A 56904-nucleotide genomic window follows, 5' to 3' on the forward strand; every position below is an offset into this window, starting at 1 on the left:
CCTCAAGGTTTCATTTATACAATCTTGTTACAAACGAGAGGAGTTAACCTATGAGTTACGTAATTGGCGTCGATCTTGGAACCAGCGCGGTCAAAACCGTGTTGGTCAATCGTGAAGGAAAAGTGGCATTTGAAGCATCCGAAGCATATCCGTTGTACCAGCCCAAGGCTGGATACAGTGAACAAAATCCCGAAGATTGGGTAGAGCAGACCATTGTTTCCTTGCACAAGTTGCTGGAAGTGTCTGGCGTGCAGCCTTCGGAAATCGAGGGATTGAGCTTCTCCGGTCAGATGCACGGACTGGTCTTGGTGGATGCAGAAGGTAAACCGCTGCGGAATGCAATCCTGTGGAACGATACACGCACAACGGCTCAGTGCCGCCGGATCGAAAAAGTGCTGGACAGCAAGCTGTTAAGTATTGCCCGGAACCGCGCACTGGAAGGCTTTACCTTGCCAAAAATTCTGTGGGTTCAGGAGAACGAGCCTGAATTGTTACAGCAAGCATCCTTGTTCCTGTTGCCAAAAGACTATGTGCGTTATCGCCTCACCGGGGATTACGCTATGGATTATTCTGATGCAGCGGGAACTTTGCTGCTGGACGTTGCAGGCAAGCAGTGGAGCAACGAGATTGCAGAAGCATTCGAGCTACCGATCTCCCTTTGTCCACGTCTTGTGGAATCGTTTGAGGAAGTGGGCACGTTGCTGCCTGAGATTGCGGATCAAACGGGTCTGGCGGCTGCGACGAAAGTATATGCAGGTGGTGCGGACAATGCATGCGGTGCGATTGGCGCAGGCATTCTGAGTGAAGGACAGACGATGTGCAGCATCGGCACATCCGGGGTTGTGCTTTCTTACGAAGAGCGTAAAGATCTCGACTTCGAAGGCAAAGTACACTTTTTCAATCACGGGGAGAAAGATGCCTTCTATATTATGGGTGTAACGCTTGCCGCAGGATATAGCCTGTCCTGGTTCAAGGATACGTTTGCAGCGGACAAATCATTTGATGTGCTCTTACAGGGCATTGATCAGGTTCCGGCGGGCAGCAATGGATTGTTGTTCACACCATATATCGTTGGGGAGCGTACACCTCATCCGGATGCGAATATCCGTGGCAGCTTCATCGGTATGGATGCAGGACACAAGCTGGAGCACTTTGGACGTGCGGTGATGGAGGGCATTACCTTCTCGCTGCGCGAGTCCATTGATATTCTGCGTGATGCAGGCAAAGCAGTCAATGAAGTCATCTCCATTGGTGGCGGTGCCAAGAACGAAGCTTGGTTGCAAATGCAGGCGGATGTCTTTAACGCCACGATTGTGAAGCTGGAGAGCGAACAGGGTCCTGCGATGGGTGCAGCAATGCTGGCTGCCTATGGCTGTGGCTGGTTCCCGTCACTGCAGGAATGTGCAACAGCGTTTATTCGTCCAGCGAAGTCTTATGAGCCGAACCCGGAAACGGTTGCCGTCTATGATGGACTGTTCGCACTGTACCAGGAAGTCTATGGACAGACTCGTAGTCTCAATGATCGTTTGGCGGAATACCGTTAATTCATTTATTTCACTCCATTAACCTTGTGATTACATTTAAAAGCATCCGCGAAGGCGGGTGCTTTTTTGTCGTTCATCAAGATTAACCCCATGAAAGGTTTCCTTGACCTGCATATCCGCATTCCGGCTCTGCATAGATTGGAAATAGAGGATTGTGATTCGTCCAGGCATCGTGTGTCCGACATTTTAATAGGTAGAAGCTTAAGCATGGGGGTGAAGCTTTGGATGGACATGAGGAACATGGAAGACCACATATTACCTTGTCGATGATCGTTCGTAATGAAGAGAATCGCTATCTCAGGCAGGCACTGGAGAGACATCGTCCCTGGATTGATCGCGCAGTAATCATTGATGACGGAAGCACGGATGGAACGGTCGCACTGTGCAGGGAACTTCTGGACGGTATTCCACTCGTATTAGTGGAGAACGCTGCTTCACGTTTTGCAGACGAGGTAAGCCTGAGAAAACAACAATGGGAAGAGACGGTGGCGACCAATCCGGAGTGGATTTTGAATCTGGATGCGGATGAGATTCTAACCCGTGACTTTGGGGTGGTACGGGATCTGCTGCTCAGTGGCAATGAAGATGCGATCTATTTCAGATTGTTTGATATGTGGAGTGAGACGCATTACCGGGAAGATGAGTTCTGGCAGGCGCATGCCTATTATCGGCCCTTTCTGATTCGTTATCACCCGGGGATGAGCTATGAATGGAAGGAGACACCCCAGCATTGTGGTCGTTTTCCGTTAACGATCCAGCATTGGTCCTATGGATGTCATGCTCCCCGGGTGAAGCACTATGGTTGGGCGCGGGAAGAAGACCGTATCCGCAAATATGAACGCTATCAAGCACTGGACCCTGAAGCAAGATACGGTTGGAAGGAACAGTACGAATCGATATTGGATCAAGAGCCACGACTGTTGGCATGGTTCGAATAAGGAGAGGGGGAGTGAGCACATTGAAGAAAGACCCTTTACGCAAATCGCAAGAAGAATCCCAACCTCAAATAGAGCCGATTTCCCAAGAAAAAGAGAATCAGAAAGAGAATCAAAAAGAGGAGCAACATGAGAGCCAGAAAGAGAGCCAGAGTAATCATCCACCGTCCAGAGGTTCTGCTAAATCGCAAGAAATTCGCCATTCGGAAAACCTTGAAGCGCTTGTGCAAGAAAGAATACTGATCGCCAGCCCGGTTCGCCAGACAACTCCGGTGCTCCGTGAATTTCTGGATTCTCTGCATGCACTGGAACGAACAACAGTGAAGACGGACTATCTGTTTGTAGACGATAACGTGGAAGAAGCCGCATCGAATATATTGCATGAATTTGTGCTTCAGCATGAAGGGACGGTTATTCAAGCAGATGAACATGGTAGCGGTAGTCCTGACAACAAAGGGGTGTACAGCAAGGATGAGGGAGGACACTATTGGCAGGATGAGCAGATTTGGCGTGTAGCCGGTTTGAAAAATCGCATATTGCAATATGCACGCGATAATCACTACGATGCGGTTTTCCTGATTGATTCTGACTTGGTGCTGCATCCGCGGACGCTGGAGCAACTTGTATCGAGTGGCAAAGACATTGTATCCAATATCTTTTGGACCCGCTGGCAGCCGGATGCCAGGGAAATGCCACAGGTATGGCTGCAAGATGAGTATGCTTTGTTTCGCCGCGGTGGCAAAACAGTAGACGGAACCGAGACGGAGGACGAGGGCACACAAACGACTGCTTTTCTAAATCAGCTACGGATCCCGGGTTGTTATGAAGTTGGAGGGCTAGGGGCGTGTACCCTTATTCGCAAAAATGTTCTGGCAGCTGGAGTTTCATATGACCAGATTTCCAATGTATCCTTCTGGGGCGAAGATCGTCATTTCTGCATCCGTGCTCAGGCACTGGGTTTTCGTTTGTTCGTTGATACTCATCTCCCCGCGTACCACATCTATCGATTGTCCGAACTGCCGGGGGTATCTGCCTTTAATCGCAGGGCGAGACGAGGTGAGGAGACGATCAGTATTACCTTGTGTATGATTGTGAAAAATGAAGAAGCTTCCCTCGCCAGATGTCTGGACTCGGTCAACGACATTGCCGATGAGATTGTAATCGTGGATACCGGTTCGACGGATCGTACCCGTCAGATCGCTTCCAGATATACGGATCGTATCGTTGATTTTGAATGGGTGGATGACTTTGCAGCAGCACGAAACTTTGCCTTCGATCAGGCGAAGAGTGAATATATTCTGTGGCTGGATGCCGACGATGTGTTCGAACCGGAAGATCGGGGGAAACTGATCGCCTTGAAACGTTCGCTGGATCCGGATGTCGATAGTGTCACGATGGATTACAATCTGTCATACACAGCAGATGGCAAGGTAGCCTACAGCCTGCGCCGGAATCGTCTGGTGCGTCGCGATCGGCAATTTCGCTGGATTGGCGCGGTGCATGAATATCTGGCTGTAGCGGGCAATCTGCTGCATAGTGATATAGCGGTTACCCACAAGAAAGATAAGGAGTATACCGATCGTAATCTGCGGATCTATCGCAAAAGGGAACAGGCCGGAGAGGAATTCGGGCCGCGTGACTTGTACTATTTCGGTAATGAACTGAAGGACCATGGACAGCATGAGGATGCGGTAAAGTACTATGAGAAGTTTCTGGATACCGGGCTGGGCTGGGTGGAAGATCAGATTGCCGCTTGCCAGAAAATTGCGGATTGTGAAGCTGCACTTGAACGTCCGGAGCAGGAAGTCACGGCGTTGTTCCGATCATTTGCCTATGATTTGCCACGAGCCGAGATTTGCTGTCGATTGGGTGGTTATTTTGCCGACCGTGAAGATTATCGCAAGGCCCTGTTCTGGTATGAACAGGCGACTCGTGCTGTACGTCCTGATGATCCTATGGTAGTGCTGAATGAAGCAGCCTGGACCTGGATGCCGCATCTGCAACTATGTGTGTGTTATGACCGGATGGGGAACCGTGCCAAGGCCCGAGAACATAATGATATCGCACTCGCCTATCATCCAACACATCCGAGCATGTTATATAACGATCGATACTTTAAAGATTTGGAGAAGGATAACGTATTGGAAAATGCCTAAAGCATGCATATAGATTGAAACTGTAGGTATAGATATTGCTGGAACAGTTGTTTGTGACAAGAGCCTCCTCTGATGAAGGAGTGGACGCAATGTGCCACTTTTATGAGAGGGGGTTATTGACGTAATTGCATTAAAGGGGTTATTGTAGATATATTAAGTCTTTTATTAGGGAGGATTGAGATGATGAAGTATTCCAAAGCTACCAATTACGCCCTGCACACAATGCTTTTTCTTGCGGCATCCAATTCAGATAAACCTGTGGGTGTGCAGCAACTTTCAAAGTGGCAGAATGTTTCACCCACATATCTGTCCAAAATTTTAACCAAATTGACGAAAGAGGGGATGATTCATTCTTCATCTGGTGCCCATGGCGGGTATACACTTCAGGAGAAGTGGGAGGATCTTACGTTTTTGGACATCATACAGGCCATTGAGGGTACAGCCTCTCTGTTTGATTGCTGTCACAATCATAAACAGGGATGCTTAATTCAAGAAACCATGATCACTGCCGAAGTACAGATGGAAGAAGTGCTTAAAAACCGAAAATTATCTTCGATTGCCAGTAAAATATCAATGATGCATTAAGTATTTTTTTGCATTAATGAAAGATATAATTTGTCTTTTATATCTATTATAATTTTCAACAAACGAATATATCCAAAAGATTTCACACACTATTCTTTTGAATAAAGGAGACTGAAATGAATTCATTTATTATCTATTTATTGGCTTTAGGAGCCTTTGTTGTGGGAACAGCCGAATTTGTCGTATCTGGTGTTTTAGATATCATTGCCCGCGATTTACAGGTTTCGATCTCATTAGCAGGACAATTGGTCACCGTATATGCACTATCTCATGCATTGGGAGCCTGGGCTCTGGTCATGCTGACTTCCAAGTTACAACGTAAAAAAGTACTTCTGTATTCCATGCTTATTTTTATCTTGGGAAATATCATTGCATTCTTCAGTTTGAACTTTGGCATGCTTATGTTCTCACGCATCGTATTGGCCATGAGTGGTGGTCTGTATTTTGTCCTAGCCACGAACTATGCTGCAAGACTAGCTCCTTCTGGCAAACAGGGTAGTGCCATTGCAACTGTCATCACAGGATTCACCGTTTCATTGGTATTAGGAGTGCCGATTGGTACCTTCATTGCTGCCTACATGGATTGGCACTATGTTTATATCATGATTGCAATTATCGCATTTATTAATTTCATGCTGTTGTACAGATTTATTCCTCGAATGGAGGGTAACCCGTCTCTCTCCCTGAAGCAACAATTGTTGATTATCAAAGATAAAAAGGTTATTACTGGATTATTAACGACTGTATTCTGGATTCTGGGGTACACCATGGTATTTGCTTATATCGCTCCACTTTTAAGTTCAGTAGCCGATTTTTCAATAGAAATGATTAGTACGGCGTTACTTGTATTGGGTGTATTTGCATTCATAGGTTCCCGTCTTGGTGGCTATGCGGTAGATCGATGGGGACCTGTTCGCACGATTCCAATCAGTTTGATTATTCATGCTGGTGCCCTCTTTATTTTGCCAATCACAGCAAGTTCCACAATAGGTATTCTTCTGACCATCATGATTTGGGGCACAGCTGCCTGGATAACAACGCCCGCGAATCAGTTCTATTTGATTACATTGAGACCACAGTCTTCTGAAACAGTCCTGAGTTACAATACGGCAGTAATGAACATAGGTATGACTTTCGGTGCCGGATTGGGAGGTGTAGTTGTGAAATACAATTCCGTTCAAAATTTGGGGTGGATTGGTGGTATGGTCCTGCTGTTGGCGTTGGCGATTGCCCTTGTTTCCTTCAGGTTGACTACAAAGCCAAGTTAAATCCAATGTCTTTTTAAAAGGAAGAAGTGAATATTGGATCAAATGATTTCATCCAGGAGAGGATATGCTTTACAATAATAGTAACGGAAAAGCGGTGAACATGATTGTCTGTCTTCGGCTGCCGATTTGATGAAGCAAGGGGAACTGGATATGAATCTCACGGAAGTATTATTGGAGTCAAGGCTGGTCGCGATTGTGCGTGGCATTAGCCGTGAAGCGGCGGTAACAGCCGGACAAGGTATGACAGATGGTGGAATCCGACTGATGGAAGTCACACTGAACACACCTGGAGCACATGATATTATTGCAGACTGGCGTGAGCGGCATGAAGGGAAGGCTTATGTTGGAGCGGGTACGGTACTGAATGTGCAAATGGCGAAGGAAGCGGTCGCTGCAGGAGCACAATTTCTGGTGTCTCCCAATGTCGATCTGTCTGTCATTGAATATGCTGTAGAACATGGTGTCGAGATCTGGCCTGGAGCCATGACACCCACGGAAATTGTCGCTGCCCATGAAGCGGGAGCACGAGTTGTGAAGTTGTTTCCGATGGCGAGTCTGGGCATACCGTATCTGAGGGAGATCAAAGCTCCACTGAATCATATTCCACTGCTGGCAACAGGTGGTGCCACACTGGAGAATATTGCTGATTATTACGCAGCAGGCGCTGCTGCAGTGGGTCTGGGAAGTGCACTTGTACCACGAGAAGCTCTTGTAGCAGGAGATCATGAGCAGATTGCAGCATGTGCACGGAGATTTGTGGAAGCAGCTGAAGCCTAGGATTCCAGCGTCAGATGAGGGATATGTATATTTGGGTATATATATGAAGGTGCCTTTAGATTAATTGTCGGATCAATCTTTATCATAAAAATCCATGTCGCTTAACGTGCCGTTCATTCTATTGTTTTATGATGGATGTATGCCAGAATTCGGAGAGGAGAGATGCCCTGTGAAAGCTAAAACAATGATAGGCGGCATGCTCGCCGTGGCCGCAGTAACGGCAGGTGGTTTATGGAAGGCAGCGGTAAAGAGCCAGACACCCAAGAAGATTCCAATCACACTGACACCCCCAATGCCATTTGAGGATGTGACCTTTGACAGTGGGGGAGGTCAGGTGCATGGCTGGTTCATCCCGGCCAGAGCCGACATTTCGAAACCATGGCCGCTCGTTATTATTGCACATGGCTGGGGCTCCAATCGCTCCCGTGTTCTTCGTTACGCACGTCCGATCTGGGAAGCGGGATATGCCTTATTTATGTATGATGTGCGTAGTCATGGGGCCAGTGATCAGGTACGTGCTGCATCTGCCTATTTGTTCCGGGATGATCTGCTCGCGGCGTTGCAATATACGACTGCACGACCAGAGATTGATGCGGATGCCATCGGAGTGCTTGGTCATTCTTTGGGGGGATTGGGTACGATTCTTGCAGTGACGGAGGGAATTCCTGTATCAGCAGTGATTACGGACTCGATGCCATCGCAATTTGAGGTAATCGTCAGTTCAGAGCTTAGACGCCGGCGTCTGCCCTTGTTTCCACTGGCCCAGTTAATTCCGAGAATCTGGTTCTGGCGACTGGGTGAATCTCTGAAATCTTATCGTCAGCGTGATCCGGTGATCATGCTGAATGAACGGCGCAGGGGGATGCAACTGCCGATGCTTATGGTGCACTCCAAGGGAGATAATTTCATTCCCCCGAGTGAGCTTGAATATTTTATGTCCAAAGCCGATCCGCCTGTTGAACATCTATGGGTCAACAGCGGAGGACACAGTTGTTCCGAGGAAGATCCCGCCTTCTGGGACACCGTTATTCCCTTTTTGAAAACTCATGTCCAAGGTCAGGAGAAGTCGAACGATTCGTCTAAAGCGAGTAGTTGACAAGGTAGAATCAGCCTACATAAGAGTGCAGGCTAACAGAGAAAACGCCAACGTGGTTGGCGTTTTTTTGCTGTTAATAGCAATATGCAGAAATTCACATTTGTAAAATTGCCCGGAAAACGACGATTAAAAAGGAAGCTTATGGTATCATAGAATAGACTGGCAATATTCATGCGAGGTTATTTGTTATGCTTCTTTGTATGAAATTGAAGGGAGAGGTCGAGATTTGAGTTTGAATTGGAAGTTTAATCTACGTTTGAAAATGTTCGCAACCAAAGCAACAACCGCAGCGATGGCAACACTGCTGCTTGCTTCGCAAACACCAGGTTTTGCAGGCAGTGCATCAGCCGCGCAAGCAGAGCAGTTGACCGAAGCGACAACGGGGGAAAATGAACAACTAGACGCAACGAGCAATGACGTGCCTGAGGGAGCGAAAATCTCATCCAGGCAAGCCAGTAAAAATATACTGAAATTATTTCCATTGTTAAAAAAAGCAACGATCTCATCTGCACGATTCGATTCACCTAATTCCTATCCACCGCCAGACTACAAGGCGTGGGAGATCGGGTTTCAGATTACACAAGGCAATCATACGTCGGGATTCAGTGGAACTGTACATGCAGGCACAGGGGAAGTGTTAAGTGTACATTTGCCGTCGGATATCCTGGATAAACATGTCTCGGAATCGGATGTGAAGTTAACCAAAGCTGAAGCTGAAGAAAAGGCCGAGGCATTGTTGTACCAAGCGATTCCAGGTCTTAAGGAAAGTGAATATGCTCCGCTTGGAGATCTGTATTCTTCCATTGAACAAGAGTCATTGTTTGGCAGAACAGAGTATCGATACGGGTACCAGTTAAAACATGATGGATTGTTATCTGATGCAGAGACAGTCTACATTAATGTGGATGAAAGTGGTTTGGTGACAGGTTACTCACGAGGTACTATCGAAGCCAAGTATCCCTCATCGAAACCGGCAGCTTCAGAAGAGAAGGCCAGACAGCAGTTTGAAGAACAGTTCGATGTGGAACTGGCTTATATCGCCAAAGATCGTCTATCTTCCAAACAGGGTCAGCAGTATTACCTTGCATATACACCAAAAAATATCAGTATCGTTCCGATTGAAGCCAATACGTTGGAGCGGATTAATACATTAACAGGTAAAGCTGTAGATAAAGATTCTTTGCAGCAGGATACGAAGTTAAAAGGTGATGTAACGCCTTTTGTCCCGGCCAATGGTACGAGGTTAAATGTTCAGCAGGCCGCCAATCGGGTCGCAACGAACTTTGATATTCCCAAAGGTTATAAGCTTGAACATAGCCAGCTGGGCAAGGGATATTACTCAAGTCCGAACAATCAGGTGTGGAGTCTGAGCTGGAGCGATCGAAGTGCCAATATGTCCTATATGTTCATGCGGGATATCTCAGCACAGGTAGATGCAGTAACCGGGCAGATCTACAGTTATACGATGATGCAACGAATCGGACCAGAGATGGAACAGGAGAAGCCGGCTGAGGAGAAGGCAGGCAAAATGGTAACCCGGAAGCAGGCTGAGAAACTGGCGATGGACACAGTGATTGCGCTAGTTCCAGATGCAACGGAGCAGTTCCGGCTGGCTAATGTGATTGAGGTGGACGATGCTCGCACATTTTTGTTCCAGCGCTATCTGAACGGAATTCCGGTTAAGGAAGATACGGCACAAGTACAGGTGTTGAACGACGGGACGATTAACGAGTTCTATACGCGTATTGTGGCAACGCCTGAACAACTGCCGGCAGATGTTAAGCCAGCCATCAGTTATGAAGAGGCCAAGGCACTCTATCTGGAGGAGTTCAAGCTGATCCTCGCATATTCCCGTTATGGCGGATATGGTACGAACGGTGGTCAAGTCATCCCAGCGGGGGTGAACCTTGCTTATATGCCTACACGTGATGAGAATTCGATCTATGGCAACTATGAAGCGCTGGATGCGAACACAGGAGAATGGAAGCTTTTATACGGGGACACAAGCTCCGCAACCAAGGCTGAACCTACGGATATCTTGGGTCATGTGGCCGAAGCAGCTCTACGCAATATGACACAGCATGGCGTATTGCTTGCTGATGAGCAGGGACGCGTATTCCCGGATCGTGTGATCACCCGAGGAGATTGGTTTAACTATCTGGCAAGAGCGATTAATCCAAATATGGATCTGTACTACAGTGGGGACGGAGATGACAAGTTATACGCTGATGTGACACCTGATAGTCCTTATTATAAGGCAGTTCGGGCATTAATCGATCAGCGCTGGCTTGCCGGAGCGGACCCTGAACAGAATTTGAATCCGCAAGAAGAGATGACACGTGAAGAATTGGCAGTGCTGCTTGTACGTATTTTACGCTATGAGAAGCTGGCCGGATTCTATACGTTGCCATCGGATCTTCCCAACATTGCGGATGCCAGTGCCATTACGAGTAAGGGAGCGGTTTCCCTGAGTCTGAAGCTGGGATTGCTTCCTTCGATTGAAGGACGATTCATGCCTGCACGCAAAGTGACGGTAGCTGAAGCGTCACAGGTATTGGAACGGCTTGCCAAGCTTCAAGGTAAGACAGATACGTTTATGAGTGGTAATCGCCTGTATTAGATGATGAACCACTCATATCGTGACCAAACGAATCATAGGATGAAGATAACGGGTAGTCGTGATTTATTGAACTGAAGATGAAAGGGACCTTCCATAGAAGGTCTCTTTTGATTTAATTTTTACAAAAATTATATAATTTCAACTAACATTTACACGATAACGGAGAGGTCAGAAATAACTTGAGGAAGCGAAGCGTGCGCCTTTATCACCGGATTTTTCCTTTTGAATAAAGGATCAAAAAAATCTGGGGATAACAGCGATCGGAAAGTTGTTCTGACATCGGAGTGTTCGTGTAAATATTCTTTAGTTGAAATGATATAGAAGAATGACGACAGAGCCTTTTGTGATACAATAGGGCGTGAGAACTTTGCAAAGAAGGGTGGGTTCCTTTCATGGGTAAGAACGGGAAACGAATTATCACCATACTGCTGGCAGGCTGTCTGATTGCTGTAGCGTTACCACGTACGGTTGATCTGGATCAACTGTATGCTGCATCAGGAACATCAGATATATCCACGGCAACAGATTTGCGCCAGACCTTGCTTACCGCAATGTCACAGCGAACGGAGGAACTTGTTTTTACATACAAAGGCAATGTGAAAGGCCTCAAAAAACAATTACAAACCTCCATTGATGAGGCAATGAAGAGTGACCCCTATATCCAATATACCGTTAAAAGTTATGCATTTAATTATAAAGGCTCCAATGTGTCGGCCGAGGTGCATGTGACTCTCTCCTATCGGGAGACCAAGGAGCAGACCGATTATGTGAATCGTAAAGTCACAAATGTGTTGAAAGAAATCATCAAACCAGGCATGACGGATCATGAGAAGGTCAAGGTCATTCATGATTGGATTGTGCTTAACCTTTCCTACGATACTTCGTTGAAGAAATATACGGCCTACGACGGGCTTGTTACAGGCAGTACCGTCTGTCAGGGGTATTCACTGCTGGCATATCGGATGCTGGAGCGAGTAGGTATCGATAACAGGATTGTGGAAGGTACAGCGGGCGGGCAGCTTCATGCCTGGAATATCGTGAACCTGGACGACAAGTGGTATCACATGGATACCACCTGGGATGATCCTACCCCTGACCGCAAAGGTAAGGTTAGCCACAGCTATTATTTGCTGAGCGATGATGAGATGGCACGTGACCATATCTGGACAGGCAAAAGCAAGTACCCCGCTGCGTCAGCCCCATATCGAGAAGCTTTATTAAAGCTGGTGAAGGCCGGAGATAGCAAAAAAGCCGCTTATCAGAAGCTGTACCATGCTCTGGACTATTCCCTGTATGATGAACAGGATGCTGTTAAAGGCCGTGCTGCGCTGAAGACCAAAGTTCAGAGTAAGCTGAAGGAAGGCGGAACCTCGCTGACATTCAGGTACAAGGGTACGGAGGCTGGACTGATTGAAGATTTGCAGGATTTGTACCAGCTTGGCATGAAATCGATATCTTATTATGTGTCCAAAATGGAAGGTACTGCGGATCTGCGCGTCAAAATTAACTGGACGTTATGATGAAAGAGAATGGACTGACGTTTATAAATAGACACACCTGTTGGTGATCAAGGACGCTCATTTGATGAGCGTTCTTTTTTATCTTTTTATGAATGCCCTTAGATATTCCGAAAAATAGGCTGTATATTTTTTGTATATGTTGCTTTGATATTGTTAATTTTGGTGTTTACCAATGAACAATGAGGAGGGCGTGTACAAAAATGAAGAAAAAAGTGAGCATCGTGGTCATTGCGCTGTTATTGATCACGCAAATGATGCAAGGCTGGTTATTTTCACCAAACATATATGCTGAGGATACAACAACAGAAACAGAGACAGTGGAGGCACTATCGGAAAACAATACAGTTGAAGCTGCGGGATTTGATCTTGACCAAGATGAGGCGGCGAATGTAATGACTATGGCTGCTGCCGATGCTTCTTCGCAAGAAATCACGGATAAATTGATTACGTCGGTTCAGATTTATAATCAAATACCGAAAGACGATGGAAACGGAACGGTTCAGCCTCAAGGGGATGAAATTGAGAACGTCAGACCAAGTATCAAGGATGAGGTAGCTGTCTTCTTCCAATGGGCATTACCCAACGATTCTCATACGTATGGAGCAGGTTCCACGTATACATTTGACCTACCCAACAAGTTCAAGATTGAGTCAACGTTAACAGGAACGCTGGACGGCGATGTAGGGGAGTATGTTGTTAATCCGGACGGTAAGGTCACGTTTACGTTTAACGATCAGATCGTTGGATCGAAATTGGAAGGTAACTTCTACGTGTGGATCAAGTTCGATGAGAGCAAGATGGACGGTGGCTTGAAGCAGCCGATCGAATTTGATTTCATACATGATGGTGCGGTTACGTTGAATGTACATTTTTCCAATACAGCCAAGGATGAACTTACGAAATCAGGACTTGCAAATAATAACAATTTCAACTCAGATGAAATTACATGGACGGTAGATTTTAACCAAGGGGAAAAGAAAATCAAAAATGCCGTTCTGAATGATACACTCCCGGCAGGTCTGGAGCTTAAAGGGAATATTGAGATTCGTGAATTGCAGGTTCAATTGAACGGAACTGTCAAAGAAGGAGCTATAGACCGAACAGCAACTCAGTTTCCAATTAGCCTTGGTGATATCGAGAAGGCTTACCGGGTGACGTATACAACGAGTATTAAAGCCCCGACGAGCGGAACTTTTACTAACGTTCCATATGAAAATAAGGTAGAGCTTACAGGGGATCAGATGGATATAGAAACAGGCATCGGTAGGGTTACGGTGAGTTTTAATGAGCCCTTGAACAAATCCGGGCAAGATAGTGCGTATGATCCGGTGACCCAGACGATCACATGGAAAGTGCAATACAATTACAATCAACAGTCAATTGCTCAGACGAATGCATGGATTGAAGACCGTTTTGATACGGCAAAACAGGAATTGGTTCCAGGTTCGTTAAAAGTAAATCAAGTGAATATTGATTCTAGCGGAAAGCCTGCGGGGACTACTCTGATAGCTCCAGAATATTATACACTGCAAGGAGTCGGTACGAGCTTCGATGAAGGATTAAGGCTACAATTTAAGAATAACATCAACGAGGCTTATGAGATTGAATATCAAACGAAGTCTATTGACCGTGTGTATGCAGACACTACCGTATCCAATACGGTGAAGATGTATGATGGGACTGAAAAAGAAGGCAAGAGAGATATTCAGGAAGTTATTTTTACAAAGAGTGTAAAAGACGAAAACTTCAGCACAAAAGAAATTGAATGGCAGATTGTGTTGAACCGTGATTTGAAGGAAATGACGGACATCGTCATTACGGACAATTACGAAGGAAGAAATATGAAACTGATTCCAGGCAGTCTGCAAATTACTGGGGATCAGCAGGATCAGTTTGAACTTGTGCCAGTTGCTGATCCAAATGATGTGAACTTTGAAAAAGGGTTTACGATTAAAATGAAGCCAAACGGTATGATCAATAAAGAGCATGTGATCACCTATACGACAAGCTTTGATCCAACAGCAGCTAACAAGCCCACCGACAATGAGTATCGGAATAACGCTACGCTGAATTGGAAAGAGGCGAATGTAGCGCAAGCTTCTATTACCAAATCGGCTGTGGTCCAACTGCAAAGTTATACGATTGAGAACGGTAATAAAAAAGGCGAATATAGCGCCAAAGACAAAATCATCACCTGGACGATTGATGTGAATTATAATTTATACGATATCCAGAATGCCATTCTCAAGGATGCGTATACAGGTAATCAATCTTTTGTAGACGGATCTTTGAAGGTGAATAAGCTCTTGTTGGAGGGAGAGAACAATGTCACCGCAATTGGTGATGAGGTTACACTTGCAGCAGGGCAATTCCAATTGAACGATGACGGTAAAGGCTTGGTTTTAGACCTCGGTAACATTGGAAAAGAAGCCTATCGTATTGTATATAAAACAAGTCTGGATGGGGAATTTGATGTTGAAGGCACATACTCCAATCATGCAACGCTGAACGATGGCAATGGTGGCCCATTGCGATTCGAAAAAACGGTGCAAGTGACACCCGCCCATGGTGGGGTATACGTACAGAAAACAGGACAGCAGATCGGTTCAACGGATAAAGCTTCGTGGACGGTAAATATCAACCCGAGCCAATCCTATATTGCAGCAGGGTCCATATTAACAGACACGTTATCGGAGAACCAAATTTTGCTTGCCGATACGTTGAAGTTATATGAAACGGATCTGCCTGCCGACAATTCAGGCAATGTATCGACCAAGGCAGGAATGGTTGATGACAATGAGTATGACCTGATCGTGGAGGGTAACAAATTTACCTTCACCTTTAAAAATGAAATAAAAACCGCTTATATTTTGGAATATCAATCCTTTATTAATGCCGATAGTGGGGACAAAATTGAAAATAAAGTTGAATTTGCAGGTCAATCGTCCTCGGTGAAGGATTCAGATCAGGAGAGTGGTATTCGTGTTTACATGGCGGGTGCTGGCGGTGGTGCATCTACGGGTGTAGGTACACTTACGATCCACAAAATCGATGATGCCAGTCTTCCACTAGAGGGAGCGGTATTCGCGATCTATAATGCTTCGGGAACAACGCTGCTGGAAACGTTGAAACCGACAGATGCGAAGGGTGAAACGACGACCTCTCGAAAATACAGATTACATGCAACCGATGGGGTAGCCTATAAGTTGAAGGAAGTTTCAGCACCAGCGGGATACTTGATTGATGCAGACTATGGTGCTGCTACAGGGAAAACGATTCAGTTTAAAGATGCTGACGCATCATTTGAAGTGGTTAACCAGAAAATCCGTCAAGGTTTCCAGTTAACCAAGGTGGATGCTGCTGACAGCACGAAAACGCTAAAAGGTGCAACATTCGAACTGTATCTGAAAAATGGTCAAACCAGACAGTTGATTGATACGATAACTTCGGGTGAGGATGGAAAGATCGGAGCAACAGATCTGGAGCCAGGGGAGTATGAATTGATCGAGGTCGAGGCACCTGAATTCTATCAGTTGGATTCAACGCCGATACCTCTTACCATTGTAGCCAATCAAACCCAGATTGTTACGCTCACACATACCAATACGCAGGGCACAGATGCCAAGCTGGTGGTGACCAAAGTGAACGCCAAGGATCAATCCGTGTTAGCTGGAATCGAATTCGAACTGCGTGATAGTACAAATGCAGTGGTTGACACACAGGTTACGAATATCAATGGGGTCATTGAATTTGATAACTTGCCGTATGGCCCATATACATTGGTAGAGACCAAGGCAGAAGGCTTTGTTATTGAACAGCCGGAGACGCTTGTATCTATTACCAAACCGGAAACTCAATTAACCATTGAAAATAAAAAAAATGATCGTTCCGTGAAATTGATTAAAACCAATGCGGGTCGAACTCAGCACCTTCAGGGAGCAGTGTTTGAATTACGGGCCCAAACTGCATTGATGGATGCAAATGGGAATTGGGAGTTCCACAAGGTAACAGGTCTAGATGAAGCTACACTGACAACCAATCAACAAGGTGAAATTGTACTTGAAGACTTGGATATCAATAAATATCAGTTGGTTGAAATAAAAGCACCTAACGGATATGCCTTAGACACAACACCCGTACCATTTGAAATTACGAACATACAAACCGAAGCTGTAGTTGTGGAAAAAACGAATCAGGTTATCCCGGTTTCGGGTGGGTCGAGTGGACCTTATAATCCGGGAACACCTACTACGGGCGTGACACCAGATCCGGAGAAACCGGTAACTCCGGAACCAGGAACGCCAAATCCGTCGGTTCCAGGCACGGTTGTAACTGAACCTACAGAGTCTGGGGGAGAAACCCAAAGTCCGACAGATGAAGATTCCGGGGTAGTGCCACCGACATCAGGCGTTTCCAACGGTGACGACACTGCACCTCCAGTTGGGGATACAGATGCACCGGATGGGGATGGTGCACTCGCACCTCCTGCTGGAACGGATACAGATGGATCACAGGGCAATGGAAATTCTGCATCACAGTCAAAAGGAAATTCTGGATCTCAGGGAATGCTGCCACAAACAGGTGAAGAGAGCACAGTGGCTTACACTGCTGTGGGCATCATGCTGATGGCGCTAGGTAGCGCGGGATTCATGTACTTCCGCCGCAGACAACAGCTTCAACGCTAGATCGAAACAAGCAGTATCTAAGATTCATCGTGTGTAGATAGAAATACCCTCTAGCAATCACTACGAAGACTTAGCGTCGACGTGTGAGTATGCTAGAGGGTATTTTTTGGTGATATTTAGGAAGGATCAAGTCCCCGTAACCTCCGGACTCACTTCAATAGCTCTTACAATTAGGCGATGTGTTGGATTGACGAGTGGATCACAGGTAATCAAGGTAAGGACCTGTCCAAGTCCGGGATCTTCCAGCACAGATAAGTCATTTGGCTCCACAACGGATATCTGATCTACCTTGTACTGGATAATCGTTCGATCTGCCAGGGTGACTTCCATTGAATCACCAATCTGGAGTTCTCCCAGACGATTGAACAGTCGTCCTTTTTTGTGGGCGCGATGAGCGGCTATGGCAGCATTACCTTTGTTACCGATACTAGTAGTTTCGACAAGATGGGCTGCAGCTACCTTCATATTGTCCTCCGTTGCACCCTCCAGAATCGGTAAGCGGACATCAATTTTGTCAATCGATAGCACCCCTAACGTATGCGAAGAGACCTCTTGCACTGTAGCTGTATTGTCAGTAGTTGGATCGGTAGAAGCTGCATCCTGTATACCTTGTTCAAAGGAGTGATTAAGCTTAGACAAGCCGTTTTGCAATTGCTCCAGATCGTTCATGACACGGGTTTGCTGCCAGTCATAATATGTTTCCCGCAGGAAAGGAAAGCTGATGATCAGAATGCCCATTAGAACGAGCAGGATAGAGAATTTTTTCATTATACATCAACTCCTGTTGTCCAAGAAAAATAGTATACCTTTCTCTATTCTACTTACGGATCTATACAAAATATGGACAGGGACGAAAGGACGTACAGAAATGTTGGAGCTACTATTTGTCACTTGGTGAATCGGTAGGTGTGAAGTCACATTCCTGTAGCGGCACTACTTTGGTCTTTTTGATCCATTTGTAACCGAGCCACAACACCAGGAACAGGGGTACGCTCAAGTAGGCAACGATGGCTCCACTCCAGTCGATCTGATCACCCGTGAATGCCTGGTAGTTCTGTCCGATGATCACGATAATACACAGGACAAAAGCAAAGATCGGCCCAAACGGGAACCAGCGTGCACGGTAAGGCAGATCGCTCAGATCCCTGCCTTGTGCAACGTATGCACGACGGAAGCGATAATGACTGATAGCGATACCCAGCCAAGTGATAAAACCACACATACCGGATGCATTCAGCAACCAGGTATACACAATCCCATCGCCGAACAGGGAGGCAAGGAACGCCAACATGCCAACGGCTGTTGTAAGCAGCAAGGCATTCATGGGAATGCCTTTTTTGTTCAACTTGCCTAGGAAACGAGGGGCTTTACCGTCTCTGGCAAGGGCATAGAGAACCCGGCTTGAAGCGTACATGCCTGAGTTACCGGCTGAGAGTACAGAGGTTAAAATAACGGCATTCATGACGGAAGCCGCAATGGCGAGGCCAGCTTTCTCAAACACCAGTGTGAACGGACTGACACCGATATTTTCCAGATCACCTTTGAGCAGATTCGGATGAGTATACGGGATGATCAGACTGATCACGGTAATCGCCAAGATGTAAAAAATCAGAATGCGCCAAAATACCTGACGAATTGCACGAGGTACATTTTCCCGCGGGTTTTCACTTTCACCGGCGGCTACCCCGATAAGCTCGGTACCTTGGAATGAGAATCCAGCAGCCATGAACACACCAAGCACAGCGAAGAATCCGCCATGGATGGGCGCATCACCGATGGTGAAGTTGCTGAAACCAACGGCTTCTCCGCCCATAATACCAAAGATCATGAGCACACCAACGGCCAGGAAGATAATAACGGTAGCAACCTTGATAATGGCGAACCAGTACTCGGACTCTCCATAACCTTTAACGGACAACACATTCAAGGCAAAGATCAGCACGAGGAACAATAAGCTCCATAACATGGACGAACTCTCGGGGAACCAGTATTTAATGAGTACTGTAGCGGCAGCAAGCTCTGCTGCAATGGTTACCGCCCAGTTGTACCAAAAGTTCCAGCCCATGGCGAACCCGAGAGCAGGATCGACAAAACGTGCGGCATACGTATTAAATGAACCGGAGTCCGGCATAAAGGTAGCAAGCTCACCAAGGCTGGTCATTAGGAAATAAACCATGATGCCAACGGCCGCATAGGCAATTAATGCTCCACCAGGGCCTGCGGTTGAGATGGCGGTACCACTTGCGAGAAACAGCCCGGTACCAATCGAGCCACCGAGGGCGATCATCGTCATATGGCGTGCGCGTAATCCTTTTTTCAGGGAAGGTCCAGTTGTTGTTGTTGTTGGGTTACTGCGGTCTTGCATGGAAACACTCCTTCATTCGATATACTGATGTTTGCGATACTTGAATTCATAAAAACAAAAAGACCACAGGCATCAGCCTGCGGTCTTTAATATTTCAATGTCCGCACCATGTCCCAGATGATTAAGATAGCTCAACACAGAAGAATTCATACCTTTATATAAAGGAAATGTACTTCCGTGACAGTTCTGCGCCTTTCGACAGCAGCCCCAGCTCACCAGACCGTATAAGGAACGTCCAGCGAGCTTCGGCGGGTACACCTTTCGGCTGATCTCATAAGCGGCTCCTTAGCGCCTCCTTCAGCGTACTGATCGCACCCGCGACCTCTACCTCACCATCAATGGATGAGGTGTATCTATTGTCTATGAAATTATGAACAACACAACTTAACACGGTGTGTTCAGTTAAGTAAACAGAAAAACAGTATAACGCGCATGGTTTTCCAGTGCAATAACAATTGTTGGATGTGAGGTCTGAGTGACGACTATTCCTCTTTTTTGTTACGACCAGCCATCTGCTGCCATACCGTTCCAGCAGCTTGTTCGCCCGATTCGATCCGCTCCAGAGCCATCTTGGCCTGCAGGCTGACTTCAAATTCAGGATCATCGGCTGCAACTCGCAAGGCTTGTTCTGCTTCTTCTGTTCCGACCTCATAGAGAAAACGAGCTGCACGCCAGCGTACAAGTTTACTTTTATCGGATAACGTGGCTGTCATGGCTGGAGTGGCGGCAGGATCACCGATATCCGACAAGGTATCCCCTGCAGTACGGCGTACCGCAGGAGAACTGTCCTGAAGTGCTTCATACAGCAATTCCATCGCTTCCGGTGTACGAATGTCACCCAGGTATACGACAGCCAAGCGACGTATCTGCATTTTGTTGTCATGCAAGGCATGGGCTACGAGAGGCAGTCTTTCTGCCGTAGGCTCCATGCTGTCAAATGCCGCATAGCGAACATTCCAGTCTTCGTTTCGCAGAGCCTCTTCAAGTTCGGCTCCATCCAATTCACGGCGGCGCTCGACGAACTCTTCGGATTTGGTACCATGTTCAATGGCCTGTTTAATGACTTGCTCCAGCCGTTCCGGCGGGTAAGCGGCTTCCAATTCCTGCTCGACTTCACGTGCTATATCAGGCAATTCACCATATCGAACACCGTAATCACTCAGTTTACGTTCTTTGATCATCGTTGCACTGGCGACTTCTGTTACGGCTTTGACAAAGCGGTCTGACAACGAGATTCGTTCTTCCTTGACCCCGGCCTTTACCCTAATTTGCATCGGTACGGCTCGGAAGAATTGTACAAATACCTGTGCTTCTCCGAAATGCTCGCCTGAACCATCATCGGATTCAATCCAGTCCAGATCGATGCCTTGCTGTCCAAGGCGATTTTGGACTTCGCCCAAGATAACGGACCAGTCGGCATTCCCTTTACGATCAAGTGCGACAAAGTCTGTTGTGTGGAACACACTCTTTACACCGGGAATATGAAGCATCTGGCGAATGAACGCCGGAGCAGATCGTTCGTTGTCCAGTGTATATGTTTTGCGAATTCCGTCCTCCAGACGTTCATCGAGATGTAGCATCATCGTATTTGGACTCGGTGTTGGTTCAATGGAAACAATATTCATCAAAGTAACCTCCTATAATACCAGATTCATCTTTATCTTCCCGTAAATTAAATCACACGGGTATTTCTCTATTTTACATCAATATGAGGAATCTGCGAAATCATCCAGAAGCGACCTAGGCGTGTCTGACACTTAGTGTGAAGAAGTACGAAATTTGTTAACACTTCTTTCATGTTCACGCACAAACATTTTTAAACGAAAATTGTCACAATAAAGATAAGAATCAACTGGAGGTATACCTATGGAACCCATTACAGTGCTCTCGGATGGAAAACGTCGTATTGCATATGAGAATATTATTCAATTGTTCAGGAACTGGATTGAGGACTCAACATCTGGTTCTGCGATAGAAACATATCGGGGAAGTTGGGAAAATGCCCGTTATTGTATTGTTGACTATCAGATTGCCGAAGAAGCGGTGTCAGCAGCAAATGCCATTCGGGCTTTTATGCCACAACTTCCGTTACTGGTCATTACGGATTTCCAGTCCCTTATTCGGAAGCGTCACCTGCAACAGATTACAGGTACAGGTGAGATGAAGATGATTCTCTGGAACGAGCAAGACACGAATCAACTAATCAAGGATATGGAAAATTGGTTGCATTCTTCGTCTATCCATAAATCAGAAATAGCCATACCACCCATCTTATCCATGAGATAAAAGAGGGATATGGCCAAAGGTGTTTAACTTTCAAGCGTTACGATCGTATTAGATCACATATTTATAGCCTGTTCCCCAAACCGTCTTAATATAACGTGGGTTCTTGGGGTCAGGCTCAATTTTTTTACGCAGACTTGAGATATGAACATCAATGGTACGATCCAGATAGGCGCGTTCGGAGCCTTTGATCCGATCCATCAGTTCATTGCGGGTGAACACTTTACCGGGATTTCGATACAATTCTTTCATAATCTCAAACTCAATATGAGTGACTTCGATTTCAACACCATCCACAAACAGGGTTCTTCTGTATTCATTCACATTCACATGTCCAGTAACCTCTGCCTGCTTATCCTCTTTTACCGGTTTATCCTGATAGGAAATGATTGATCTTCGCAGCAGTGCTTTAATCCGGGCATCCAACTCTTTCAAACTAAATGGTTTGCACAGAAAGTCATCCGCACCATTATGCAATGCGCGAAGTCGATCATTCAGCATGGTGCTTGCCGAGATCATCAGAATGGGCACAGTGGAGTGCTGGCGGAATGCTTCTACGAGATCATTTCCATCCATTTCAGGAAGCATGAGATCCGTTACAACAATATCCGGCTGGAATTGTGGAAACAGTTGAAGTGCCTCGCGGGCATGATGAACCCGTTCAGTGATGTATCCTTCCTCCTCAAGAAAGAAAGCAATCATGTCTGCCAGATTTTTCTCATCTTCTATAAGAAGTACTTTGATAGTCATAGGGTCACACTCCTGGTGAAAATAATATGTTAAGAAAATGCTAAAAAAACAAGGTGAATTGCGAATAAATGCCGCAAATTTTTTAATGTTTCTATCCCAAAATATAGGATGTATATGTAGAGAAAGAATACGCTTTTTGAATGAACTTCAATATTCTAGCATGAATGTAGTTTGGTTGCCGATCAATCAGAATTTCCCAAAGCTACACCAAGTACTAATTACAGTATAATGGATCAGAACGAGTTAAGGGGAAAAAAGTAAGATTGTATCCGCTTAAGTTTATAGGGGGAACCAACGTTGTTGTTGAAAACAGAAAAAAAAATGATCCATGAGGGCAATTGCTTATGGATCATATAAAGGCAAGACATATGCTGGACTGGGTCGTGTTGAAGCTGAGAATACCCTGGATTGGGACCAGCATTCTGATCATTCTGGGCTCACTAAGCACTATTTTTCCGTTTACTTTATTCTATGGTGTACAGTTTATGATTGGTAGCGCGGCAGCACTCGTTGCTCTTCGTTTGCATGGGGCCATCTATGGATTTGTCACCCTTACAGTCATCCATCTGCTGAATACCGTCTTTGTTGGCTTTGTGCCGCACAATTTAACTGTAATGCTTGCCCACTTCGTGGAATTAATCTGGATGCTCGTTTGGCAGATCCGCTGGAAGAATGGCAGCTTAATCAAGGCTAATGCTGTCTTTTGGGTAGTCATGTTACTTCCTGTTATCTATGCCGGGCATTTTATGTTGGGTTTAAATATAGACGATGTGAAGTATGAGTATATGTATATTGCTGTGATTGGTATGGTGAATGCGCTGATTGCGGGAATTGTAGTTGATTTCTGGATCACCACGGGTGAACACAAATCCAAGCGGATGGGAACCATTCCATTAACAAGAATTGCGTTTAAATACGTAGTCGCCTTTGTGGTATTTGTTTCTCTCGTACTGTTATCCGCAGATAGCCGCAGACAATTGAATCAAATGAATGATGCCATATTACGCGATATGAAATATGCAGCGAGTGCGGTTGTTCAGGATCTTGATGAAGAGTATGTCACCTCCGAGAATATGGATCAGAATATGGCGCGTTATCATCATCTACTGGGTGTGAATGTGATTCTGCTGAATCGAAATGATACCGTCGTCGCTTCTGGTTTGAATACACTACAGGCGGGCGAGTATCTGGACATGGACAGATTCCGTCTTCTGAAGTCGAGGGATAATCTCATTCTGTTAAGTTCCGCAAATATCCATTACAGCGATGTATTGAATTATTGGAAACAAGCCTCTTTTATCTATGAAGCAGAAATGACAAGGTTAACACCTTATCGGGTATTCATTGTGACTGACTCGTCCAAGTATTACCCCCGAATCGAATCCATTTATCTGACCACGCTGCAATCCCTGTTCATCATCATCGTGGCTTCCATGATCGTAGCGGCTCCTCTCAGCAGTAAGGTTGTTAGCCCGCTGTTAAGACTGACCAGGATGACAGGCTCTCTTCCGAGACTGCTGTTTCGAAATGGGAAGATGGAGTGGCCAACCAGCCATGTAACCGAAGTACAGATCCTGATTGGTAATTTGCGCAAAATGGCCGATGTGCTGCTGGAACAATTCGAACAGATTCGTCATGACAAGTTAACGCTGGAGGACAGGGTCATAGAGCGTACCAAGGAACTCAAGAATAGTGAAGAGGTCAAACGTGCAATCATTGAATCCTCTATTGATGCCATTATCGCTGTGGACTCCAATGGGCTGATCGTTGAGTTTAACCCGGAGGCTGAAAGAATGTTTGGATTGCGTCGGGAAGAAGTAATCCTGCATAAGGAAGCGCCGTCTCTTTTTCAAGGGGCCAGCTGCAAGGAGATCAAGAATTTGCTGGAGCGATTTGAATATGTTGAAGGTAAAAGATATACCACCGTTGAAGAAATTTCAGGTATTCGACGGGATGGTTCCGTATTTCCGATTGAGTACAAAATTGTTGAAATCCAGTTGGGCAAAAATGAGACATTATATAACCTGTTTATTAAGGATATTACAGAGCGGACCAGAGCAGAAGAAGATCGTGTACGTCATGCCCTTGCGCTGGAGAAGCTGAACTCGGAGTTGTTCAATGAGAAGATTGCCATCCAGGAACAGCGAGATATCAGTGAGCAATTTATTGAATCCGTACGAGAAGGGCTCGTGATGTCTGATCGATCAGGGACCATAACCATCGTCAACCGAAGGATAGAAGAGATGTTTGGTTTGGGTGATTTTATGGGCAGATCCATTGAGGATTTGGCGCAGTCGATTGATACGATGGTATTAACGGACAACTTTAATCTGATGGAACAGACGAGAGCATTCCTGAATGGAGAAACGGCGTTTATCGAGACCGAATTTATATTCAATAATGTTGATAAAAGTGTATTTTCATTGTACATGAAGCAGATGGATGTCCCGGGTAAAAACCATGGGTTTCTGCTGGTGTTCCGTGACAGGACAGGAGAAGAACGGCTGGATCGGATGAAGAATGAGCTGATCAGCGTAGTATCTCATGAACTTCGAACGCCTGTAGCCACCATTATGGGATATGTGGAATTAATGATGATGTATGACCTTCCGGCAGCTCAAAAGCGGGAATTCATGCAGACCATCTCTTCGGAGGGCAAGCGGCTGAGCAGTTTGCTCGATGATGTACTCGATATTCAGCGCCTCGACAACGAAGGGATGACTTACCACATGACGTATGTACCGCTGGTTGAGTTGGTAGAAGGGGTTGCCGAACAGTGGAATATGAAGTCTGCCCAACGTATTTACGTGCATACGTTTAATGGAGACTTCTTTGCTTATGCTGACCAGAACAGGATGGTTCAGGTTCTGCATAATCTGGTGGGCAATGCAGTCAAGTATTCTCCGGGAGCCGATCGTATTGATATTACATTATGGGAAGAAGAGGAATGGTTATGTCTTGATGTGCGTGATTACGGAATAGGTATCGCGGAGCAAGAGAAGGACATGCTGTTCAACAAATTCTATCGGGTCGATAATTCGGATCATCGGCAGATTGGTGGAACGGGAATTGGGTTGTACATTTCCCGTAAAATTGTAGAGGATCACAAGGGTACGTTGACCTTTATATCTGCACCGGACAAAGGAAGTACGTTCAAGGTTCGACTGCCCAAGCAGGACGTATTGGTGTAAATTTATTAATGGATGAAGAAATGTATTTCACTTTTTTATGAATAATGTTTATGTACGAGACCTACGGATAGAGCCTTTGCCCTTCAGCGCGTGAGCGTGATAAGGGGAAAGGCTTTTTTTGTTTTTTAATTTCCCCGGATAAAAAAACAACTTCTTTTGCAAACTGTCTATAGAGCCATAATTTGCATCCCATGCAAAAGGAGGACGGCAGGTATATGTTCCGTAAACAAGAGAAAACACTCATCATCGTCTGTCTGGTTGCAGCTGTGGTTGTGCTGTATGCCGTTGTAAAGAGCATCATCCGAATCATGAGCTATTGAGCTACACGTTCAAGCAGAGTAACTGCTGTCGTACATAACGATTATGTGAAAGAGGAGTGTAACCATGTCATCTCTGGACCCTGTTTTGCTCAGCCGGATACTAACCGGCCTTACCCTGTTTGTACACATTATTTTTGCCTCTATTGGTGTAGGTGTTCCACTTATGATTGCCTTGGCGGAGTGGCGAGGACTCCGAACCAATGATATGCATTACACCTTGCTGGCACGGCGGTGGGCGCGAGGTTTTGTCATCACCGTTGCCGTTGGCGTCGTTACAGGCACCTCGATCGGATTACAGCTCAGTCTGCTGTGGCCGATGTTTATGCGGGTAGCGGGGCAGGCAATCGCCCTGCCGCTGTTCATGGAGACGTTTGCCTTTTTTATAGAGGCGATCTTTCTTGGAATTTACCTCTATACGTGGGATCGTTTCAAAAAGAAGTATACGCATATGCTGCTGTTGATTCCGGTAGCTCTCGGCTCATCTGCATCTGCGATCTTCATTACAACGGTCAACTCCTTCATGAACCAACCTCAGGGATTCACCCTGATTAATGGCATCATGAAGGACATTCATCCGATTGCCGCCATGCTGAATCCGGCAACGCCAACCAAAGTGTCCCATGTACTCGCCTCATCCTACACCTTGAGTGCAGGTATCTTGGCAGGGATTGCCGCCTTCAGTTTGCTTCGGGGACGGGATCATGTGTATTACAAAAAAGCACTGAAACTCACGACGGTGTCTGCCCTCGTATTTGCCATCAGCACCGTCATGATCGGAGACTCCTCAGGTAAATTTCTGGCGAAGTATCAGCCGGAGAAGCTGGCTGCCGCAGAATGGCATTTCAAGACGATGAAAGAGGCACCGCTTGTCTATGGCGGTATTTTGGATGAGAACAATGAGGTGAAATACGCCATTGAGATTCCGTATGCCCTTAGCATCTTGGCGGGTAATCGTCCAGATACGGAAGTGAAGGGTCTAGAAGAATTTCCGGCGGATCTGAGGCCACCACTATCCATTCATTATATGTTCGACCTGAAGGTCACAACGGGAGTGATCATCCTGATGATTCCTGTGTTATATGTACTGCGGCGCTGGTTGCCAGGGAGTAAGCCCTATCCCAAATGGCTGCTGCTCGGCATTGTCTTGCTGGGGCCTCTGGCCATGATTGCCATCGAGCTGGGGTGGATGTTCGCCGAAGTTGGCAGGCAGCCTTGGATCTTACGTGGGTATATGAAGGTGGCGGAAGCGGCTACGACGTCAACTTCGGTAGGATGGATGCTGGTGTTGTTCATCTTGCTGTATCTGATCCTGTGTTTCTCGTGCATTCGGGTACTTAGCAAGCTGTTCCGTAACAAGGAAGCCGAGAAGGAACTGGAGTCTCTGGGGCTTGAAGGAGGGATCGTGCATTGAGTTTCGAAATTGCAGGCATCGCGATATTGTGGACGTTTTTGTTCGGTTATTTGATCGTCGCTTCGATTGATTTTGGCGCCGGGTTCTTCAGCTTTTACAGCATATTGACCGGGCACGAGAACAAAATTCATAACATCATTCAGCGCTACCTGTCTCCTGTGTGGGAAGTGACAAATGTGTTTTTGATCTTTTTTGTGGTCGGACTGGTCGGATTTTATCCAGACAGCGCATATTATTACGGTACAGCTTTGCTGGTTCCGGGTTCCCTAGCCATTGTACTGCTTGCCATCCGGGGCGTGTATTACGCCTACAATACCTATGGCAACCATGGGCAGAACAGCCGGATCTACATGGCATTGTACGGGGCGACGGGATTGCTGATTCCAGCCGTGTTCTCCACCATTTTGGCGATATCCGAAGGCGGGATCATTGAAGAGGTGGGCGATCAGGTGTTTTTTCGCTGGCGCGAATTTTTAACGAATCCCTATACCTGGTCGGTTGTTTTGCTTGCACTGGTTAGTGTGCTGTACATCTCGGCGATGTTTCTTTCCTACTATGCGAAGCGAGCGGGGGATGAGCCGGCATTCGAGGTGCTTCGAGAGTATGCGCTGCTCTGGAGCTTGCCGACCATTTTCGCGAGCTTTCTGGCTTTTCTGCAGATTAACAAACAGAATCCCGCACACTTTGAGCAGATGGTGAATATTTCGTGGATGTTCATCGCTTCGTTTATTTGTTTTGTCATTGCCGTGTCGCTAGTGTGGAAAAGTAAATATCTAGGTTGGTGTTTTGTCGCTGTCATGCTTCAGTTTGCCTTTGCCTGGTATGGTTACGGCCGATCCCACCTTCCGTACATTCTGTATCCTTACATCAATATTTACGACAGCTTTACGAATCGGACGATGGGGATTGCACTCATTACAGCGTTTAGTCTGGGGTTACTCGTGCTCATTCCTTCGCTTGTGCTGATTATGAAGCTGTTCCTGTTTGATGCCAATTATGTGCGCGGTAATTCTGGTAAAAAGAAAGGATGAGTCTGTTCATGCTGCTGAACGTGTTCTTACTCATGACTCCGTTGCTGCATCCACTATCTACTGAGGGAGTCACGGGGATACCCGGTATAACCGGATTGAGTTTTTTTGAGACATTCACGATTATGTATGCCCCACCACTCATAATTATGGCTGCGATTGCCTTTCTGTTCGTGTATTTGGCCGTATGCAAAAATCCGCAGGATTGATTGGCTGGTACGTGTATTCCCATTTGGGGTAATCTGTTGTTAAGAAATGAGGAAGGGAGGAGGGCCCTTTCATGCCGAAAATCCGTTATAACAACATTGATAATGTAAGTACGGACAAAACGCTGAAGGAATTCAAGCAATGGAGGGAGCAACGGCGGAACAAAGTGAAGGACTATTCCTACACCGTGCCCAAACACCCGCCTGAACTGGATTACCTGCATGCCAACCGGGATGAAACGAGCATTACCTGGATTGGTCACTCCACGTTTTTCATTCAATATTATGGATTGAATATCGTGACTGACCCGGTGTGGGCCGAAAAAATGGGATTTCAACGAAGGCTCGGTGCCCCCGGCATTCCGATTCAGGATATTCCACCTTTGGATGTCATTCTGATATCCCATTCCCACTATGATCATCTGCATCTGGCTTCCTTGCGTAAGCTAATTACAGCCAAGACGTTGCTGATCGTACCCGATGGTCTGAAGCGCAAGATGATTCGCAAAGGATTCCATCGATGCCAGGAGATGAAATGGTGGGATCATATGACACTTGGTGGAGTCAAAATAACCTTTGTCCCTGCGCAGCACTGGACGCGCCGAACGCTGTTCGATACCAATACGTCCCATTGGGGTGGTTATGTATTGGAACAGAACCATCTTGCGACATCTTCAGCAGCGGAAAGTGCTGCAACAACGAGTGATCAAGATGAATCATCCACGGAATCAGGGAAGAAAGAAACATCCAAAGCATCAGGCGGTCCGCCTGTGTTGTATTTTGTGGGTGATACAGGTTACTTCCAGGGATTCAAAACGATTGGAGAGCGCTTTGACATTGGTATTACTTTGATGCCAATCGGTGCTTACGATCCAGAATGGTTCATGACTTCTCAGCATGTGACACCTGAAGAAGCACTGCAAGGGTTCGTTGAATCCGGCTCCCAGCTCATGGTGCCAATGCACTATGGCACATTCAAGCTGGCGGATGATACGCCCAAGGAAGCACTGGATCGGCTTGAAGTCGAACGTGCACGGTTAGGCATTGGTAAAGAGCGGATTCGGGTGCTTGGTCATGGTGAAACCCTGCGGATACGGCATGAAAAAAGCAAACAGGACTAACAAAAGCGAGCCAAATATGTTAATGTAGGGGTATGCCTGCATGAACAGTATTTTTACCAAATCTTTAAATAAGTAAAAAGCGGCCAATTTTCGAATTTGCCGCTTTTTTGTGTTATAATATGGTGCCAGAATAGGCATCGGGATATTGAATCCATGATTTACGCAACTTACTATTCATGCAGTATGCAGATTAACCAATAAAGGATGGTATGCTTAATGATCAGTACAAGCGGCATCACGCTCCGCTACGGAAAACGTGCACTTTTTGAAGATGTAAATATCAAATTCACACCAGGAAACTGTTACGGCCTCATCGGCGCCAACGGAGCCGGCAAATCAACATTCTTGAAAATTTTGTCCGGTGAAATTGAATCCAACTCGGGAGAGGTGCACATCACCCCGGGCGAACGTATGGCCGTTTTGAAGCAAAACCACTTTGAATATGATGAGTATCCGGTTCTCGAAACCGTAATTATGGGTCATAGTCGTCTCTATGCCATTATGAAAGAAAAAGATACGCTGTATGCCAAAGCGGACTTCACGGAAGAAGATGGCCTGCGTGCAGGTGAACTTGAAGGTGAATTTGCCGAGTTGAATGGTTGGGATGCTGAGCCGGATGCAGCGGCACTCCTGATCGGTCTGGGTATCGATCGTGATATGCATGAGAAGAAAATCGTTGAACTGAGCGGAAACGAAAAAGTTCGTGTCCTGCTTGCACAAGCCTTGTTTGGTCGTCCAAACAACCTGTTGCTCGATGAGCCTACCAACCACTTGGATCTCGAATCCATTCAATGGCTGGAGAACTTCTTGATGGACTATGAAGGTACTGTTATTGTCGTATCCCATGACCGTCACTTCCTGAACAAAGTATGTACACACATTGCGGATATCGACTTTGGTAAAATCCAGTTGTACGTAGGTAACTACGATTTCTGGTACGAATCCAGTCAATTGGCACTTGCTTTACAGCGTGATGCCAACAAGAAAAAAGAAGAGAAGATTAAAGACTTGCAAGCCTTTATTCAACGCTTCTCGGCGAATGCCTCGAAATCGAAGCAGGCGACTTCCCGTAAGAAACAGCTCGACAAAATCACGCTGGATGACCTTCGTCCATCGAACCGTAAATATCCGTTTATCAACTTCAAACCTGAGCGTGAAGCGGGCAAACAATTATTGACCGTAGATCGCATCAGCAAATCGGTTGATGGTGTGAACATGCTGAATGATATCAGCTTTGTGGTGAACAAAGGGGATAAAATTGCATTTGTTGGACCGAACGGTAATGCAAAGTCACTATTGTTTGATATTCTTATGGGGGAAACGGAATTGGATAGCGGCGAATTCACTTGGGGCGTAACCACAACTCAAGCTTATTTCCCGAAAGACAACTCCCAATATTTTGACGGTGTAGACATGACTCTCGTCGATTGGCTCCGTCAATATTCCAAAGATCAGGATGAGACATATCTGCGTGGATTCTTGGGACGTATGCTGTTCTCAGGTGAGGAATCCCTGAAAAAGGCAAGTGTACTCTCCGGGGGCGAGAAAGTTCGCTGTATGCTGGCGAAAATGATGCAGACTGGTGCGAACGCATTGATTCTGGATGAGCCTACGAACCACTTGGATCTCGAATCCATTACAGCGCTGAACAATGGTATGATTGATTTTGACGGCACTATGCTGTTTACATCCCATGACCATCAGTTCATTCAAACGATCTCTAACCGGATTATCGAAATTACGCCGACTGGCATCATTGATCGCCAAATGAGCTATGACGAATATCTGGAAAGTGATGAAATCAAAGAACTGCGCAAAAAAATGTATCCGGTAGAAGCTTAAATCAAGCATCATCTACGGCACTTGATCATAGGAACACCAAAGAACCGCAAGCCTCTGTGAAGAGGGCTTGCGGTTCTTTTTGTAATTCAATGGGTTTCTCTGCGGCTTTAAGACCTAAGATCCACCAGTACGGCGACGTTGGTTGTTAGGCTTCTTGTTGTTTTGACTCTTCATCGCTTTAGGTCCGCCTTCAAAGTAGGCGCTGGATTGGTTACCGGAATTTGCTTGTTCTTTCTTTTGCGCCAGCTTTTGGCGTATAGCATCCTGCAAACTGACCTTTTTCGGTTCGTTATTTTCGCTCATCGTTATTTCCCTCCCGGTGTTACAGTGAGCCGTCCAGATTGGACGGGATGTACCTATTTTATACGTTTTATAAAAGCCCCACAAGGGCAACCTGATAAAATGCTCAAAACCTTTGGTTTTACTTGGGTCAACATTCTTTCTTACGACCTACAGCCATGCCGTCTGGCAACACTGTTTCTGTAGACCCACACGCTCCGCATTTGGTAACATGGAAAAACCGTAATACGAAACGTTAAAGGGGTGTCGCCCGGTTTGAACGCTTATGAAGAAATTCGAAAAGGGGAGCGAGGGGCTTGGGTTAGTATCGTAGCCTATCTCGTCTTGTCCGCTTTTAAGCTGATCTGTGGATATTTATTTGCTTCCAGCGCCTTGTTGGCCGATGGTTTTAATAACCTTACAGATATTGTGGCATCCATTGCTGTATTGATTGGGCTTCGGATCTCCCAGAAACCACCTGATTCGGATCATGCCTATGGTCATTTTAGAGCGGAGACGGTTGCTGCCTTGGTAGCTTCATTTATTATGGCTATGGTTGGGCTGCAAGTATTGGTTGAAGCCGTTCGCTCCTGGTATGAAGGAGCCTTTGTTGCTCCAAACCTGTGGGCGGCAGCGGTGGCTGTAGTCTGTGCTGTGGTGATGTTAGGCGTGTACCGTTACAATCACCGTCTGGCTAAACAAATTAATAGTCAGGCACTGATGGCTGCGGCGAAAGATAATCGTTCGGATGCCTGGGTTAGCATAGGCGCTGCAGTTGGAATTATAGGTGCGCAGTTCGGACTTCCATGGTTGGATAAAGTAGCTGCGATTGCTGTAGGTCTGTTGATTTGCAAGACAGCTTGGGAGATTTTCCGGGATTCTACACATCGTCTTACCGATGGATTTGACCAGAAGGAACTGACGGATCTCAGATCCTCAGTAGCACGCGTTCCCGGTGTTGAGATGATCAAGGATGTGAAGGCACGTGTGCATGGCAGTCATGTACTTGTGGATGTAGTCATTGAAGTGGACGGAGGCCTAAGCTTGATTGAAGGCCATCAGATCTGTGACCGTGTTGAAGAGCGGTTGAAGCGATCGCATAACATCATGCATGTACATGTACATGTGGAACCGAAGACGGAAGAAGTCACAAGGAACCCTTGAACAGGGAGTGAACATCTTGGAAAATCAAAAGAGGACAGCCGCGATTGTGCGTGCTGTCCTCTTTACTTATCATTAGAACGATTATACGATGTTACTGAATGGCAACGTGGATCCACGCTTTGCCTTTCCAAGTGTATACTTGTACCCACTCGCCGCCATCGAATCCATCAACAACTTCACCTGTTGTATCGATGACTTGGGAGCCTAATGCACCGATTGGTTTACCGTTAGGTGCATCATAGAACCAAGTGCGCTCCAGAAGGTTCAGCAACATCGTTGGTGCCAGTACTTCATCGCCTGGTTTTACGAGTGGCTCTTCAAACATTTTCTCATTTGTAGTCGTAGCTGGCGTTTCAGTTGTAGTTGAAGTACCTTCTGTTCCTGTAGTGTCTACTGTTGTACCTGTTACAGTCTCAGCAGTACCTTCTACTGTTTCTACAGCAGGTTTGTTCACTTCAACAGCAGGAGTTGTTGTGGTCGTTGGCGTTGTTGTAGCCTCAGTTCCTGTTTCCGGAGTTACCGTTCCAGTAACCGCTTCCTCAGCACCTGCAGCGGCAGCCATCGAACCCATCAACGTTAAAGCAGCAGCAAAACTTACGATTTTTTTCATTTTCTTTTCCTCCTCGGTTTGTTATGTAATTTGTTGTCCTGTGTTAAAAGTAACCAAGCAAGCTACCTTATGAATCACAAATTATAACAATATTTTCTTGCATTCTCCAGTGTCAACTGGCTCATATGTGGGTATATAGCAAACCTGTAAATATCATACTTCAGTGGGATAAAACCAGGTTGGCTATCTCAAAAAGGTCCTGTTTTTTTGGGATTCATACGAGAGCGGATTGGAATAAAGCAGAAGGGAGTGCAATACATAATATAGAAAAGTTGACCTATGCCTGAACGCACAAAAGCCAATCGGCTTGGTAGCACGATCGGCCTTTGTATGTATTCGTTTAGTAAACAATCAGTCATTTCAGAGCCTGAGGTTATCGCATTCGGCTGCGTCCCGTAATCAGGGAGATTACGAACAGTACAACAAAGATGAAGAAGAGTACTTTCGCGATTGAAGCAGCTGCTTCAACAATACCGAAGAATCCAAAAATACCTGCTACCAGTGCAATAATTAGAAATAATACAGACCATTTCAACATAAGTATTCATCCTTTCGTATAATTGATTGTGGAGTGAGATGTGTTCACCTCACCGCCTTGTGTAGTCTAACTTTAACCGAGTGCTAACCGCTTGAAACATTGGTTTTTTTTCCAAGCGAAGGTATATATGAAGGGATATATTATATTGTTTCGTCCGGGAAATCGCCGGGTAACTATTAGCAATAACAAACTGATGCACATATGGAAAGAGAGGTTCTTCTATGATCTATCAAATTAGCGTGGCCCTGATCGCAGTGGCATTTGCAGTACTGGTATTCTTTTTAATTCGTACCTTGAAATCCGCTCAGGGTTCTTTGGACAATGTGTCACAGACATTGCAGGAGGTACAGAAAACTATTGATGAACTTAGTTATGAAGTGAAGCAGACGGTAAGACATGCCAATGATATTACGGTGGATGTACAGCACAAAATGAAAAAAATTGATCCTGTTATGGAATCTGTTGAGAATCTGGGAGAAGTGTTGAATGAAGTGACGGCAGCAGCCAAACAAGTCTCCACAACGCTGATGGCGAAATTTCAGACCAAACGTAACAACGCTGAACAGACCAAGCATGCTGAATCGGTTCATGTAACTGCACCGCCTGCTACATCAACGGATCGTACCCTGCAATCCTATGAAGCTACATATAACGGTGAAGCTAAGGGCGGGAAAAACTGGATGAAGTATATTGATGTTGCAGCGAATGTATGGCAACGGATGCGCAAGTAACATGACCGCTGTGTAACCCATGAAGAAGCCTTCAGAGCGGTGATGAACCTGATGAAAGGGTGAGAATCATGATGAAACTACTGCTTGTGATGTTTAGCGTAATTTCTCCCTTTTCCGTTCAACCGGCAGCGGTACCCGCTGCTCACGATATGCAATGGACGGCAATGGAAGAGAAGGCGTCAGAGGTAACTCTGGCTGTTGATCGATCCGAGACTTTCCAGCATTTTCGGACTCTGAATGGCATTTCTCTGGATGACACCATGGATGATTTGTTGGCCAAGAAGGGCCAGCCGGGGCATAAGCAGAAAGATCCTTATCTGGGGTGTCCTGAATATCACTTTGATGATGTAAAGGTTGGTTTGTGTGAAGATACGGATGTCATTCAATATGTGCATATCGATGCATCTGAGAATCACATCATGTTAAACGGAAAGAGAATTGAGATGAATATTGAAGCGATCCATCATGCTCTCGGGAAACCTTATTATGTGGCAGAGGACGGAGAAGTGTTTCTCCGTGGAGACCAGGCTCTGAAGGTATATATGAAGTCAGGCTCTCAGCAGATTGAAGGCATCGATCTTTTTGATGACACAGTTTCCTAGGATTGGTTATTACCGAATCGTTTCAACCCCATATAGTATGGTTATATATTAAGTAGCTCGATACAGAAGACTAAATCAGAGGAGAGTGGAAACGATGAATTCAACCAATGAGCAAGCTTATGCAAAAGTGGTAGAAAACGGAGTCCAGGCGGTAGAAGCGGTGAAAGAATTGCAGATTACCGGATACCTTGCTGATCAAATCTTTGTTCTCGCCCATGAGAAGGATCGTACAGATCGAATTGCCGATACAGCAGATGCCAAAGAAATTGGCATAAAGGAAGAAGGCGTATTTGATTCCTTGGCGAATCTGTTCCGCTCACGTGGTGATGAACTTCGGGCCAAAATTGTTTCGATGGGCTTTACCGAAGCCGAAGCGGACTTCTACGAGAGTGAACTCGACAAAGGTAAAGTGCTCGTTATTGCTAAAAAGAAAGATTAACCCGATAAGTTGAAGTTTGCTGAACATGGACAAGCTTATCAATCATTTATGTAAAATGCTTAATCAAAAACATAGATAAGGAATGGGGCTTTCCCCATTCCTTATCTATGTTTTTGCAAGTTTGGAAGCGGGATCAGGACGCTGCAAAAACAGGGTAGGTTGCGGGGGGATTACCCTGCGATGGTGCCATTTACTGATAGAAGTTTTTTGGTTTTACGATTATAGTTATGCTAGGAATTATTATGTCTACTGCCGTTTTGTATGCAAAATTTGTATAATCAACGTTTGTTTTAACCTAATAAGAATCGACAAACCCGGACGCCACAGATAAGGAGATATCAATGAGAATACTTATTGTTGACGACAATCCGACGAATGTCATTATCATTCGAGAAATTCTGAAAAAAGAAAACTATCGTGACATTGTAACGGCAAGTTCCGCCATGGAAATGTTTGAAGTGTTGGGAATTGGGGAGGAAAGTAACGAACCTCGTCCAAAACCGTCGGATATTGACCTGATTTTGCTAGATATGATGATGCCTGAGATGGACGGCATCGAAGCCTGCAGTATTGTGCAGAAATTTGAAAATCTGAAGGATATACCGATTATTATGGTGACTGCCATCGGTGACTCCAAAAAACTTGCCGAAGCTTTGGATGCAGGCGCATCTGATTATGTGACTAAACCGATTAACAAAGTCGAACTGATGGCCAGAATTCGACTCGCGCTTCGTTTGAAACAAGAGAAAGATTGGCATAAAGAGCGGGATCAACGTATTCAGGATGAGCTGAAGCTGGCAGCGATGGTTCAAAATGCCGTATTAAGTCCGGCGCTTAGGGACCCTTTGTTTCAAGTCCACGCCATCTATAAACCTTCCTTTGAGCTTGCGGGTGATCTGTATTCGTGGTACCCCCTTGGGGAAGGCCGTTACGGGGTACTGTTGCTCGACATGATGGGGCATGGGATATCTTCATCCCTGTTTACGATGTTTATCGCTTCAGTGTTGAAGGATACGGTTACCACCTATGTTGATCCAGAGAAGGTCATTCAGGAGTTGAACCGTCGCTTCAACCAGCTCCATCTGGAAAAACAATTGGTGCAGTATTATTTCACGGCAATTTATCTGGTCGTTGATACACGGATGAAGCGTATTGATTATGTTAATGCAGGGCATCCACCTGCTTTATTTTTCCGAAACGACGGCAGTGTCACCACATTTGACAGCGTCTGCTGTCCTGTTGGTTTATTTGACAAGATGGATATTGAACCACAAACGATCCATTACGAGGGTGACGGGCATATTGCACTCTATACGGATGGATTATTGGAAGCTGTTCAGGGCGGGCAGGAGGAACAACATGAATTCCTGATCGAAAAACTGACCGGCTCACATCAGTGGAATGAAGCTGCCATGCAGGCCATGTTTTTTGACGACGAAATTCCCCAGGAGCGGGATGATGATAAATGTCTGGTCTGGATTACTTTGGATAAAGGAGCGGGGGATGAATGAAGATCAGGAATAAACTGCTGATTGGTTTTACCGCTCTGATGGCTATTTTGATCGTGCTCACGTTTGTGAGTTATGAACGGTTAAACAGCAGTAATCAACAGATTGATCAGATGTATCAGGAACGTTATCTCAAAGTAAGGTTCACTTCTGCTGTACGTGGAGAGGTCAATGATATTGCCAAAGTGCTGGCTAACTTGTTATTGAATCCGAACAATTCGATTAGTGCTGCTGAAGGTGACCTGAAGGATATGAAGGATCGGGGGGATGGTTACCTCGTAGAAGTAAGAAACCGAGCAGACAGCGCACCTGAACATCAACTGGTGGATCGTGTGAATACTGCGTGGACCGCTTATACTTCCTATGCAACGAGACAGATCAACCTGATGTCCCAAAGCAGGGTAGAAGATGCGAATAACTACCGTAATTCAACAGGACTCGCGGTGCAAAAAGAAGCTGTGGATAGTTTGAATGCTCTTTCCCGTTATCAGGACCAAGAGATTGATGCCGAGATCAAGAACGCTAACGCAGCGTACACGAGAGCCGTACAGATCACCATAAGTATCATGATTGCGGGGTTGTTGCTTGCATTGGGTGTCATTCTGTGGGTGCTGCCGAGTATTACACGGGGTCTGAACACTGTATCTATGATGATTACCAGCTTTGGTAAAGGGCGTTACCGAACCATTCGGCGCATACAGGTCAAATCAACCGATGAGATTGGTCAGATTGCCAGTGTGTTCAAAGATGTATCCAGTGATCTGGAAGAAAAACTGGAGATCGAGAGGGCTTATGTGCAGGCTCAGCAGGATCAAAACTGGATGAGTTCGAACATCGCAAGAGTCCCGGAGCTGCTTCGGGGGATTGGCTCCATTCGCCAAATTTCACAGATGTTTATCAGTGAGTTTACACCTGTGCTTGGCGCTCAGTTGGGTGTCGTCTATCTGATCGATGAGGAGAAACATCCCGACGAGCTGAGACGCTACGGTGCATACGCATTTGAAGAGAACGAAGATGTTGGTAAAGAAATGTATCGCGTCGGTGAAGGCCTGATTGGTCAAGCCGCACTGGATATGACACCGATTATTCTGGAAAATACGCCTGAAGATTACGTGCATATTGGTTCAGCTTCAGGCTCAACACGTGCTGCGGGTATCATGATCTATCCTGTCGTGTTTGAAGATGAACTGATTGGTGTAGTTGAAGTGGCTTCCTTTGAAGGTTTCAATGAACTGCACAAGCAGTTATTCACACAACTGATCATGAACCTGGGCGTAATTTTGAACAACGTTCGACGACGTTTGCGTGTGGAGGAGCTGCTGCGCGAATCCCAGGCACTGACTGAGGAACTGCAGGTTCAATCGGAAGAATTGCAGACACAGCAAGAAGAACTCCGTCGTTCTAATGAGAATCTGGAGGAGCAGACAGAGGCGCTTAAACGATCTGAGGAATTGCTGCAGCGTCAGCAGGAAGAACTGGAACATTTTAATACGGAACTCATTGCCAAGACGCGGGCGCTTGAAGAGCAGGTGCGTGAAGTCGAAGAGAAGAATGACGAAATTGAGAAAACGAAGACACAGTTGGAACAGCAAGCTACACAGCTGTCGATGACAAGCAAGTACAAGTCTGAATTTTTAGCGAATATGTCACATGAACTCCGTACACCATTGAACAGTCTGCTCATTTTGTCCCAGTTATTGTCGGAGAACAAGGGTGGAAATCTGACTGACAAACAGCAGGAATATGCGCAAACCATCTACATGTCGGGCGCGGATCTGCTGAAGATGATTGATGAGATTCTGGATCTGTCCAAGGTGGACGCAGGTAAGATGGATATCAATTATGAGACAGTTCGAATGGAAGAGCTGACCAGCTTTGTTCAGCAGAACTTTGGACCGATGGCGAATAAAAAGGAACTGAACTTGAATATCGAGTTTGACAGCGATCTACCGGAATGGGTATACACCGACAGTCATCGCGTCAAACAGATTTTACGGAATTTGTTGTCGAACGCATTTAAGTTCACCAATCGAGGTTCGGTTAGTCTGATTGGGCGACGGATGAAACCGGAAGAGCTGCCGGGTTATATGAATACCAATCAGGAATATCTCGGATTCAGTGTAAAAGACACCGGCATTGGTATTCCATCGGACAAGACGGATCTGATCTTTGAAGCGTTCCAGCAAGTAGACGGGACCACAAGTCGGAAATACGGTGGAACTGGCCTGGGATTGTCCATTAGCAGGGAGCTGGCACGTTTGCTTGGTGGCGCAATACAGGTGGAATCATCCGAAGGGGAAGGTAGCTGCTTTACCTTGTACCTGCCGGATAATCATGAAGAGGAAGCCTTGGCAGAGGAAGGTGCTTCAAGAGAAGCGGCTGTATCCTCAGAGGATCTTTATGAAAAGTCCATCGAAGCACGGACCATGCTTTCAAGTCATCAGTCCATTCTCTCTCCTGATCCGGAGCGGAGCGTGGGTACAGATCTGTCTCCTACCCATACTCCAGATGTCACGCAGATCGAAGATGATCGGGAGAATCTTATGGAAGGTGACAAAATCTTGCTCATCATTGAGGATGACGTGAACTTTGCACATATTTTGACGGATATGGCGAGAGGAAGAGGCTTCAAAGCACTTGTTGCCCTTCAAGGGGATAAAGGACTTGAAATGGCACGTCAATATCTGCCGGATGCCATTATCCTGGATATTCAATTGCCGGTGATGGATGGTTGGACCATTCTGGGCGAGCTGAAGAGCAGTTCGGCAACACGTCACATTCCGGTTCATGTGATTTCAGTCATTGATGATATGAAGCAAGGTCTGATGATGGGCGCCATTGCGTATCTGAAAAAACCTTCGAGCAAGGATTCACTGGATAAAGCATTCTCACATATCAAATCCTATACTGAGAATCAATTGAAACGACTGTTGATCGTCGAAGATGATGAAATTCAGCGTAAAGCCATTATTGAATTGATTGGTCATGATGATGTTGCAATCACCGCTGTATCGACAGGTAGTGAGGCATTGAATGAATTACACAGCCAGCGTTATGACTGCATGGTACTGGATCTGATGTTAACGGATATGACCGGGTTCGAGTTGCTCGACCAGATTCGCGATGATGAATATCTGAACGATCTGCCGATTATAATTTATACAGGCAAAGAACTGGATTCCAAGGAAGAGATGAAGCTGCGCAAATATGCGGAATCCATCATTATCAAGGATGTGAAGTCACCGGAACGTTTGCTGGATGAAACGACATTATTCTTGCATCGGGTAGAAGCCAATTTACCGGAAGACAAGCGTCGAATCTTACAGAAGCTGCACAACAAGGAAACGTTGTTTGAAGGCAAGAAAATATTGCTTGTAGATGACGACATTCGTAATGTATTTGCCCTTTCAAGTGTCCTTGAAGGCTATCGGATGGATGTAACGTTTGCAGAGAATGGCCGTGAGGCTCTGGAGATTCTGGACAAAAACCCGGAAATTGATCTGGTGTTGATGGATATGATGATGCCAGAAATGGACGGTTATGAAGCCATGACACGAATCAGACAGATGCCGCAGTTTGAAAAGTTGCCGATTATTGCACTTACGGCCAAAGCCATGAAAGAGGATCGCGGCAAATGTATTGAGGCCGGAGCATCTGATTATGTGAAAAAACCGATCCAGACCGATCAATTGTTATCCTTAATGCGCGTATGGCTGTATTCGTAAGTTCATTATTCGTATGTTCATTGTTTGGGTAATGAAAGACAATACGACGAATACGCAAGTAACAAATGAAGAAGTGGAGAGAATTTATGACACCGTGGGAACCTACCGAGACGGGGGCAGATTTGGTCCGTATGCCGCAAGATGAAGAACGCGAGCTGATCGAGATTGAGTTGCTGTTGGAAGGCATGCACCGTTTATATGGATATGATTTTAGAAACTATGCACTGCCATCCCTGAAACGAAGAATCTGGCATCATGCACATGCTGAAGGTGTTAAGAGCATATCCGGTTTGCAGGAGCGTGTTCTTCATGACCGTTCCGCGTTTGACCGTTTTGTACAGAACTTATCTATCCCTGTAACGGAAATGTTTCGAGATCCTTCGCTTTTCCGAATGTTTCGGGAAAAGATTATTCCTATCCTGAGAACCTACCCGTATATCCGAATATGGCATGCAGGATGCTCCACGGGAGAGGAAGTCTATTCCATGGCCATCATGTTGCATGAGGAAGGGCTGTATGACAAGGCAAGAATCTACGCAACGGATATGAATGATCGCTCTTTGCAACAGGCCAAAGAAGGCGTATATGGTATTGAGAAAATGAAACTATTTACTACAAATTATTTGGAGGCAGGGGGTACCAGAGCCTTCTCCGAGTACTATACAGCGAAATACAATTCGGTGATATTTCATCCTTTTCTAAGGAAGAACATCATTTTCGCCGAGCACAACCTGGCAACAGACCGGTCATTTAACGAGTTTAATGTTATCTTTTGCCGTAATGTCATGATTTATTTTAATGATGAACTGCGGAACCATGTGCATGGGCTGTTTCATGAGAGCTTGAGCCACTTTGGTATTCTGGTTCTGGGGTCGAAAGAATCGATACATTTTACAGAGTTCAGTGATACCTATGAGCCGTTAGACCGGACCGAAAAAATATACCGGAAGATCAAATAGGGGGTTAGGGTTAGCATGGGGCTCAATGAACCAATCCACATATTATTGGTAGATGACCGCCCTGAGAACTTGCTTGCTCTTGAAGCAGTTCTGGAATCGGAACAATATAAACTCGTTAAGGCAACTTCCGGAGAAGAGGCACTCCGCTGTCTGCTAAAAGACGAATTTGCGGTTATCGTTCTCGATGTGCAGATGCCTGGAATGGACGGAATTGAGACAGCAAAGTTAATTAAGGCACGGGACAAGTCCAAGGATGTGCCGATTATATTCATCTCTGCCAATAGCAGAGAAGCGGAGCACTTGTTTGCCGGATATTCAGCCGGGGCCATTGATTACATGGTTAAGCCATTTATTCCTCAGATTTTGAAATCCAAAATCGATGGCTTTGTAGAGATGTTTATCACCAATAAACGTTTGAAGACACAGACCATGCTTCTTCACCAGAAGACACAGGAACTGGAGAAGATGAACCAACAACTTATTCAGGCCAAGGAAGAAGCAGAAATTGCAGCCAATGCAAAGACCGAGTTCTTGGCGATGATGAGTCATGAGATTCGTACACCGATGAACGGAGTTATCGGCATGGTTGATCTGCTGATGGAGACGGAACTGAGGGAAGATCAGAAGGAATATGCAGACATCGTTCGTCGCAGTGCAGATGCACTCGTTACGGTCATCAACGACATTCTTGATTTTACCAAGATGGAATCAGGTAAAATGGAACTGGAAGAGCATCCTTTTGAACTTGTCTCCTGTATTCGGGAAGTGTTGGGATTGTTTGCTGCAGAAGCAGGCAAAAAGAATCTGGAACTGGATTATTTCCTGGAAGATTCTGTCCCTGAATTAATCTATGGGGATATGGCAAGGCTACGTCAGGTTCTCTTGAATCTTATTGCCAATGCGATCAAATTCACCGACCAGGGTGGCGTATATCTGATCGTGTCAGTGAATGAAGAAAAAGACGGACAAATGGCATTGGAGTTTGCTGTTAAAGACACCGGGATAGGTATCGCTTCAGATAAAGTTGATCGCCTGTTCCAGCCGTTTTCCCAGCTGGATACATCCATGACACGTAAATACGGTGGAACTGGCTTAGGACTGGCAATATGCAAGACTCTGGTTGAAATGATGGGTGGACAGATCTATCTGGATACAACAGAGCAACGGGGAGCGACGTTTGTATTTACAATCCAGGCGAAACGTTATGTAGAAACTGAACTGGTTCAGAGAAACGGGGAAGAGAAACCAACGGATGTGAAAAATGAGAATAAATATCCTACGGTATTAATCGTGGATGATCATCCTATTAACCAGAAGTTGATGGCGATTATGCTCGGTAAGCTTGGGTTGCTCTCAGACATTGCTGAAGATGGGCAGAGCGCACTCGATATGGTAAATGGCAGCAGTTATCCCTATGACTATGTGTTTATGGATCTGCAGATGCCTGTTATGGACGGTTTGGAATGTACACGGCGGATTCGAGAGAGTCTGTCCCAGTCTGATCAGCCAATCATTATAGCCATGACTGCTAATGTGATGGAAGGTATTCAGCAACGCTGTATTGCTGCCGGCATGGATGATTATATTAGTAAACCGGTGAAAATGGGCAATGTAAAACAGAAAATAGCCCAGTTTCAGAAACAACACGAGATATTAAACTCAGGCCCATCTGCCATGAATCAGGCCAATTGAAATATTTCCCAACCTTCGTTCTGTTTCACTCGTGCTTAAGTTGGGTTATTAGGTAATGAAACCATTGATCAGGAGAGAGATGTCTAATGAATACAAATAAAAATGAAAAATTCAATGCAAGAACTGAAACACAAGACGGCGTGTGCACGGTGTATCTGACTGGCGAACTGGATTTGTCTGTCGCTCCTGACTTCCGTTTGGTGATGGAGCCGCTCGTGGATAACAAGGAACAGGATCTGTTGATCAACATGAAGGAATTGAAGTATATCGATAGCACAGGGATTGGTATCCTGTTATCTGTTCTGAAGGCAAGACATGGAATGGAAGCTCGCTTTGAAGTACAGGAAGTTCCTGCGCAGATTCAGAAACTTTTTGACATGACGGGCATCGCCAAATTCTTTGTCACACAGAAGAATTCCCAATAGGAAAGGATCGAAAAAGGAATGAATGCAGAAGTTCAAAGAGTCACCCTTAATTTACCTGCGACAGCTGATTACGTTGATATTGTAAGACTCAATCTCTATGGAGTAGCATCCAAAATGGGATTTTCTTATGAAGACATTGAGGATATGAAAGTTGCTGTATCCGAGGCCTGTAACAACTCTGTATTGTATGCCTACTCACACGAAGGCGGCATGGTTGAAGTTGTATTCGAAGTGGATGGCGAAACGTTGTCCATCATTGTCAAGGACGAAGGTGCCAGTTTTGAGAACATGAACCCTGCTGTGGCACGTGCGGGTCTTCACGACAAAGAGCTGACAGAAGCACAGATTGGCGGACTTGGGTTCTACCTGATGCAAGCCTTGATGGACGATGTCAGTGTGGAAAGTGAGACGGGCAAAGGTACGAAAGTAGTACTCGTAAAACGGCTTGCAAGAAGTGAGGAGAAAGTATGAGTGAAAAAGTGACTCCACCAGAGTCCATGTCTGAAGCTATAGGTTTGATCTGGGAATACCAGCAGACCCTAGATAATGAAATTGCAACAGTTCTCATCCGTAAATATGAACCAATGGTCAAGATGGCAGCAGGTAAAATCGCTCGGAATCGCCCCGATCTATACGAAGACTTGTATCAGACCGGGCAGATGGCCTTGATTCGTTTGCTGAAGCAATACGATATCAACCTAGGTATTCCGTTTGAACCTTATGCCATGAAGAGCATGATCGGTCATATGAAGAACTACTTGCGTGACAAATCCTGGTATATTCAGGTGCCCCGGAGGATTAAGGAAAAGGGAGCCCTTGTGCAACATGCCATTGATGAGTTAACCGTTAAGCTGGAGCGCTCACCCGGTGTGAACGAAATTGCTGAATACCTTGATCTGACTGCAGAAGAGACGATTGAAGTTCTGGCTGGTCGGGAATGTTATCACTATGTGTCACTGGATTCTCCTTTATCTCAGGATGACAGTGCAGCAACATTAGGTGAACTGATCAGTGCAGATGTTAATGACTATGATTCGGTCGAAAAACGGATGGACTTGCAACAGGCATTGGGACAATTGAAGGAACAAGAGCAGCAGGTACTTATTCTAGCATTCCAGGATGGCCAATCTCAGCGGGCAATTGCCCAGAAGCTTGGTGTTTCACAGATGAGTGTATCTCGGATTCAGAAGCGAGCTACAGAGAAACTGAAACAGATCATGTCTAATGCTTCAATGTTATGAAAAATGGAACCCTAATGTTGTTGAGTACGGCATAAAGAAGGACACGTCAATGCGCTGAAATGCATACGTGTCCTTTTTGGGATCAAAAAGATGGGTATGCAATGAAGAACATGAGTGCAGGAGTGGATAAAGTGATTGTGAACCGAATCAAGTTGGAAGCTCGCCGTGACAAGTTATCTTGCTCGGACCATTGGCAATGGTGGGATTGGGTTGCACCTGACACCGATAGCATGAACGATGCTTTGGAGGAGCTGACAGAGGCATTTCCGGATATGCAATATTGGCTTCATAAAATTCCTGAAGTCGAATCGAATTATTTGTCCGTCCGTTTCGTGAATGGTACAGAGCCAGTCATATTTGGTTCATTGTTGTATGCGGTCAAGAATGAGAGAGATGACCAACGTCAAGATAATCAGATGTTTTTTTATGTCGATCGCAATAACCTGGTTACCTTGAATATGGATGACAATACACGATGTATTATGAAGACGGATGAACGTGCCCATATGTTACAGCAATGTAGTGAGGCCAGGGACGGAATGTTTGTACTTTTTCGAGCTATACTGCATTACTACCATGTGGGAATGGATCATTTTGAGATGAACCTGCGCGATCTGGAACGGAAGATGGAATCCCGCAATGCTCGCACCTTGATGGACCAGATTCTCGCCGCTCGATTTGAATTATTGTATTGGAGTAATCTGTTCATCCCTTACTCGGAACTGATGGCTGCTTCACATGAGGCTTACCTTGATGAAATAAATGAAAATCGATACTTTCAGCAGCTCCAACATCGAGTAGAGCGAATGGAACGTTTGTTTAGTCACTACGAGAAAGAAATTGATACGTTAATCTCCATTGATAACGCGATCTCCGGTGTACGTGGCAATGAGATCATGAAGACCCTGACCATTGTTACCGCTGTGTTCATACCTGCCACGGCAGCTGGCGCGATATGGGGGATGAACTTCGAGAACTTACCCTTTATTGATAAATCATGGGGAGTTGTACTGGTGCTTGTTGTCATTATCTTAAGCATGATCAGCATGTATGTATGGCTGATGATGAAAGGCTGGACAGGAGATCTGCTGAAAGTGAAATCCTCACAGCCTTCAGCTGAAGAGACAGAGAAAAAAGGAGCAAAGGGAAAGAGTAAGGGGTAGCCTACTGTTGGCTAGTCCTCTTAGTTTTTGTAATCTTCAATATAACCAAGCAAGTCAGCAATATATTGTCCCACAATCGGCATATTGACGAATTGGCTGAGAATGAACGCGAGCAAACCCAGAACAACAAAGGTACCCACAGTCAGACCGAGACCTCGTGCCATGCCCGCTGTAAAGTTGGTAATAATCCGCTTTTTGGGACTGCTGTAATTCTCAATAATATCCTTGATCTGTGCTCTCTCCAGACTGTCCGCAATCTGGTCCAAACGTGTGTTCAATCGCTTTACCTCATGACGTAATTCAAAAGGATGCTCGCTTGTATCATACTGCTGTGCCGGTGTTCCTCCCGTAATTGGAGTATTACCGTTGATTGTAACTTTACTCATATTATTCGTCCTCCTCAACTTGCATTGGATAAAAAATAGCCAGCTGGAGTGCAGCTGGCTATTGGTCACTCGATCTGTATCGCCTTACAGGCTAGTCGAGTTAAGTTCTTTACGTGCATCTTCCTTCGCTTCAACGGAAGCGGCAGCCACTTCATCAGATGCACGGGATGCTTCGTTAGCCACATCAGCGGACGCTTTTCTCACAGAGTCCATTACATCATTGCGGCCTTGATTTACCGTTTTTGCAATGTCGGAAGTTTTGGAAGAGACCGTTTTAGCCAGTTCAGAGGCTTTGTCACCTACAACCGTTGCCACTTCTTTGGTGCGGTCAGTAACCATGCCCACTTTCTCGGAAAGGTCACCACGCAATTCACGTCCCGGTTTAGGCGCAAAGAGTAGTGCTGCTGCAGCTCCCAGCAAACCCCCGATGAAAATACCTTTTGCGAAAGTCGAACCCGTCTGTACAGGATATTGCTCTTCTGCTTTATTCATGTCTAATCACTCCTTCTTCAATTTAAGAAACAAATACGAAACAACGAACACCTTGTTGCCCGAATCAGGCAGCCTGTCTTAGCAGTCTGGACACAAGCCCCAGCAAGAAAACAAAGAGCGCTGTACCAATGATGGCAGGGATAATGGCAAAGTTACCGATAACTGGTCCCCAGTTACCAAGCAAAAGTGCTCCCAGCCAGGCTCCGGCAAATCCGGCAATCATTGCACCGATTATGCCTCCAGGCATGTTGTGACCGGCAAGTGCATCTCCGATCAAACCGATGATGACAGCCATCACAATGCTGATAATGATGCCCCACATAACAACCGCCTCCTTTTAAACTTGATGTAGGATGTTGTCTGTTCGCGTTTGCTTACTTCGTATATAAACCCCGTGCAACCCTGTGAAACAATAAAGATGAGGATGAATGAACTGGAAATCAGAGGAATTCACCCTTCAACGGGTCCGTTTAATGCCTTTAATCATGCAGAAGATCCATGCCAATCCAGCAGTAAATCCAGTAAATACATCCGTAGGATAATGAACGCCCAACATGATCCGGCTGAGGCCAATCAAGAAAATAAAACTAATACCACATAGAACAGGAAGCCACACACCGGAAGAGTTATGTCGCTGTCGTTCAATGGCCCAGATTACAAAGAGCATGCCGTAAAAGCCCATGGAGATCATGGCATGTCCGCTGGGGAAGCTGTACCCGTGAACGACCAGTAGATGATCCAGCTCAGGTCTGCTCCTTCTGAAAAATTCTTTCAATAACGTGTTCAGAATCCACATCATCGCAAAACTTCCCGAGATCGCATATCCATATATAACAAACCTTGGACTGCGTTGCATGAAGAAAAGCAAAGCAAAGCCTGCTGCAGCCACCGCAGAGATTTTGAATGAGCCCAGTGCGGTTATGAACGCAGTGTAAGGGAATAGATGAAGACGTGAATCCGAATTCAGATAAAATAATTGCTGAATCTGATCATCGAGACGAATAATAACATCAGTGCCCAACCAGGCACCCAGACCAGCCAGGATAAATACGACCGATGCACTGATAGCCATACCGGCCAAACCCCAGTTGAGGAGTGGACGTAATAACGTACTTGAATTTGAACTGAATGAGGCTGGTGAATACGTTTTGCGCGGCATAATGAGATTCTCCTTCCTGAAATACCTGTCGAAAAAACTGTAAAAACGTCGCTTTTGTACTATACTATTTAAGATATCCCATGCGGCGTCGTGACGCAAAGCAGAGATGAAATCGGGAGCACAAAGGAGAGAACTCGCATGGAGAGTGCCTTGTTAATTAAAGAATACCGTGCAGGCATTATGGAATGCGCCCATTACGGACACATAAGTATTACGGATGAGTATGGCCGAATCGTATACTCGGCTGGTGACCCTCATTTTAGAGCGTTCACTCGCTCATCTGCCAAACCTTTTCAAGCCATTCCAGGTATTCGGGCAGGAATTGCCAGTCACTATGGTCTGTCAACACAGGAGATTGCCATTATGTCCTCTTCGCATCGTTCGGAACCGGAACACATTCGGGTGCTGGAGCAATTATCCGGTAAAATTGGATTGGGAGAAGAATGCCTGATCTGTGCACCAAGCTATCCGCTTAATGAAGAAAGCCGTAATCAATGGTTACGTGCACAAGGAGAGAAACGGCGCATCTTGCATAACTGCTCCGGAAAGCATCTGGGAATTCTGGGGTACAGTCAGATGAAGCAGGTAGATTTGGACAGTTACGCTGACCCGGATCATCCGGTTCAGCGTGAAATTCTCGAAACGTTTGCCGACATGGCAGGTATTGAGAAAAAAGAGATTGAGCTTGGGACGGATGGCTGCGGCTTTCCGGTATTTTCTTTGCCGTTGTCGGCATTGTCGAACGCCTATCTGAAGCTCGCTTGTCCGGATCTTATCGCTGATCCTTCCACAAGAACAGCTGTAGAGACCATCACATCAGCTATGAATAAACATCCGTTGATGGTAGGTGGCACGGAACGTGTAGATTCAGTGCTGCTGGAAGACGATAACATTGTAGCGAAGGGTGGATTCAAGGGGGTATTCGGTTTTGGTCTGAAAAAAGAACGATTGGGAATCACCTTCAAGGTGCTTGATGGTTCCGAGGAAGAGTGGGCCTTCATTACCCAATCCATCCTGAGACAGATTGGTTATTCCAATGAGAGTACCATTGCACGATTGGCTGAAGTTTTCCCTTCGGACATCCGAAATGACGCGGGTACCCTTGTGGGTCATGCAGATAGTGAGTTCCTTCTGCACTCACTTGAAGATAGCGTATAACCTTAAGAAGGGGCGTGATTAGAGTTGCCGGACCCCGGGTAAAGATGACATACCAACTGGTATTCGTCTATACAATTGATATACACGCATGGACTGCCGCGGTAATGTGGCAGTTCTAAACCCTTGGAGGTGGATGAACATGATTAAAGTGGTGACATCGGAAGAAAGGCACACGTCGGATCGAGGTTGGATACACAGTGAATTCAGCTTTTCCTTTGCGGATTATGATGATCCAAGCAACGCCCATTTTGGCTGTCTGCTGGCTCATAATGAAAACACGCTGATGCCGCAAGAAGGCTTTAAGAAACATCCACATCATGATCTTGAACTTGTCAGTTATGTCATATCAGGTACACTCAAACATACGGATAGTATGGGAACAGAACAATTGCTTGAACCGGGCACCGTCCAGGTGATGAGTGCGGGTACGGGAGTGGAACACTCCGAGACCAATCCGTCAGCGGATGAACCGGTACGTTTCCTCCAGATGTGGTTTTTGCCATCGGAGCGTATGCTGAAACCATCCTATACAAATCGGAGAATAGAGCCGCAGGAGCATTTGAATCGTCTATGTCCGATTGTATCCGGGCAAGGGGGCGAGGGAACCGAAGGCGCATTGCCTATTGCCCAGGATGTAACCTGTTACCTGTCCCATTTGGAGTCCGGGAAGAAGTTGATGTACCCGCAACACGAAGATCGACGTACACATCTTTTCCTGATCAGTGGACATGTAGAGATTCATTGTTCGGATGGCAACTTTAACCTCAAGCCGGGGGATGCCGCACGAATTCGCAAAAGCTGTGATCTGCAAATCACGAGCACAGACAGTGAACCTGCCGAATTTGTTCTGGTTGACCTGCCTTAAGAATCGGATGTATTCCGTAAAAGATAGTCTGGAAATATAAACATGTGAAAAAGGACCTGTTCCCACTAAAATGTACCCTATAAGATGGACACTTTGAAAAAAGTCCATCTTATAGGGTATTTTGTTTATAATGAAAAAAAACGATGTTGGAGCGGAAATGTTATGACGAAAAGATTACTGACGAAGAAAGAACAAGAACAACTAAAACGAAATCCAAATGTGATCGCTGTTAGTGATAAGGCGATTACGTATACCGATGAATTTAAGCGCCATTTCATTGCACAAAATGAACAGGGTAAACTGCCACGAGACATTTTTGAAGAAGCGGGCTTAGATGCCGAATGTATCGGTTTGGAGCGTGTTCGTTCTTCCGGAAAGCGTTGGCGTGCTTCGTATCGTGAAGCGGGTGTAGAAGGCTTACAGGATACACGTAAAACAAATTCAGGTCGCTCATCGGAACGTGAATTAACATTAGAACAAAAGATTGAACGATTAGAAGCAAAAAATCAATTGTTACGAGCGGAAAATGAACTGCTAAAAAAGCTCGATCTACTCGAAAGGCAGGATGTTGAAAAAGAAATAAAAGTGGCTGTAGAGCTGAAGTTTGAACTCATTTATCGGACGATCAGAACGTATAAATTGAAGCGGTTGGTCAGATATCTATGCGATGTTATGGAAGTATCACGTTCCGGATATTACAATTACTTCTCTGGAAAATCAGTGCAAAAGCGCGTAGCTAAAGCCAAAACAGATGAGATTATAAAGGAAATGATTTTAAAGGCGTATCATTTTCGTGGACGAAAAAAAGGAGCACGCCAAATCAAAATGACATTAGAAAATCAATACAAGATGACGTACAACTTAAAGCGTATCCGCCGTATTATGAAGAAATTTGAAATCATCTGTCCCATTCGAAAGGCTAATCCGGCCCGTAGAATGGCAAAAGCAACGAAAGAACATCGCACATGTCCAAACGAATTAAAGCGCAATTTTAAGCCAGGCGAGGCGGGAAAGGTGTTATTAACCGACATCACCTATTTAACGTACAAAGGCAATAAACGTGCGTATTTATCGACGATTAAAGACGCACAGACGAATGAAATTTTAGCGTATGAAGTTTCTTCTTCGTTAAGTATAGGAATTGCGCTAAACACGCTTCGTAAATTACAGAAGCATCGCCATTTAGCCAAAGATGCCTTAATCCATTCCGATCAAGGCTTTCATTATACGAATCCACAATTCCAATCCGTAGTGAAGAAAATGGGATTAAGACAATCCATGTCACGTCGAGGCAATTGTTGGGATAACGCCCCCCAAGAATCATTCTTTGGGCATTTTAAGGATGAAACGAATATCAAAGAATGCGAAACATTAGAAGAAGTAAAACGAGAAATTAAGAGTTATATGACGTACTACAATCATTATCGAGGGCAATGGAATTTGAAAAAGCTGCCGCCTGTAAAATACAGACAGCAGCTTCAACAAGTTGCCTAGTTCTTTTTCAAAATGTCCTTTACAAAGGGTACACTTTACACGGTGATGTGGAAGACAGGTCCTTTTTTTGGCTTAGGATTTACGAAGATTACCCAGTTCCGAAGCGACAGCTTCCACTTCAGAGATACTGAGATGTTCCTTGCTCAAAATCATTTCGTACAGGTCAAACAGATCTTCATATTTCTCAAGTGGGAATGAAGAGGCTTGCATGGCGGCACCGCTTGCCATACGAAGTTTGGTTTTGATCGCTTCAATCATATATTCCATATTGGCTGCTGTTGCTTGTGTTAAATCCATCGTTAAGTTCATCCCTTCCGTATCGGAAACTCTTGTTATTGTATCATGATTGGGAGCGCTCAGGCTAATGCTTTTGCGGGGAAACCAAGCATCGGTTACAATGATGGATACAACAACAGGATTTAATGGAAACCTGAGTGTACTGGAGGGAATACAGCTTGGCAGCGTATAAGCGAGAAATGGTTCGCCATCAAGGAAGGGAAGTCCGCAAAGGCGTGCCTGCAGAGAATCTGGTCTTATTTTTCAAAAACATCGTTCAACTTCATTCTCCAGCTGAAATCACATTTGTCTGCATTGGTACCGATCGTTCCACCGGGGATGCTCTGGGTCCACTGACAGGAAGTTTACTGCAAGAGAGCGGAATGGAGAACGTGATTGGCATGCTGTCTTCTCCTTGTGATGCAGATACGCTGGAGAAGAAATTGGCACTTATTCCTGCACACCATGCCATCATAGCGATTGATGCATGTCTGGGTCCCAAGCATGCGTTAGGTACCTACTATCTCTCGAATAACCCACTCATTCCGGCCCAATCGGTCGGAGGCAAGCTCCCCCCCGTTGGACAATACAGTGTAGCGGCTGTGGTTAATGCGAATGGACCAAGGCCCTATTCCATTTTGCAGATGACCTCGCTTCACCTGGTCATGGGGATGTCCCAAACGATTGCAGACGCCGCAATTGAAGCATGGAAATGGAGACAAACGTTTCATTCATGATTCGCAGGCTTAATAATATACAACCTGAATTATTTAATTCGCGCAGAGAGAGGGATTCATATGGAAAAAGTGATGTGTGATGGAACGACGATTTGTTATGCCGAACAAGGTAAGGGAGAAGCACTCATTTTGCTCCACGGATACTGTGGCAGTTCATCGTATTGGGATGAGGTCGTACCTGAACTGGCACGCAGCTATCGCTGTATCGTACCTGACCTGCGTGGACACGGAAAAACAGATGCACCTGTAGGAAGTTATACCATCGAACAGATGGGTAACGATGTATTACAGTTGATGGATGAGCTGAACGTGGAAAAGGCGGTCCTTCTGGGACACTCGATGGGGGGATATATTGCGCTCTCGATTGCACAACGTCACCCGGAACGATTGAATGCATTTGGTCTGATTCATTCCACAGCCTATCCGGACAGTGAAGAAGCCAAGGAGAAACGCCTTCGCGCTGTATCCACCATTCAAACTGAAGGTATCGTAAATTTTATAGATGGACTGGTTCCCGGGCTGTTTGCACCGGAACATGTGGAATCGCTATCTAAGCTTGTAACACGTGTGAAGGAGATTGGTTACCAGACAGCCCCTCAAGGTGCTGTTGGTGCTGCACTTGCTATGCGAGAACGCCCGGATCGCCGCGATGTGTTATCGGCCACACCTTTACCTGTATTGCTGGTAGCGGGAGAGAAGGATGCTGTTATCCCGCCAGAACGCACATTTACAAGTGACAAGCCACATATCGTGCAAGCCGTTATTGCGGGTGCGGGTCATATGAGCATGTATGAAGCTCCTGAAGAGTTAATTCAGGTCATTAAACAATTTATGGCTGGATTATCGAAGTAATTGATGAAGTGATTTATGTTGATTTCATTAGGGCGTGTCTGAAAACTCCGAAGGAAGTAGATTTTACTGAATTTTCGTTCCAAGCAAGGAAGTTTTCCGCAGGCGTGCCGGGGCACGTCAAGGGGAAGTGACGCAGCATGGGGCGAAAAGGCGGTAAAAGATGCACTTCAGCGAGTTTTGAGACACGTCCTAGAATATAGTTTGGTTTCTGGATGATTCTACCTCTTGTGGAGGAGGAGTACCCAGTTCCATTCCAATTGAACCCCTGCAACGTCCCTTTGGGATAGGCAGGGGTTTGGTGTGTTCATGGCCAGAGCATAGACGCGTGCGTCTTGTTTTTGGCTTTTTGTCATGGCATGAATTAAAATAAATATAAAGGAACGATATGAGAACGATTGGATGTATAGGGTCGAATGATGAGGGGGCATACAGCATGTTCAGAAAAGATTATCTGCTCCGCATGATGGAGGAAATGACTGAAGCAATAGGCAAAGTGTTCACGCTCAAACAGCAACGTAAGCATACCGAGGCATTGTCTGAACTGGATGAGCTGATGCGCAGGCAGTTTGGGATGAACTTATCGCTACTGAACTCGTTGCCAGCAGAGGATGTCATTGAAATGTTCCGTTTTCGCGGAATGATTGAAGTGGACAATCTTCAGCAAGCCGCCAGGCTGATTGAAGAAGAAGCATATATTTATCAAGAGAAGGCCAGAGTGGAAGGAATAGAGGATCAGGAGAGGATGGATGCAGAGGATGACGCCCTCATTCGATTGATGAAATCACTTCATTTTTACCTGTATACATTGAATCATGGCGCTAATCCCCAGTTATTGAATGCACCGGAACGGGTGGAGGGTGTATTGGGGCTCACGAAAGAATATGAACTTCCTGCCCGGACTGAAAGACAGCTTGCCCTGTATCGTGAACAAGAAGGACGTTACGACCAGGCAGAGAACGGTTGGTACAGACTGCTACAGCTTGGTGATGAATTCCCGGTGAGCTACCGAGATGATGTACAGGCGTTCTATGAAAGGTTGAGCCAATTCACGGATGAACAGCTGGAGCAGGGCGGTTTGCCACGGAACGAAGTTGAAGAGGGACTAGCTGAACTAAGTCGTCAAGAGATGAACTCATAAAATATGGATTGGATCAAGGCCTGTTACATGCCTTTACTTGGAGAGGGAACGGAATTGTGGTATGGTAACGGTTGACCAAACCAAACCGAAAGTGAGATGTACCCCGTGGATTCATTGCGAAAGCTTATACAAGACATCTTTGAACAGAACTCGCTGATTACAGCGACCTGGAGCCAGCTGCGCAGACGGGACAATGTCTCGTATACCAAAGTGCAAGTCAAGCCGGTGACACTGAAGAATCAGCTGCATTATCAATTTGCATTTCATTATAACAACAAAGTGCTGCACGAGAATTTGACTCCGGCTGAAGCGGCAGAGCGCATGACTTTGTTATGCGAAGAGACGTTTCGTCAAGGTCTGCTCTGTACGACCGAGGCAGACTATCAAATTTTGATCAGCAAAAAATATAAAGTATCCATTCTGACCAAATCTGCTTCCAAGACTGCGGTGGATCTGTCGCATAATCGCAAGAAACAATATGTATTGGAAGAGGGAGTTCCCGTATCGTTCCTCGTTGAACTTGGTATTATGAACGAAGAAGGTCGTGTGCTGGCCCGCAAGTATGACAAGTTCAGACAGATCAACCGTTTCCTCGAAATGGTGCAGGATGTCATTCCGCATCTGCCGGAGGGACGTCCACTGACCATCGTTGATTTTGGTTGTGGCAAGTCTTATCTGACCTTTGCGTTATATCATTATCTGTCTGTACAACAACGTCGTTCACTCAAGATTATTGGGTTGGACTTGAAGGCAGATGTAATTGAACACTGTAATGATCTGGCTAATCGATTGCATTATGGCGATCTGAAGTTTCTGGTTGGAGACATCGCGGACTACGATGAATTGAACGAAGTGGATATGGTTGTCACGCTGCATGCCTGTGATACAGCTACCGATGCTGCGCTGGAGAAGGCAGTTCGTTGGGGGGCTTCTGTTATTCTGTCTGTTCCTTGCTGTCAGCATGAACTGTTTGATCAAGTAGAGGCTTCCGTGATGAATCCGTTGTTGTCCCATGGCATCCTCAAGGAACGTTTTTCCGCACTGGCTACGGATGGGATTCGTGCCAAGTTGCTTGATCTGATGGGATACAAAACACAATTGCTTGAATTCATCGATATGGAGAATACGCCTAAAAACATATTGATTCGTGCTGTTCGTGGTCAGGCCGGCGAAGTGACGGAGATGTGGAATGAATATACGGCTTTCCGTGATTTCATTCATGCCGATCCATATTTGGAGCGGGCTTGTGCCGATTTGCTTCCTGGCGATGGCAAGCAGGCCAACGGGAGATCAAAATCGAGTAAAGAAACCGTTCAAGATTCCGCAAATTGCGACCTTTGTTGAGTGTGCCAATGCCAATCCAGGGACATACTGCAATTAGGGTCCTTGAATGTAAAATGATATTCAATGCACATACTTCGTAGCAAGCAACATCATAACTGTCAGATGTATATCAGGCAGAAGGACCCGTTATCGGGATCTTCTGTCTTTTTGTTATGGCTTTAGCCAGTTGAGTGCGTGAAGCGCGCGAAACAAAAAACCACCCGCTATGCGGGTGGAGGGATCGG

General features: G+C 45.7%; 48 protein-coding genes and 1 riboswitch. Of the genes, 36 read left to right on the forward strand and 12 right to left on the reverse strand.

Going from position 1 to position 56904, the window contains the following annotated elements:
- Positions 1 to 50 precede the first annotated feature (50 nt).
- The 10 genes from xylB to D829_RS0128105 all read left to right on the forward strand — a co-directional run bounded on the left by xylB (position 51) and on the right by D829_RS0128105 (position 17186).
- On the forward strand, positions 51 to 1544 hold the full coding sequence (gene xylB / locus D829_RS0128060) for a xylulokinase (RefSeq protein WP_017692239.1): 1494 nt from the start codon (positions 51 to 53) through the stop codon (positions 1542 to 1544).
- A gap of 221 nt (positions 1545 to 1765) precedes the next feature.
- A complete protein-coding gene (locus D829_RS0128065) occupies positions 1766 to 2482 on the forward strand; it encodes a glycosyltransferase family 2 protein (protein ID WP_017692240.1) in 717 nt (238 codons plus the stop codon).
- An 11-nt stretch (positions 2483 to 2493) separates the two neighbouring features.
- Positions 2494 to 4635, forward strand: a complete 2142-nt coding sequence (locus D829_RS33145) for a glycosyltransferase (protein WP_017692241.1) — start codon at positions 2494 to 2496, stop codon at positions 4633 to 4635.
- Between the two features lie 183 nt (positions 4636 to 4818).
- Positions 4819 to 5220 carry an Rrf2 family transcriptional regulator gene (locus tag D829_RS0128075; RefSeq protein ID WP_026081469.1) on the forward strand — a complete coding sequence of 134 codons (402 nt, stop codon included), beginning with the start codon at positions 4819 to 4821 and terminating at the stop codon, positions 5218 to 5220.
- 116 nt (positions 5221 to 5336) lie between these two features.
- On the forward strand, positions 5337 to 6488 hold the full coding sequence (locus tag D829_RS32055; RefSeq protein ID WP_017692243.1) for an MFS transporter: 1152 nt from the start codon (positions 5337 to 5339) through the stop codon (positions 6486 to 6488).
- A gap of 150 nt (positions 6489 to 6638) precedes the next feature.
- Positions 6639 to 7265, forward strand: coding sequence for a bifunctional 4-hydroxy-2-oxoglutarate aldolase/2-dehydro-3-deoxy-phosphogluconate aldolase (locus D829_RS0128085; RefSeq protein ID WP_017692244.1), 627 nt, complete (start codon positions 6639 to 6641; stop codon positions 7263 to 7265).
- Positions 7266 to 7434: 169 nt separating this feature from the next.
- On the forward strand, positions 7435 to 8361 hold the full coding sequence (locus D829_RS32060) for an alpha/beta hydrolase (protein ID WP_017692245.1): 927 nt from the start codon (positions 7435 to 7437) through the stop codon (positions 8359 to 8361).
- Between the two features lie 226 nt (positions 8362 to 8587).
- The gene (locus tag D829_RS0128095) at positions 8588 to 10981 is read left to right on the forward strand and encodes an S-layer homology domain-containing protein (protein WP_017692246.1); all 2394 of its coding nucleotides are present in this window, start codon (positions 8588 to 8590) and stop codon (positions 10979 to 10981) included.
- Positions 10982 to 11373: 392 nt separating this feature from the next.
- Positions 11374 to 12501 (forward strand): transglutaminase domain-containing protein, encoded by a 1128-nt coding sequence (locus tag D829_RS0128100; RefSeq protein WP_017692247.1) that lies wholly within the window; start codon positions 11374 to 11376, stop codon positions 12499 to 12501.
- Between the two features lie 200 nt (positions 12502 to 12701).
- Entirely contained in the window at positions 12702 to 17186 is a 4485-nt protein-coding gene (locus D829_RS0128105; protein ID WP_017692248.1) for a collagen binding domain-containing protein, read from the forward strand.
- A gap of 126 nt (positions 17187 to 17312) precedes the next feature.
- On the opposite strand, the gene D829_RS0128110 is transcribed toward D829_RS0128105, so the two are convergent.
- The 3 genes from D829_RS0128110 to D829_RS0128120 all read right to left on the reverse strand — a co-directional run bounded on the left by D829_RS0128110 (position 17313) and on the right by D829_RS0128120 (position 21176).
- Complete coding sequence (locus D829_RS0128110; RefSeq protein WP_017692249.1) at positions 17313 to 17954, reverse strand: class D sortase; 642 nt, start codon at positions 17952 to 17954, stop codon at positions 17313 to 17315.
- Between the two features lie 112 nt (positions 17955 to 18066).
- Positions 18067 to 19551, reverse strand: a complete 1485-nt coding sequence (locus D829_RS0128115; protein ID WP_017692250.1) for an amino acid permease — start codon at positions 19549 to 19551, stop codon at positions 18067 to 18069.
- A gap of 119 nt (positions 19552 to 19670) precedes the next feature.
- Positions 19671 to 19886, reverse strand: a riboswitch (Lysine riboswitch).
- Positions 19887 to 20033: 147 nt separating this feature from the next.
- On the reverse strand, positions 20034 to 21176 hold the full coding sequence (locus tag D829_RS0128120) for a virulence factor (protein WP_017692251.1): 1143 nt from the start codon (positions 21174 to 21176) through the stop codon (positions 20034 to 20036).
- A 241-nt stretch (positions 21177 to 21417) separates the two neighbouring features.
- Between D829_RS0128120 and D829_RS0128125 the strand changes: the two genes are divergently transcribed.
- On the forward strand, positions 21418 to 21837 hold the full coding sequence (locus D829_RS0128125; protein ID WP_017692252.1) for a hypothetical protein: 420 nt from the start codon (positions 21418 to 21420) through the stop codon (positions 21835 to 21837).
- A gap of 48 nt (positions 21838 to 21885) precedes the next feature.
- Here D829_RS0128125 and D829_RS0128130 read toward each other — a convergent pair whose 3' ends face one another.
- Positions 21886 to 22584: a response regulator transcription factor gene (locus tag D829_RS0128130; RefSeq protein ID WP_017692253.1), complete on the reverse strand. Its 699-nt coding sequence runs from the start codon at positions 22582 to 22584 to the stop codon at positions 21886 to 21888.
- Positions 22585 to 22928: 344 nt separating this feature from the next.
- Between D829_RS0128130 and D829_RS32695 the strand changes: the two genes are divergently transcribed.
- The 6 genes from D829_RS32695 (at position 22929) to D829_RS0128165 (ending at position 31703) form a co-directional block, all read left to right on the forward strand.
- Positions 22929 to 25775 (forward strand): ATP-binding protein, encoded by a 2847-nt coding sequence (locus D829_RS32695; RefSeq protein WP_017692254.1) that lies wholly within the window; start codon positions 22929 to 22931, stop codon positions 25773 to 25775.
- Positions 25776 to 26159: 384 nt separating this feature from the next.
- On the forward strand, positions 26160 to 27506 hold the full coding sequence (locus D829_RS0128145; protein WP_017692256.1) for a cytochrome ubiquinol oxidase subunit I: 1347 nt from the start codon (positions 26160 to 26162) through the stop codon (positions 27504 to 27506).
- Positions 27503 to 28537 (forward strand): cytochrome d ubiquinol oxidase subunit II, encoded by a 1035-nt coding sequence (locus D829_RS0128150; RefSeq protein ID WP_017692257.1) that lies wholly within the window; start codon positions 27503 to 27505, stop codon positions 28535 to 28537. Before D829_RS0128145 ends, D829_RS0128150 begins: the two co-directional genes overlap by 4 nt.
- An 8-nt stretch (positions 28538 to 28545) precedes the next feature.
- Positions 28546 to 28743, forward strand: coding sequence for a hypothetical protein (locus tag D829_RS32070; protein ID WP_017692258.1), 198 nt, complete (start codon positions 28546 to 28548; stop codon positions 28741 to 28743).
- 71 nt (positions 28744 to 28814) lie between these two features.
- Positions 28815 to 29861 (forward strand): MBL fold metallo-hydrolase, encoded by a 1047-nt coding sequence (locus D829_RS0128160; protein WP_017692259.1) that lies wholly within the window; start codon positions 28815 to 28817, stop codon positions 29859 to 29861.
- A gap of 216 nt (positions 29862 to 30077) precedes the next feature.
- Positions 30078 to 31703, forward strand: a complete 1626-nt coding sequence (locus tag D829_RS0128165) for an ATP-binding cassette domain-containing protein (protein ID WP_017692260.1) — start codon at positions 30078 to 30080, stop codon at positions 31701 to 31703.
- A 114-nt stretch (positions 31704 to 31817) separates the two neighbouring features.
- Here D829_RS0128165 and D829_RS0128170 read toward each other — a convergent pair whose 3' ends face one another.
- Positions 31818 to 32006, reverse strand: coding sequence for a hypothetical protein (locus D829_RS0128170; protein ID WP_017692261.1), 189 nt, complete (start codon positions 32004 to 32006; stop codon positions 31818 to 31820).
- Between the two features lie 252 nt (positions 32007 to 32258).
- Here D829_RS0128170 and D829_RS0128175 point away from each other — a divergent pair, with 252 nt between their 5' ends.
- A complete protein-coding gene (locus D829_RS0128175) occupies positions 32259 to 33146 on the forward strand; it encodes a cation diffusion facilitator family transporter (protein ID WP_017692262.1) in 888 nt (295 codons plus the stop codon).
- Positions 33147 to 33237: 91 nt separating this feature from the next.
- On the opposite strand, the gene D829_RS32075 is transcribed toward D829_RS0128175, so the two are convergent.
- Together D829_RS32075 and D829_RS33150 are read right to left on the reverse strand one after the other, a co-directional pair.
- Entirely contained in the window at positions 33238 to 33756 is a 519-nt protein-coding gene (locus D829_RS32075; protein ID WP_017692263.1) for a hypothetical protein, read from the reverse strand.
- Between the two features lie 373 nt (positions 33757 to 34129).
- Positions 34130 to 34294, reverse strand: coding sequence for a DUF1328 domain-containing protein (locus tag D829_RS33150; protein ID WP_017692264.1), 165 nt, complete (start codon positions 34292 to 34294; stop codon positions 34130 to 34132).
- A 221-nt stretch (positions 34295 to 34515) separates the two neighbouring features.
- Between D829_RS33150 and D829_RS0128190 the strand changes: the two genes are divergently transcribed.
- The 11 genes from D829_RS0128190 (at position 34516) to D829_RS0128240 (ending at position 46779) form a co-directional block, all read left to right on the forward strand.
- Positions 34516 to 35025, forward strand: coding sequence for a DUF948 domain-containing protein (locus D829_RS0128190; RefSeq protein WP_017692265.1), 510 nt, complete (start codon positions 34516 to 34518; stop codon positions 35023 to 35025).
- 68 nt (positions 35026 to 35093) lie between these two features.
- Positions 35094 to 35627, forward strand: a complete 534-nt coding sequence (locus tag D829_RS0128195; protein WP_017692266.1) for a hypothetical protein — start codon at positions 35094 to 35096, stop codon at positions 35625 to 35627.
- 94 nt (positions 35628 to 35721) lie between these two features.
- Complete coding sequence (locus D829_RS0128200; RefSeq protein ID WP_017692267.1) at positions 35722 to 36066, forward strand: general stress protein; 345 nt, start codon at positions 35722 to 35724, stop codon at positions 36064 to 36066.
- A gap of 341 nt (positions 36067 to 36407) precedes the next feature.
- Positions 36408 to 37577, forward strand: coding sequence for a fused response regulator/phosphatase (locus D829_RS0128205; RefSeq protein ID WP_017692268.1), 1170 nt, complete (start codon positions 36408 to 36410; stop codon positions 37575 to 37577).
- Complete coding sequence (locus tag D829_RS0128210) at positions 37574 to 41299, forward strand: response regulator (RefSeq protein ID WP_017692269.1); 3726 nt, start codon at positions 37574 to 37576, stop codon at positions 41297 to 41299. Before D829_RS0128205 ends, D829_RS0128210 begins: the two co-directional genes overlap by 4 nt.
- A gap of 86 nt (positions 41300 to 41385) precedes the next feature.
- Positions 41386 to 42258: a protein-glutamate O-methyltransferase CheR gene (locus D829_RS0128215; RefSeq protein ID WP_017692270.1), complete on the forward strand. Its 873-nt coding sequence runs from the start codon at positions 41386 to 41388 to the stop codon at positions 42256 to 42258.
- 15 nt (positions 42259 to 42273) lie between these two features.
- On the forward strand, positions 42274 to 43950 hold the full coding sequence (locus tag D829_RS0128220; RefSeq protein ID WP_017692271.1) for a response regulator: 1677 nt from the start codon (positions 42274 to 42276) through the stop codon (positions 43948 to 43950).
- 86 nt (positions 43951 to 44036) lie between these two features.
- A complete protein-coding gene (locus tag D829_RS0128225) occupies positions 44037 to 44375 on the forward strand; it encodes an STAS domain-containing protein (RefSeq protein WP_017692272.1) in 339 nt (112 codons plus the stop codon).
- A gap of 18 nt (positions 44376 to 44393) precedes the next feature.
- The gene (gene rsbW, locus D829_RS0128230) at positions 44394 to 44846 is read left to right on the forward strand and encodes an anti-sigma B factor RsbW (protein ID WP_017692273.1); all 453 of its coding nucleotides are present in this window, start codon (positions 44394 to 44396) and stop codon (positions 44844 to 44846) included.
- Complete coding sequence (locus tag D829_RS0128235) at positions 44843 to 45616, forward strand: sigma-70 family RNA polymerase sigma factor (protein ID WP_017692274.1); 774 nt, start codon at positions 44843 to 44845, stop codon at positions 45614 to 45616. Before rsbW ends, D829_RS0128235 begins: the two co-directional genes overlap by 4 nt.
- Positions 45617 to 45717: 101 nt before the next feature.
- Positions 45718 to 46779 carry a magnesium transporter CorA family protein gene (locus D829_RS0128240; protein WP_241230829.1) on the forward strand — a complete coding sequence of 354 codons (1062 nt, stop codon included), beginning with the start codon at positions 45718 to 45720 and terminating at the stop codon, positions 46777 to 46779.
- A 20-nt stretch (positions 46780 to 46799) separates the two neighbouring features.
- On the opposite strand, the gene D829_RS0128245 is transcribed toward D829_RS0128240, so the two are convergent.
- The 4 genes from D829_RS0128245 to D829_RS32080 form a co-directional block, all read right to left on the reverse strand.
- Positions 46800 to 47165: a DUF5665 domain-containing protein gene (locus D829_RS0128245; RefSeq protein WP_017692276.1), complete on the reverse strand. Its 366-nt coding sequence runs from the start codon at positions 47163 to 47165 to the stop codon at positions 46800 to 46802.
- Between the two features lie 84 nt (positions 47166 to 47249).
- A complete protein-coding gene (locus D829_RS0128250) occupies positions 47250 to 47657 on the reverse strand; it encodes a YtxH domain-containing protein (RefSeq protein WP_017692277.1) in 408 nt (135 codons plus the stop codon).
- Between the two features lie 64 nt (positions 47658 to 47721).
- Complete coding sequence (locus D829_RS0128255; RefSeq protein ID WP_017692278.1) at positions 47722 to 47979, reverse strand: GlsB/YeaQ/YmgE family stress response membrane protein; 258 nt, start codon at positions 47977 to 47979, stop codon at positions 47722 to 47724.
- Positions 47980 to 48114: 135 nt separating this feature from the next.
- Complete coding sequence (locus D829_RS32080; RefSeq protein WP_017692279.1) at positions 48115 to 48816, reverse strand: phosphatase PAP2 family protein; 702 nt, start codon at positions 48814 to 48816, stop codon at positions 48115 to 48117.
- Positions 48817 to 48954: 138 nt separating this feature from the next.
- On the opposite strand from D829_RS32080, the gene D829_RS0128265 reads away from it, so the two are divergent.
- The 3 genes from D829_RS0128265 to D829_RS32085 all read left to right on the forward strand — a co-directional run bounded on the left by D829_RS0128265 (position 48955) and on the right by D829_RS32085 (position 52333).
- On the forward strand, positions 48955 to 49974 hold the full coding sequence (locus D829_RS0128265) for an asparaginase (protein ID WP_017692280.1): 1020 nt from the start codon (positions 48955 to 48957) through the stop codon (positions 49972 to 49974).
- Between the two features lie 139 nt (positions 49975 to 50113).
- Positions 50114 to 50839, forward strand: coding sequence for a pirin family protein (locus tag D829_RS0128270; protein ID WP_017692281.1), 726 nt, complete (start codon positions 50114 to 50116; stop codon positions 50837 to 50839).
- Between the two features lie 162 nt (positions 50840 to 51001).
- A complete protein-coding gene (locus tag D829_RS32085) occupies positions 51002 to 52333 on the forward strand; it encodes an IS3 family transposase (RefSeq protein WP_017692282.1) in 1332 nt (443 codons plus the stop codon).
- 72 nt (positions 52334 to 52405) lie between these two features.
- On the opposite strand, the gene D829_RS0128280 is transcribed toward D829_RS32085, so the two are convergent.
- Positions 52406 to 52630, reverse strand: coding sequence for a DUF1128 domain-containing protein (locus D829_RS0128280; RefSeq protein WP_017692283.1), 225 nt, complete (start codon positions 52628 to 52630; stop codon positions 52406 to 52408).
- A gap of 158 nt (positions 52631 to 52788) precedes the next feature.
- On the opposite strand from D829_RS0128280, the gene yyaC reads away from it, so the two are divergent.
- The 4 genes from yyaC (at position 52789) to D829_RS32090 (ending at position 56680) form a co-directional block, all read left to right on the forward strand.
- Complete coding sequence (yyaC, locus tag D829_RS0128290; protein WP_017692285.1) at positions 52789 to 53346, forward strand: spore protease YyaC; 558 nt, start codon at positions 52789 to 52791, stop codon at positions 53344 to 53346.
- 60 nt (positions 53347 to 53406) lie between these two features.
- Positions 53407 to 54198, forward strand: coding sequence for an alpha/beta hydrolase (locus tag D829_RS0128295; RefSeq protein ID WP_017692286.1), 792 nt, complete (start codon positions 53407 to 53409; stop codon positions 54196 to 54198).
- A gap of 433 nt (positions 54199 to 54631) precedes the next feature.
- Positions 54632 to 55336 (forward strand): DUF6483 family protein, encoded by a 705-nt coding sequence (locus D829_RS0128300; RefSeq protein ID WP_017692287.1) that lies wholly within the window; start codon positions 54632 to 54634, stop codon positions 55334 to 55336.
- A gap of 96 nt (positions 55337 to 55432) precedes the next feature.
- A complete protein-coding gene (locus tag D829_RS32090) occupies positions 55433 to 56680 on the forward strand; it encodes an SAM-dependent methyltransferase (RefSeq protein WP_051154107.1) in 1248 nt (415 codons plus the stop codon).
- Positions 56681 to 56904 lie beyond the last annotated feature (224 nt).

It is taken from the genome of Paenibacillus sp. PAMC 26794 (genome assembly GCF_000316035.1).
Lineage (GTDB): Bacteria > Bacillota > Bacilli > Paenibacillales > Paenibacillaceae > Paenibacillus.

Coding starts and splice junctions, on each gene's coding strand:
- D829_RS0128200 (WP_017692267.1), top strand. CDS start 35,722: ATGAATTCAACCAATGAGCAAGCTTATGCAAAAGTGGTAGAAAACGGA.
- D829_RS0128265 (WP_017692280.1), top strand. CDS start 48,955: ATGGAGAGTGCCTTGTTAATTAAAGAATACCGTGCAGGCATTATGGAA.
- xylB (WP_017692239.1), top strand. CDS start 51: ATGAGTTACGTAATTGGCGTCGATCTTGGAACCAGCGCGGTCAAAACC.
- D829_RS32695 (WP_017692254.1), top strand. CDS start 22,929: ATGGATCATATAAAGGCAAGACATATGCTGGACTGGGTCGTGTTGAAG.
- D829_RS33150 (WP_017692264.1), bottom strand. CDS start 34,294: ATGTTGAAATGGTCTGTATTATTTCTAATTATTGCACTGGTAGCAGGT.
- D829_RS0128220 (WP_017692271.1), top strand. CDS start 42,274: ATGGGGCTCAATGAACCAATCCACATATTATTGGTAGATGACCGCCCT.
- D829_RS0128190 (WP_017692265.1), top strand. CDS start 34,516: ATGATCTATCAAATTAGCGTGGCCCTGATCGCAGTGGCATTTGCAGTA.
- D829_RS0128120 (WP_017692251.1), bottom strand. CDS start 21,176: ATGAATATTGTTTCCATTGAACCAACACCGAGTCCAAATACGATGATG.
- D829_RS0128160 (WP_017692259.1), top strand. CDS start 28,815: ATGCCGAAAATCCGTTATAACAACATTGATAATGTAAGTACGGACAAA.
- D829_RS0128110 (WP_017692249.1), bottom strand. CDS start 17,954: ATGAAAAAATTCTCTATCCTGCTCGTTCTAATGGGCATTCTGATCATC.
- D829_RS0128235 (WP_017692274.1), top strand. CDS start 44,843: ATGAGTGAAAAAGTGACTCCACCAGAGTCCATGTCTGAAGCTATAGGT.
- D829_RS0128255 (WP_017692278.1), bottom strand. CDS start 47,979: ATGTGGGGCATCATTATCAGCATTGTGATGGCTGTCATCATCGGTTTG.
- D829_RS0128130 (WP_017692253.1), bottom strand. CDS start 22,584: ATGACTATCAAAGTACTTCTTATAGAAGATGAGAAAAATCTGGCAGAC.
- D829_RS0128165 (WP_017692260.1), top strand. CDS start 30,078: ATGATCAGTACAAGCGGCATCACGCTCCGCTACGGAAAACGTGCACTT.
- D829_RS0128250 (WP_017692277.1), bottom strand. CDS start 47,657: ATGAATAAAGCAGAAGAGCAATATCCTGTACAGACGGGTTCGACTTTC.
- D829_RS0128125 (WP_017692252.1), top strand. CDS start 21,418: ATGGAACCCATTACAGTGCTCTCGGATGGAAAACGTCGTATTGCATAT.
- D829_RS0128075 (WP_026081469.1), top strand. CDS start 4,819: ATGAAGTATTCCAAAGCTACCAATTACGCCCTGCACACAATGCTTTTT.
- D829_RS0128270 (WP_017692281.1), top strand. CDS start 50,114: ATGATTAAAGTGGTGACATCGGAAGAAAGGCACACGTCGGATCGAGGT.
- D829_RS0128245 (WP_017692276.1), bottom strand. CDS start 47,165: ATGAGTAAAGTTACAATCAACGGTAATACTCCAATTACGGGAGGAACA.
- D829_RS0128280 (WP_017692283.1), bottom strand. CDS start 52,630: ATGGATTTAACACAAGCAACAGCAGCCAATATGGAATATATGATTGAA.
- D829_RS32075 (WP_017692263.1), bottom strand. CDS start 33,756: ATGAAAAAAATCGTAAGTTTTGCTGCTGCTTTAACGTTGATGGGTTCG.
- D829_RS0128295 (WP_017692286.1), top strand. CDS start 53,407: ATGGAAAAAGTGATGTGTGATGGAACGACGATTTGTTATGCCGAACAA.
- D829_RS0128225 (WP_017692272.1), top strand. CDS start 44,037: ATGAATACAAATAAAAATGAAAAATTCAATGCAAGAACTGAAACACAA.
- D829_RS0128105 (WP_017692248.1), top strand. CDS start 12,702: ATGAAGAAAAAAGTGAGCATCGTGGTCATTGCGCTGTTATTGATCACG.
- D829_RS32085 (WP_017692282.1), top strand. CDS start 51,002: ATGACGAAAAGATTACTGACGAAGAAAGAACAAGAACAACTAAAACGA.
- rsbW (WP_017692273.1), top strand. CDS start 44,394: ATGAATGCAGAAGTTCAAAGAGTCACCCTTAATTTACCTGCGACAGCT.
- D829_RS32090 (WP_051154107.1), top strand. CDS start 55,433: ATGTACCCCGTGGATTCATTGCGAAAGCTTATACAAGACATCTTTGAA.
- D829_RS32080 (WP_017692279.1), bottom strand. CDS start 48,816: ATGCCGCGCAAAACGTATTCACCAGCCTCATTCAGTTCAAATTCAAGT.
- D829_RS32055 (WP_017692243.1), top strand. CDS start 5,337: ATGAATTCATTTATTATCTATTTATTGGCTTTAGGAGCCTTTGTTGTG.
- D829_RS32070 (WP_017692258.1), top strand. CDS start 28,546: ATGCTGCTGAACGTGTTCTTACTCATGACTCCGTTGCTGCATCCACTA.
- D829_RS0128085 (WP_017692244.1), top strand. CDS start 6,639: ATGAATCTCACGGAAGTATTATTGGAGTCAAGGCTGGTCGCGATTGTG.
- D829_RS0128195 (WP_017692266.1), top strand. CDS start 35,094: ATGATGAAACTACTGCTTGTGATGTTTAGCGTAATTTCTCCCTTTTCC.
- D829_RS0128300 (WP_017692287.1), top strand. CDS start 54,632: ATGTTCAGAAAAGATTATCTGCTCCGCATGATGGAGGAAATGACTGAA.
- D829_RS0128205 (WP_017692268.1), top strand. CDS start 36,408: ATGAGAATACTTATTGTTGACGACAATCCGACGAATGTCATTATCATT.
- D829_RS0128240 (WP_241230829.1), top strand. CDS start 45,718: ATGAAGAACATGAGTGCAGGAGTGGATAAAGTGATTGTGAACCGAATC.
- D829_RS0128215 (WP_017692270.1), top strand. CDS start 41,386: ATGACACCGTGGGAACCTACCGAGACGGGGGCAGATTTGGTCCGTATG.
- D829_RS0128170 (WP_017692261.1), bottom strand. CDS start 32,006: ATGAGCGAAAATAACGAACCGAAAAAGGTCAGTTTGCAGGATGCTATA.
- D829_RS0128210 (WP_017692269.1), top strand. CDS start 37,574: ATGAAGATCAGGAATAAACTGCTGATTGGTTTTACCGCTCTGATGGCT.
- D829_RS0128100 (WP_017692247.1), top strand. CDS start 11,374: ATGGGTAAGAACGGGAAACGAATTATCACCATACTGCTGGCAGGCTGT.
- D829_RS0128115 (WP_017692250.1), bottom strand. CDS start 19,551: ATGCAAGACCGCAGTAACCCAACAACAACAACAACTGGACCTTCCCTG.
- D829_RS0128145 (WP_017692256.1), top strand. CDS start 26,160: ATGTCATCTCTGGACCCTGTTTTGCTCAGCCGGATACTAACCGGCCTT.